Source organism: Streptococcus cristatus ATCC 51100, assembly GCF_000222765.1.
GTDB classification, from domain to species: Bacteria; Bacillota; Bacilli; order Lactobacillales; family Streptococcaceae; genus Streptococcus; species Streptococcus cristatus.
In genome coordinates this window covers 1-56427 of the sequence record NZ_AFUE01000004.1, presented here as the reverse complement: position 1 = coordinate 56427, position 56427 = coordinate 1, and the positions used below count along the sequence as shown (strand labels likewise).

58 protein-coding genes, 1 rRNA gene and 3 pseudogenes (1 of these 62 only partly in view) are annotated in these 56427 nt (G+C 44.1%); 47 read left to right on the top strand and 15 right to left on the bottom strand.

The features are described from left to right. From HMPREF9960_RS01895 to HMPREF9960_RS01875, 6 genes and pseudogenes are all read left to right on the top strand, one after another. Positions 1-1907 (top strand): annotated as a pseudogene (locus HMPREF9960_RS01895) (family 20 glycosylhydrolase) (its annotated part extends 1466 nt beyond the left edge of the window); the annotation flags it as partial. Then, the gene (locus HMPREF9960_RS11095) at positions 1889-2131 is read left to right on the top strand and encodes an LPXTG cell wall anchor domain-containing protein (protein ID WP_412179750.1); all 243 of its coding nucleotides are present in this window, start codon (positions 1889-1891) and stop codon (positions 2129-2131) included. The pseudogene HMPREF9960_RS01895 and the gene HMPREF9960_RS11095, both read left to right, overlap by 19 nt. Positions 2132-2270: 139 nt before the next feature. After that, positions 2271-2690, top strand: a complete 420-nt coding sequence (locus HMPREF9960_RS01890; RefSeq protein WP_005591181.1) for a GNAT family N-acetyltransferase — start codon at positions 2271-2273, stop codon at positions 2688-2690. Between the two features lie 89 nt (positions 2691-2779). Beyond that, complete coding sequence (locus HMPREF9960_RS01885; RefSeq protein WP_005591180.1) at positions 2780-3199, top strand: VOC family protein; 420 nt, start codon at positions 2780-2782, stop codon at positions 3197-3199. Further along, positions 3192-3779 (top strand): TetR/AcrR family transcriptional regulator, encoded by a 588-nt coding sequence (locus HMPREF9960_RS01880; protein WP_005591179.1) that lies wholly within the window; start codon positions 3192-3194, stop codon positions 3777-3779. Before HMPREF9960_RS01885 ends, HMPREF9960_RS01880 begins: the two co-directional genes overlap by 8 nt. Further along, positions 3763-4518 carry a DNA alkylation repair protein gene (locus HMPREF9960_RS01875; protein ID WP_005591178.1) on the top strand — a complete coding sequence of 252 codons (756 nt, stop codon included), beginning with the start codon at positions 3763-3765 and terminating at the stop codon, positions 4516-4518. The genes HMPREF9960_RS01880 and HMPREF9960_RS01875 overlap by 17 nt, the downstream gene beginning before the upstream one ends. 19 nt (positions 4519-4537) lie before the next feature. Here HMPREF9960_RS01875 and rnjA read toward each other — a convergent pair whose 3' ends face one another. Both rnjA and HMPREF9960_RS01865 read right to left on the bottom strand, forming a co-directional pair. After that, a complete protein-coding gene (gene rnjA, locus HMPREF9960_RS01870; protein WP_005591177.1) occupies positions 4538-6220 on the bottom strand; it encodes a ribonuclease J1 in 1683 nt (560 codons plus the stop codon). A 3-nt stretch (positions 6221-6223) separates the two neighbouring features. Next, a complete protein-coding gene (locus HMPREF9960_RS01865) occupies positions 6224-6454 on the bottom strand; it encodes a DNA-dependent RNA polymerase subunit epsilon (RefSeq protein ID WP_005592042.1) in 231 nt (76 codons plus the stop codon). A gap of 287 nt (positions 6455-6741) precedes the next feature. On the opposite strand from HMPREF9960_RS01865, the gene tsaB reads away from it, so the two are divergent. The 7 genes from tsaB (at position 6742) to HMPREF9960_RS01830 (ending at position 11624) form a co-directional block, all read left to right on the top strand. After that, the gene (tsaB, locus tag HMPREF9960_RS01860) at positions 6742-7428 is read left to right on the top strand and encodes a tRNA (adenosine(37)-N6)-threonylcarbamoyltransferase complex dimerization subunit type 1 TsaB (protein WP_005591175.1); all 687 of its coding nucleotides are present in this window, start codon (positions 6742-6744) and stop codon (positions 7426-7428) included. Further along, the gene (gene rimI, locus HMPREF9960_RS01855; RefSeq protein ID WP_005591174.1) at positions 7425-7877 is read left to right on the top strand and encodes a ribosomal protein S18-alanine N-acetyltransferase; all 453 of its coding nucleotides are present in this window, start codon (positions 7425-7427) and stop codon (positions 7875-7877) included. Before tsaB ends, rimI begins: the two co-directional genes overlap by 4 nt. Next, positions 7867-8877 (top strand): tRNA (adenosine(37)-N6)-threonylcarbamoyltransferase complex transferase subunit TsaD, encoded by a 1011-nt coding sequence (gene tsaD, locus HMPREF9960_RS01850; RefSeq protein WP_005591173.1) that lies wholly within the window; start codon positions 7867-7869, stop codon positions 8875-8877. The genes rimI and tsaD overlap by 11 nt, the downstream gene beginning before the upstream one ends. Before the next feature lie 9 nt (positions 8878-8886). Beyond that, entirely contained in the window at positions 8887-9582 is a 696-nt protein-coding gene (locus HMPREF9960_RS01845) for an AzlC family ABC transporter permease (RefSeq protein WP_005591172.1), read from the top strand. Further along, positions 9572-9910, top strand: coding sequence for an AzlD domain-containing protein (locus HMPREF9960_RS01840; RefSeq protein ID WP_005591171.1), 339 nt, complete (start codon positions 9572-9574; stop codon positions 9908-9910). The genes HMPREF9960_RS01845 and HMPREF9960_RS01840 overlap by 11 nt, the downstream gene beginning before the upstream one ends. Positions 9911-10033: 123 nt before the next feature. Then, complete coding sequence (locus HMPREF9960_RS01835) at positions 10034-10780, top strand: class I SAM-dependent methyltransferase (RefSeq protein WP_005591170.1); 747 nt, start codon at positions 10034-10036, stop codon at positions 10778-10780. A gap of 103 nt (positions 10781-10883) precedes the next feature. Further along, the gene (locus tag HMPREF9960_RS01830; RefSeq protein ID WP_005591169.1) at positions 10884-11624 is read left to right on the top strand and encodes a MerR family transcriptional regulator; all 741 of its coding nucleotides are present in this window, start codon (positions 10884-10886) and stop codon (positions 11622-11624) included. Between the two features lie 182 nt (positions 11625-11806). Here the strand turns inward: HMPREF9960_RS01830 and HMPREF9960_RS01825 are convergent, their stop codons facing one another. The 4 genes from HMPREF9960_RS01825 to HMPREF9960_RS01810 all read right to left on the bottom strand — a co-directional run bounded on the left by HMPREF9960_RS01825 (position 11807) and on the right by HMPREF9960_RS01810 (position 15075). Further along, the gene (locus tag HMPREF9960_RS01825) at positions 11807-12262 is read right to left on the bottom strand and encodes an 8-oxo-dGTP diphosphatase (RefSeq protein ID WP_005591168.1); all 456 of its coding nucleotides are present in this window, start codon (positions 12260-12262) and stop codon (positions 11807-11809) included. Between the two features lie 9 nt (positions 12263-12271). Beyond that, positions 12272-12793 carry a DUF1697 domain-containing protein gene (locus HMPREF9960_RS01820; protein ID WP_005591167.1) on the bottom strand — a complete coding sequence of 174 codons (522 nt, stop codon included), beginning with the start codon at positions 12791-12793 and terminating at the stop codon, positions 12272-12274. 13 nt (positions 12794-12806) lie between these two features. Continuing rightward, the gene (aao, locus tag HMPREF9960_RS01815; protein WP_005591166.1) at positions 12807-13988 is read right to left on the bottom strand and encodes an aminoacetone oxidase; all 1182 of its coding nucleotides are present in this window, start codon (positions 13986-13988) and stop codon (positions 12807-12809) included. Positions 13989-14148: 160 nt separating this feature from the next. Next, positions 14149-15075 (bottom strand): aldo/keto reductase, encoded by a 927-nt coding sequence (locus HMPREF9960_RS01810; RefSeq protein ID WP_005592043.1) that lies wholly within the window; start codon positions 15073-15075, stop codon positions 14149-14151. A gap of 274 nt (positions 15076-15349) precedes the next feature. On the opposite strand from HMPREF9960_RS01810, the pseudogene rpsO reads away from it, so the two are divergent. The 10 genes and pseudogenes from rpsO to HMPREF9960_RS01755 all read left to right on the top strand — a co-directional run bounded on the left by rpsO (position 15350) and on the right by HMPREF9960_RS01755 (position 26697). Further along, positions 15350-15618, top strand: a pseudogene (gene rpsO / locus HMPREF9960_RS01800) (30S ribosomal protein S15). A 476-nt stretch (positions 15619-16094) separates the two neighbouring features. Continuing rightward, the gene (locus HMPREF9960_RS01795) at positions 16095-16508 is read left to right on the top strand and encodes a YjdF family protein (RefSeq protein ID WP_005591162.1); all 414 of its coding nucleotides are present in this window, start codon (positions 16095-16097) and stop codon (positions 16506-16508) included. Between the two features lie 221 nt (positions 16509-16729). Then, on the top strand, positions 16730-18541 hold the full coding sequence (glmS, locus tag HMPREF9960_RS01790; RefSeq protein WP_005591161.1) for a glutamine--fructose-6-phosphate transaminase (isomerizing): 1812 nt from the start codon (positions 16730-16732) through the stop codon (positions 18539-18541). A gap of 230 nt (positions 18542-18771) precedes the next feature. Continuing rightward, positions 18772-19821, top strand: a complete 1050-nt coding sequence (locus tag HMPREF9960_RS01785; RefSeq protein ID WP_005592041.1) for an LLM class flavin-dependent oxidoreductase — start codon at positions 18772-18774, stop codon at positions 19819-19821. A gap of 251 nt (positions 19822-20072) precedes the next feature. Then, on the top strand, positions 20073-21071 hold the full coding sequence (locus tag HMPREF9960_RS01780) for a uroporphyrinogen decarboxylase family protein (protein WP_005591158.1): 999 nt from the start codon (positions 20073-20075) through the stop codon (positions 21069-21071). A gap of 15 nt (positions 21072-21086) precedes the next feature. Continuing rightward, the gene (locus HMPREF9960_RS01775; protein WP_005591157.1) at positions 21087-21971 is read left to right on the top strand and encodes a transporter substrate-binding domain-containing protein; all 885 of its coding nucleotides are present in this window, start codon (positions 21087-21089) and stop codon (positions 21969-21971) included. A 21-nt stretch (positions 21972-21992) separates the two neighbouring features. Further along, positions 21993-22685, top strand: a complete 693-nt coding sequence (locus HMPREF9960_RS01770) for an amino acid ABC transporter permease (protein WP_005591156.1) — start codon at positions 21993-21995, stop codon at positions 22683-22685. 3 nt (positions 22686-22688) lie between these two features. Next, entirely contained in the window at positions 22689-23375 is a 687-nt protein-coding gene (locus HMPREF9960_RS01765; protein ID WP_005591155.1) for an amino acid ABC transporter permease, read from the top strand. A gap of 12 nt (positions 23376-23387) precedes the next feature. Next, on the top strand, positions 23388-24152 hold the full coding sequence (locus tag HMPREF9960_RS01760; RefSeq protein ID WP_005591154.1) for an amino acid ABC transporter ATP-binding protein: 765 nt from the start codon (positions 23388-23390) through the stop codon (positions 24150-24152). A 433-nt stretch (positions 24153-24585) separates the two neighbouring features. Continuing rightward, positions 24586-26697, top strand: coding sequence for an ATP-dependent Clp protease ATP-binding subunit (locus HMPREF9960_RS01755; protein ID WP_005592032.1), 2112 nt, complete (start codon positions 24586-24588; stop codon positions 26695-26697). A gap of 110 nt (positions 26698-26807) precedes the next feature. Here HMPREF9960_RS01755 and HMPREF9960_RS01750 read toward each other — a convergent pair whose 3' ends face one another. Both HMPREF9960_RS01750 and HMPREF9960_RS01745 read right to left on the bottom strand, forming a co-directional pair. After that, complete coding sequence (locus HMPREF9960_RS01750; RefSeq protein WP_111705339.1) at positions 26808-27680, bottom strand: AraC family transcriptional regulator; 873 nt, start codon at positions 27678-27680, stop codon at positions 26808-26810. Between the two features lie 266 nt (positions 27681-27946). Then, a complete protein-coding gene (locus HMPREF9960_RS01745; protein WP_005591151.1) occupies positions 27947-28297 on the bottom strand; it encodes a hypothetical protein in 351 nt (116 codons plus the stop codon). 288 nt (positions 28298-28585) lie between these two features. Between HMPREF9960_RS01745 and HMPREF9960_RS01740 the strand changes: the two genes are divergently transcribed. The 9 genes from HMPREF9960_RS01740 (at position 28586) to HMPREF9960_RS01700 (ending at position 36956) form a co-directional block, all read left to right on the top strand. Continuing rightward, positions 28586-29044 (top strand): CtsR family transcriptional regulator, encoded by a 459-nt coding sequence (locus HMPREF9960_RS01740; RefSeq protein WP_005591150.1) that lies wholly within the window; start codon positions 28586-28588, stop codon positions 29042-29044. Between the two features lie 4 nt (positions 29045-29048). Continuing rightward, positions 29049-31478, top strand: a complete 2430-nt coding sequence (locus HMPREF9960_RS01735; RefSeq protein WP_005591149.1) for an ATP-dependent Clp protease ATP-binding subunit — start codon at positions 29049-29051, stop codon at positions 31476-31478. Between the two features lie 14 nt (positions 31479-31492). Further along, a complete protein-coding gene (locus HMPREF9960_RS01730; protein ID WP_005591148.1) occupies positions 31493-31933 on the top strand; it encodes a GNAT family N-acetyltransferase in 441 nt (146 codons plus the stop codon). Between the two features lie 84 nt (positions 31934-32017). After that, entirely contained in the window at positions 32018-32500 is a 483-nt protein-coding gene (locus tag HMPREF9960_RS01725) for a hypothetical protein (RefSeq protein ID WP_005591147.1), read from the top strand. After that, positions 32484-32885, top strand: a complete 402-nt coding sequence (locus tag HMPREF9960_RS01720; RefSeq protein WP_005591146.1) for a DUF4430 domain-containing protein — start codon at positions 32484-32486, stop codon at positions 32883-32885. The genes HMPREF9960_RS01725 and HMPREF9960_RS01720 overlap by 17 nt, the downstream gene beginning before the upstream one ends. 177 nt (positions 32886-33062) lie before the next feature. Further along, positions 33063-34121, top strand: a complete 1059-nt coding sequence (locus HMPREF9960_RS01715) for an AAA family ATPase (RefSeq protein WP_005591145.1) — start codon at positions 33063-33065, stop codon at positions 34119-34121. A gap of 21 nt (positions 34122-34142) precedes the next feature. Then, the gene (gene pnuC, locus HMPREF9960_RS01710; RefSeq protein WP_005591144.1) at positions 34143-34958 is read left to right on the top strand and encodes a nicotinamide riboside transporter PnuC; all 816 of its coding nucleotides are present in this window, start codon (positions 34143-34145) and stop codon (positions 34956-34958) included. Positions 34959-35015: 57 nt separating this feature from the next. Then, a complete protein-coding gene (locus HMPREF9960_RS01705) occupies positions 35016-35804 on the top strand; it encodes an NUDIX domain-containing protein (protein ID WP_005591143.1) in 789 nt (262 codons plus the stop codon). A gap of 390 nt (positions 35805-36194) precedes the next feature. Then, entirely contained in the window at positions 36195-36956 is a 762-nt protein-coding gene (locus HMPREF9960_RS01700) for a hypothetical protein (protein ID WP_005591141.1), read from the top strand. 59 nt (positions 36957-37015) lie between these two features. Here HMPREF9960_RS01700 and dusB read toward each other — a convergent pair whose 3' ends face one another. Both dusB and hslO read right to left on the bottom strand, forming a co-directional pair. Continuing rightward, positions 37016-37993 (bottom strand): tRNA dihydrouridine synthase DusB, encoded by a 978-nt coding sequence (dusB, locus tag HMPREF9960_RS01695; protein ID WP_005591140.1) that lies wholly within the window; start codon positions 37991-37993, stop codon positions 37016-37018. Further along, positions 37980-38852 (bottom strand): Hsp33 family molecular chaperone HslO, encoded by an 873-nt coding sequence (gene hslO, locus HMPREF9960_RS01690; protein ID WP_005591139.1) that lies wholly within the window; start codon positions 38850-38852, stop codon positions 37980-37982. Before hslO ends, dusB begins: the two co-directional genes overlap by 14 nt. Positions 38853-39078: 226 nt before the next feature. Between hslO and HMPREF9960_RS01685 the strand changes: the two genes are divergently transcribed. Further along, positions 39079-39300 (top strand): DUF4649 family protein, encoded by a 222-nt coding sequence (locus HMPREF9960_RS01685; RefSeq protein ID WP_005591138.1) that lies wholly within the window; start codon positions 39079-39081, stop codon positions 39298-39300. A 14-nt stretch (positions 39301-39314) separates the two neighbouring features. After that, a complete protein-coding gene (gene trxA, locus HMPREF9960_RS01680; RefSeq protein ID WP_005591137.1) occupies positions 39315-39629 on the top strand; it encodes a thioredoxin in 315 nt (104 codons plus the stop codon). Between the two features lie 98 nt (positions 39630-39727). On the opposite strand, the gene HMPREF9960_RS01675 is transcribed toward trxA, so the two are convergent. Continuing rightward, the gene (locus HMPREF9960_RS01675; RefSeq protein WP_005591136.1) at positions 39728-40396 is read right to left on the bottom strand and encodes an MIP/aquaporin family protein; all 669 of its coding nucleotides are present in this window, start codon (positions 40394-40396) and stop codon (positions 39728-39730) included. Between the two features lie 146 nt (positions 40397-40542). Then, on the bottom strand, positions 40543-40890 hold the full coding sequence (locus HMPREF9960_RS01670; RefSeq protein WP_005591135.1) for a winged helix-turn-helix transcriptional regulator: 348 nt from the start codon (positions 40888-40890) through the stop codon (positions 40543-40545). Positions 40891-41039: 149 nt separating this feature from the next. On the opposite strand from HMPREF9960_RS01670, the gene HMPREF9960_RS01665 reads away from it, so the two are divergent. Then, positions 41040-41429, top strand: a complete 390-nt coding sequence (locus tag HMPREF9960_RS01665; RefSeq protein ID WP_005591134.1) for a nuclear transport factor 2 family protein — start codon at positions 41040-41042, stop codon at positions 41427-41429. Between the two features lie 168 nt (positions 41430-41597). Here the strand turns inward: HMPREF9960_RS01665 and HMPREF9960_RS10270 are convergent. After that, positions 41598-41786: pseudogene (locus tag HMPREF9960_RS10270) on the bottom strand (oligoendopeptidase F); the annotation flags it as partial. Positions 41787-41981: 195 nt separating this feature from the next. Here HMPREF9960_RS10270 and HMPREF9960_RS10975 point away from each other — a divergent pair. After that, positions 41982-42290, top strand: a complete 309-nt coding sequence (locus tag HMPREF9960_RS10975; protein ID WP_037586054.1) for a hypothetical protein — start codon at positions 41982-41984, stop codon at positions 42288-42290. A gap of 89 nt (positions 42291-42379) precedes the next feature. Here the strand turns inward: HMPREF9960_RS10975 and pepF are convergent, their stop codons facing one another. Further along, complete coding sequence (gene pepF, locus HMPREF9960_RS01655) at positions 42380-44176, bottom strand: oligoendopeptidase F (protein WP_005591132.1); 1797 nt, start codon at positions 44174-44176, stop codon at positions 42380-42382. Positions 44177-44644: 468 nt separating this feature from the next. Between pepF and pnp the strand changes: the two genes are divergently transcribed. The 8 genes from pnp (at position 44645) to HMPREF9960_RS01615 (ending at position 53384) form a co-directional block, all read left to right on the top strand. After that, positions 44645-46843: a polyribonucleotide nucleotidyltransferase gene (gene pnp, locus HMPREF9960_RS01650; RefSeq protein WP_005591131.1), complete on the top strand. Its 2199-nt coding sequence runs from the start codon at positions 44645-44647 to the stop codon at positions 46841-46843. An 88-nt stretch (positions 46844-46931) separates the two neighbouring features. Next, a complete protein-coding gene (gene cysE / locus HMPREF9960_RS01645) occupies positions 46932-47549 on the top strand; it encodes a serine O-acetyltransferase (protein ID WP_005591130.1) in 618 nt (205 codons plus the stop codon). Between the two features lie 176 nt (positions 47550-47725). After that, a complete protein-coding gene (locus HMPREF9960_RS01640; protein ID WP_005591129.1) occupies positions 47726-48490 on the top strand; it encodes a nucleoside phosphorylase in 765 nt (254 codons plus the stop codon). Between the two features lie 8 nt (positions 48491-48498). Further along, a complete protein-coding gene (locus tag HMPREF9960_RS01635) occupies positions 48499-49020 on the top strand; it encodes a dihydrofolate reductase family protein (protein ID WP_005591128.1) in 522 nt (173 codons plus the stop codon). Positions 49021-49037: 17 nt separating this feature from the next. Further along, positions 49038-50381, top strand: a complete 1344-nt coding sequence (cysS, locus tag HMPREF9960_RS01630) for a cysteine--tRNA ligase (RefSeq protein WP_005591127.1) — start codon at positions 49038-49040, stop codon at positions 50379-50381. After that, positions 50374-50766: a Mini-ribonuclease 3 gene (locus tag HMPREF9960_RS01625; RefSeq protein ID WP_005591126.1), complete on the top strand. Its 393-nt coding sequence runs from the start codon at positions 50374-50376 to the stop codon at positions 50764-50766. The genes cysS and HMPREF9960_RS01625 overlap by 8 nt, the downstream gene beginning before the upstream one ends. A gap of 19 nt (positions 50767-50785) precedes the next feature. Continuing rightward, positions 50786-51217, top strand: coding sequence for a DUF6892 domain-containing protein (locus HMPREF9960_RS01620; RefSeq protein WP_005591125.1), 432 nt, complete (start codon positions 50786-50788; stop codon positions 51215-51217). A 319-nt stretch (positions 51218-51536) separates the two neighbouring features. Next, positions 51537-53384 (top strand): APC family permease, encoded by a 1848-nt coding sequence (locus HMPREF9960_RS01615; protein WP_005592048.1) that lies wholly within the window; start codon positions 51537-51539, stop codon positions 53382-53384. Positions 53385-53459: 75 nt separating this feature from the next. On the opposite strand, the gene HMPREF9960_RS01610 is transcribed toward HMPREF9960_RS01615, so the two are convergent. Beyond that, entirely contained in the window at positions 53460-54425 is a 966-nt protein-coding gene (locus tag HMPREF9960_RS01610; protein WP_005591123.1) for an aromatic acid exporter family protein, read from the bottom strand. A 258-nt stretch (positions 54426-54683) separates the two neighbouring features. On the opposite strand from HMPREF9960_RS01610, the gene rpoE reads away from it, so the two are divergent. The 3 genes from rpoE to HMPREF9960_RS01595 all read left to right on the top strand — a co-directional run. After that, the gene (gene rpoE / locus HMPREF9960_RS01605; protein ID WP_005591122.1) at positions 54684-55274 is read left to right on the top strand and encodes a DNA-directed RNA polymerase subunit delta; all 591 of its coding nucleotides are present in this window, start codon (positions 54684-54686) and stop codon (positions 55272-55274) included. Positions 55275-55462: 188 nt separating this feature from the next. Beyond that, complete coding sequence (locus tag HMPREF9960_RS01600) at positions 55463-55945, top strand: sigma-70 RNA polymerase sigma factor region 4 domain-containing protein (protein WP_005591121.1); 483 nt, start codon at positions 55463-55465, stop codon at positions 55943-55945. 299 nt (positions 55946-56244) lie between these two features. Further along, positions 56245-56427: ribosomal RNA gene (locus HMPREF9960_RS01595) — 16S ribosomal RNA — on the top strand; the annotation flags it as partial.

The window sequence follows — 56427 nt, the reverse complement described above, 5'->3', positions numbered from 1 at the left end:
TTCTGCATCTCGACTCTATAAATTGATGCGTCACTTTGCGGATCGCAATGCAGAATATTTTGCAGCCAATTATCAAGATGTAGCTGCAGAGTTAGAAGCTATTCCAAGTGACTTGGCAGCTAAATATACAGAGGAAAGTATTGCTCGACTCAAGGAAGCTGAAAAAGCGGTTAGAGCCTTGGATGAAAACCTGAGCCGCGCGCAACAAGGCACCATCAATCAGCTTGTTGCCGAGCTAAAAGCAGCCCGTGAAAATCTAAAACCAACAGAAGCTTATCAAAAGATTTTGGACAAACAAGCAGAACGTGAAAAAGTAGCTAAGAACAAGGTTATTTCCATTGATGCAGGCCGCAAATACTTCTCATTAGATCAGCTCAAGAGAATTGTTGACAAAACTAGTGAGTTGGGCTACTCTGATTTGCACTTGCTGGTCGGAAATGACGGGATGCGCTTCATGCTGGACGATATGACCATCGAGGCCAATGGGAAGACTTACCAGAGTGACCAAGTCAAGGAAGCTATCACTGAAGGAACTAAATCCTACTACGATGATCCAAATGGAAATGCTCTGAACCAGAAAGAAATGGATGAGTTGATCAGCTATGCCAAACAAAAGGGCATCGGGGTGATTCCAGCGCTCAATAGCCCTGGTCATATGGACGCTCTTTTGGTGGCTATGGAAAAATTAGGCATTCAGAACCCGCAGGCTTATTTTGACAATCTTTCTAAGACCACTATGGACTTGGAAAATGAAGAAGCAAAAGCTTTCACCAAGGCTTTGATTGGCAAGTACATGGACTACTTTGCAGGAAAATCAAAGATTTTCAACTATGGTACAGATGAGTATGCCAATGATGCGACCAATGCACAGGGTTGGTATTATCTGAAATACTACAACCTCTATGGCAAGTTTGCAGAATATGCTAACACGCTTGCTGCTATGGCTAAAGAGCGAGGCCTTCAACCAATGGCTTTCAACGATGGCTTCTACTACGAAGACAAGGATGATGTTGAGTTTGACAAGGATGTCTTGATTTCTTACTGGTCTAAGGGATGGTGGGGTTATAACCTTGCCTCACCTCAGTATCTAGCAAGCAAGGGCTATAAATTCCTCAATACCAATGGGGACTGGTACTATATCTTAGGTCAAAAACCGGAAGATGGTGGTGGTTTCTTACAGAAGGCACTTGAAAATACTGAAAAGACACCATTTAACCAACTAGCGTCTACCAAGTATCCAGAAGTATCTCTCCCAACAGTTGGCAGCATGCTTGCTATCTGGGCAGATAGACCGCAGGCTGAGTACAAGGAAGAAGAAATTTTCAAATTGATGACAGCATTTGCTGATCACAATAAAGATTACTTCAAGGCCAACTATGAGTCTGTCCGAGATGAATTGGCCAAGGTTCCTAGCGATTTGAGCATCTATACGCTAGAGTCTGTTGCTAGTCTGAAGGCTGCCCAAAATGATATCGACTGGGAATTGAATCGGAATAAACAGGCTGAGGTAGATAAGCTGGTCGCTAAACTTCAAGCTGCGCGTGAAAATCTGAAGCCACTTAGCCACAATGGTAGCACAGCTCAGGATGAGAAAGCTGCTTTAGTTGAGGATAAGCCATATCTGGATATCCAAACAGAAGAGCTTGCTTTTGAGACAAAAGAAATATTGAATCCAGAGCTTGAAAAAGGTCAACGAAAAGTTGTTCAGACAGGAAGCAAGGGCGAAAAAATGAATCTGGTGGAAGTTTCTGCACTAGATGGCAGCCGAAAGGTTGTTGAATCTTCTGTTTCTAAAGCACCAGTGGATGAACTAGTAGAAGTGGGCACTAAGGAAACGAAACCTAGTCTTGGTCAAATCGAAGTGCCAATCGTTCAGCCTGCTCCATCAGTGACTCCTCTTGTCAAAGATAAGCCAGCTGAGCGCCCAGTGACCCCAGCAACTCCAACTGATTCAGCGCCTTCAGCAGAGCAGAAAGTAGCTGAGACAAAGGTTGCTAAATCTTCGGAGGCAGCTGTTTCTAAAGCCGCTAAACTTCCTCAAACTGGAACATCATCAGCTTGGACGATGACTTTACTAGGCACTGTCTTGGCCTTCCTTGGCTTAGCTGGAAGCAAGAAAAAGGAACAATAATCCTTCTGACGGATTATCTATGATCTATCATTCGGGCTTGGCGTGTTAATAGCTGAGCCCGATTGTCCTTGGTTTAGCAAGCAGGATTTCTCTATATCAGTGTAGGGAAATGCGATAAGGATTCTGAAAGGAGCAAGAAATGACAGAAATTCAAGACTTTATCAAGCAAGTTTTCAAGGAGCAATATGAGGCTTCTTTTGGTCCAGATATGCTTGAAAAACTGGAGCCAAAGGATTATTATCTGACACGGGAAGAGGAAGGGAACTTAATCGCCGTGCTCCATGCCCAACAGGTGTTGGAAAACATCCATATCAAGGCCTTAGTGGTGGATAGAGAACATCAGAAAAAGGGCTTGGGAGCCAGTCTGCTGGCAGAATTAGAAGAAAAGGCTGAGAAAGCGGGAGTCAGCAGCATTACCTTGTCCACTAAATCTTATCAGGCCAGGGATTTTTACATCAAGCAAGGCTATGAAATCTACGCCAGTCTAACAAATGTCCCACAAAAGGGCATTACCAAATATCATTTTATCAAGCGATTAAACGAAGCCATTCTCAAATAGACGGAAGCCAATTTGGTTTCTGTTTTTTAATATTCATTTGCATACATTCAGTATGTATGTTAAAATAAAATCTAAGAAAAGGAGAACAAGTGATTACCAGTTTATACCCCGTTTTAATGAGCGAAGATGTCCATCAAGCGGCACAATTTTTCATTGAGCATTTCCAATTTCAGGAAACCTTCCGTTCAGATTGGTATATTAGTTTAAAGAATATCGAGAGTGGTTTTGAGCTTGCTTTTATTGATAGCAAGCATGGGACAGTGCCACAAGCCTACCAGTCTAAGGCGAGTGGTCTAATCATCAATATCGAAGTTGACAATGTGGATTGTCTTTATGAAAAATTGCGTCAGCAAGAAGAAATGGAGTTCCTTCTTCCCATTAAGAGTGAAGATTTTGGTCAGCGCCATTTCATTGTGGAAGCGTCGGGTTCTGTTTTGGTTGATGTCATTCAAGTCATTCCACCTAGCGCTGAGTTTGCGGCAAATTATTTGGAGAGTGAAGATGAATAAAAAGCAGCAGGCTTCCCTAGAGACAAGTAGCAAAATATTAGCTATCGCCCGGAAACATTTTTCTTTAAAGGGTTATGCAGAAACTTCCTTGGAAGAAATTGTAGATGAGTTGGGAATGACAAGAGGCGCACTTTATCACCATTTCGGGAATAAGAAGACTTTATTTACCGCCGTACTGGCACAAATTCAATCCGAACTGGGGTCTTATGTAGAAAAAAACGCCCTGGAAGCACAGGATTCTTGGGAGCAGTTGGTGGAAGGCTGTGTTGCTTTTGTTCGTTTTGCGACCTTGATCGAAAATAAACGCATTCTCCTGCTTGATGGTCCCAATGTCGTTGAGTGGAAAGAGTGGCGTCGTCAGGACGAGGCTAATTCTTTCTTTCATTTGAGAGAGCAATTAGACATTTTAGCTAAAGAAGGGGAACTTATCTCTATTGATCTGGATATGGCGGCTCATATGATTTCAGGTGCCTTGAATGAATTGTCTCTTTTTCTGGCTGAGAAAGAGGGAGGAGCAGAAGTCAGAGAAGCAGTGAGAAGTCTGTTAAGGGGATTTAAAAATCATGGCGAAAAAGGTTAAAGATTATTATGATTTGGTTTATGCGGAGGATTTGAGCCGTCGCCTGCAAGAAGTCACAGATAAATTTGATGCTCAGCATTTTATGTCTCTAGTTGAAAGCGAATTAGAGGCTTTGGAATTTACTCAGCGTCAAGAGCTGCTGGCAAAGAGTATCAAAGAATGTTTGCCGCTTTCTTATGCTGCTTCTCTGAAGGTTTTTGAGCAGATACTTGGTCCGGAGTTAGAGGGCGGCTTGGGGATGTTCTCAGAGGGGTACTGGTTGTGGCCGATTGGCAAATACGTAGAACTTTACGGAGGTCAGGAATTCGAGCTGAGTGCAGCCTTCAGTAAGGAATTAACCAAGCGATTTACTGGAGAATTTTCTATGCGGCCCTTACTGGCTAATTTTCCTAAAGCTACGATGGATTTACTACTAGAGTGGAGTAAATACGAGAATATGCGCGTCCGTAGATTAGCTAGCGAGTGTATGCGTATCCGATTGCCTTGGGCTAAGAAGCAGACTGTGGTCTTAAATTATTTTGATGAATTTAGCGCTATTTTAAGGAATCTAAAGGATGATGCGGATAAATCAATCCAAAAAAGCGTTGCGAATAATCTGAATGATTTATATAAAGAAGCTCCTGAAAAGTTTGAGTGTATTATTCAAGCTTGGCAGGAGGAAGAATTGAGTCCGAGCTGCGCTTGGATTATCAAGCATGCTTCTCGAACAAAAATAAAGCAGAAAAATAAGCTTTGCTAGTCTAGCAAAGCTTATTTTTTTAGTTGTCTTCGTCTGGTGTAAGCACCATCGGAATGATAATCGGTTCGCGCTCGGTGCTTTCGTAGAGGAAAGGACGCAAGGCGTTGACGATAGCGCCGCTAACAGATTGGACGCTGGCGTCTTTATTCTTGAGTGCAATGCGAATGGCATTGAAGAGGATACGCTGGCTTTGGCGAATGAGGTCGCCTGATTCGCGCATGTAGATAAAGCCGCGGCTGAGAATATCTGGACCGGCTAAGATCATCTTGGAGCCAAAGTCAACTGTTGCGACAGCCAGAACCACACCGTCTTCTGACAGGTCTTTACGGTCGCGCAGGACTGCAGCTCCGATTTCACCAATGCGGTTCCCATCAACATAAATATCCTGAGCGTTGAAACTGCCGGCAATACGAGCTGAGTCAGCTGTCAGAGCCAGCACATCACCATTGCTCATGATGAAGATATTGTCTTTTGGTACTCCAGTATCAACGGCTAGACCTGCATGGACTTTTTGCATACGGTATTCACCATGGACTGGCATAAAATATTTAGGCTTGATCAAGCGGAGCATGAGTTTCTGCTCTTGCTGGCCACCGTGTCCAGAGGTGTGGATGTTGTTGATCTTACCGTGAATGACTTCTACACCAGCCTCGGAAATGATGTTGATCAGCTTGTTCACGCTGGTCGTATTTCCAGGGATTGGGCTGGATGAGAAGATGACCGTATCTCCCGGCTGCAACTGAACTTGGCGGTGGGTACCATTAGCAATCCGTGACAGGGCTGCCATGGGTTCACCCTGACTTCCGGTACACATAATCAGCACTTCACCAGCTGGATAGTCCTTGAGTTCATTTGGCTCGATGAAGGTATCTTTGGGAACCTTGATGTAGCCTAGCTCAATCCCGTTGACAATAGCCTTTTCCATAGAGCGGCCAAAGACCGCAATTTTGCGCCCTGTCTTGACAGCAGCTTCTGCTGCCTGCTGGAGGCGGAAGATGTTTGAAGCAAAGGAAGCGAAAATAATCCGTCCATGAATGCCTTCGATAATCTTCATAATAGACTGTCCGACCACTTTTTCGGAATTGGTGAAGGTCGGAACTTCAGCATTGGTCGAGTCGGACAGGAGACAGAGTACGCCTTCCTCGCCCAGAGCGGCCATGCGGTGCAAGTCTGCTGGCTCACCGACTGGTGTAAAGTCAAACTTGAAGTCACCGGTACAGACAATCTTACCTTGTGGCGTATGAATGACAATCCCCAAAGGTTCTGGAATAGAGTGGGTTGTGCGGAAGAAGGTCGCCTTCAGATTTTTAAAGGTCAACTCTGTATTTTGATTGATTTCATAGAGCTTGGCATCCCGCAAAAGTCCATGCTCTTCTAGCTTGCCCCGAATGAGAGCTAGAGCCAAAGGGCCAGCATAGATAGGAACATTGGCTTGCTTGAGCAGGAAAGGAATGCCGCCGATATGGTCCTCGTGCCCGTGGGTGATAAGGACAGCTTTCACGCGGTCAATATTTTCTACGATATAAGAGTAGTCGGGGATAACATAGTCGATACCCAAGAGGTCGTCTTCGGGAAATTTAATCCCAGCATCGACAATGATAATCTCATCTTGATACTCAATTCCGTAGGTGTTTTTACCGATTTCGCCCAGACCGCCGATGGCGAAAACACCAACTTCTTCTTTCTTTAAGTTATATGCCATAGGTTACAACTCCGTCAATTCGAAGGCGCCTGACTCTTTTTCGTACTCCAAATGTTTGTCAGACAAGAGTTCGATAAATTCAATATTGTAAGGAGTCTTTTCTTCGACCAATTTGCGGGCTTTGATGCGACCTTCTAATTCATCGGTTGCTTCTATATCTAAGTAAAGGGCACGTGTTTGTTCACGGCGTGGGCTGCGTTCTTTTGTTTCTTGATAAAAAATTTTGTAAATCATTTTATTTCCTTCCATTTTTCACGATCAAGCTACAGAAAACGACAGCTAATCAGCTGTTTTCTTTTATTCAGTTTTATGAGTAGTAGATTGACCTTGATTCGATATAATTCTAACCAATTATATCATAAAACCAGCTTTTAGTAAAAGACATAGCCGAGAAAATCTTGTGGAGATTTTCAGAAAAGCCTTTGAGGACAATCTAGATAACCAAATGCCTGCCTCTCTCTACCCTTGTCGCTGCTTTTGTAGTATAATAAGAAGCAAACACTCGAGTAAGGAAGAAAACGATGAACATTTTAGCGATGGATACGTCAAATAAGGCTCTTTCTCTAGCAATTTTAGAGAATGAGGAGACCTTGGGGCAAGTGACGCTCAATATTAAGAAAAATCATAGTATTACCCTTATGCCGGCTATTGATTTTCTGATGAATAGTCTGGATTTGAAGCCAACGGATTTGGATCGGATCGTGGTGGCGCAGGGGCCGGGCAGCTACACAGGTCTGAGAATTGCGGTGGCGACAGCCAAGACTCTGGCCCATACCCTCAAGATTGAGCTGGTCGGTGTATCTAGTCTGTTGGCTTTAGTACCAGAGCAGGTGGAAGGTTTGGTCATTCCCATTATGGATGCCCGCCGTAATAATGTCTATGCTGGTTTTTACCAGTCTGGTCAGGCTGTACGGCCGGAAGCTCACCTGCCTTTGGCAGAGGTGTTGGAAATGGCTGGCGCTGCTAACCAATCAGTCACTTTTGTCGGAGAGACAGCAGCTTTTGTGGAGCAGATTGAAGCGGCTATTCCTCAGGCTGCTATTCAGCCGACCTTACCAGATGCGGCAGCTCTTGGTCGTATTGGTTTAGACCTGCCAGCCCAATCTATTCATGATTTTGTCCCTAACTACCTCAAGCGGGTAGAGGCCGAGGAAAATTGGCTCAAGACCCATCAGGAATCCAGCGATTCTTACATTCAGCGCCTATGATTAAGATGAGAAAATGGAGCGATAGCTCAGATGTGGACGCGGCAACTCTCGCAAAAGAGCTGGAACAGCTCTTATTTGCTGTCTATGAGGTCAGCCCTTGGACTGTGGGTCAATTGGAAGAGGTTCTGTGCTCGGATGTGAATAGTTGTGCGCTAGCAGAAGATGAAAGTCAGCTTGTCGGATTTTTAGTCTGGCAGGAGACAGACTTTGAAGCAGAAGTCCTGCAGATTGCTGTATTGCCTAGCTATCAGGGACAGAAAATCGCGACAGCCTTGTTTGACTTTTTGCCAGCTGACAAAGAAACTTTCCTCGAAGTGAGGGAGTCCAACAAGCCAGCTCTGCTATTTTACAAAAAAGAAAAATTTGAAGAAATCGCGCGGCGGAAAGCCTACTACCATGCACCGGTGGAAGATGCGATTGTCATGAAAAGAGAGATCCATGAAAGATAGATATATTTTAGCTTTTGAGACGTCTTGTGATGAGACCAGTGTGGCGGTTCTGAAGAATGAGACGGAGCTTTTGAGCAATGTCATTGCCAGCCAGATTGAGAGCCATAAGCGTTTTGGCGGAGTGGTACCGGAAGTGGCCAGCCGTCACCATGTGGAGGTCATTACAGTTTGTATTGAGGAGGCCTTGGCAGAAGCGGGGATTAGCGAGGAGCAAGTCACAGCAGTAGCCGTCACCTACGGTCCTGGTCTGGTTGGGGCGCTTTTGGTTGGCTTGGCAGCGGCCAAGTCTTTTGCTTGGGCTCATGATATTCCCTTGATTCCGGTCAATCATATGGCTGGGCACCTGATGGCAGCCCAGAGCGTGGAGGCCTTGGAGTTTCCTTTGCTGGCTCTTTTGGTCAGCGGTGGTCATACTGAGCTGGTCTATGTTAGTCAAGCTGGTGACTATAAGATTGTGGGTGAGACCCGCGATGATGCGGTCGGTGAAGCCTATGATAAGGTCGGTCGCGTCATGGGGCTGACCTATCCAGCAGGCCGGGAGATTGATCAGCTGGCTCATGAGGGACAGGATATTTATGATTTTCCGCGGGCCATGATTAAGGAAGACAATCTGGAATTTTCTTTTTCCGGTCTCAAGTCGGCCTTTATCAACCTGCACCACAATGCCCAGCAAAAGGGAGAAGTCTTGTCTAACCAAGACCTGTCAGCAAGCTTTCAGGCGGCGGTCATGGATATTCTCATGGCCAAGACTAAGAGAGCGCTGGAAAAATATCCAGTCAAGACTCTGGTCGTGGCGGGAGGCGTTGCGGCCAATCAAGGCCTGAGAGAACGCTTGGCAGCTGAGATTCAGGATGTGAAGGTAATCATTCCGCCTCTTCGCCTCTGCGGTGATAATGCTGGTATGATTGCCTATGCCAGCGTCAGTGAGTGGAATAAGGAAAATTTTGCCAGTTTGGATCTGAATGCAAAGCCAAGTCTAGCTTTTGAAACGATGGAGTAAAGGAGAAGAATGCGCGGACAGACATTTAAACAAGGGGCACAAGCGGCAGTACCAACGGCTCTGGGCTATATTGGGATTGGTCTAGCTTGCGGCATCATGGCGGCACCTCATATGAATCCCTTGGAGATGGGGCTGATGAGTATTTTGGTTTATGCCGGCAGTGCCCAGTTTGCCATGATTGGTCTATTTGCCCAGCAGGCGCCGGTTTTGGCCATCGCACTGACTGTTTTTCTCATCAATATCCGGCATCTTCTGCTCTGTCTGCATGCCTCAACCCTTTTTCGTAAGTCTAGCTTGGCTCAGAATATTGTCATTGGCTCTTTTTTGACAGATGAATCTTATGGGGTCTTGATGGGAGAGCAGGTGTATACAGAAGAGATTGCTGCTAGCTGGATGATGGGTAACAATTTCATGAGTTATGCTTCTTGGATTTTAGGTACTGTTTTAGGAACTGCCCTTGGTGCCCTTCTGCCCAATCCTGAGAGCTTTGGCCTGGACTTTGCCCTAGTAGCTATGTTTATTGGCATTTTCTCCTCTCAATTTATAATCATGCTGCGACGGGTCAATATAAAGAAGCTCTTTTTGGTCTTGGGTGTGGTGGGTCTTGCCTACTTGCTCCTGACCATGCTGCTTCAAAATTCGCTGGCGGTGCTTTTTGCAACCTTACTAGGCTGTACGGTGGGGGTGATTCTAGATGATAAGTAAGTATATTTTGCTGGTTATTCTTTTGTCTGCCCTAGTCACTTGGATTCCGCGGGTTTTGCCCTTTATCCTAGTCAAGTACAAGGGTCTTCCGCCCATGGCAGAGCGTTTTCTCAAATATCTGCCAGTTTCCATTATCTTTGCCCTTATCCTGTCTAGTGTCACCAATGCTAAAACAGGTCAGCTACCGAGTTTTAAATGGCTGGATTTGCTGGCTGTTTTTCCGACGACTTATGTGGCTTTTAAGTATAAGAACTTGATTGCAACTGTTGTATTTGGTGTAGTCTTGGTGGCCTTGCTGCGCTATCTGGCTGGATTTCTTGGGCTATAAAGAAGGTAAAAGACAGATTGAATTGGTTGATTCGGTCTGTTTTTTTGCCGAATTCTAAGAATTGTCTGAAAATATAATATTTTATGCTATAATGGAACCAATCAAAATTATGGAGGTTCGGAAATGGCAGAAGCAGGGCATAAATTTTTAGCAAAGTTAGGAAAGAAACGCCTTCGTCCCGGTGGTAAGCTGGCAACCGACTGGCTGATTGACCAGGGGCAGTTTTCCAGCGATAAGAAAGTTCTAGAGGTTGCCTGCAATATGGGAACCACAACGATTGAGCTGGCTAAAAGATATGGCTGCCAGATTACTGCAGTTGATTTGGATAAGGCTGCGCTAGCTCAGGCTAAGCTTAATGGAGACAAAGCTGGTGTTAGTGAACTCGTCACATTTGAGCAGGCTAATGCTATGAAGCTGCCTTATGATGACAATTCTTTTGATATTGTTATCAATGAAGCCATGCTGACCATGCAGACGGATAAGGGGAAGGCCAAATGTATGGATGAGTACTACCGGGTGCTGAAGCCAGGTGGAGTGCTCCTCACCCACGACGTCATGCTCAAGCAAAAAGATGAGAATGTCCGGGAAGAGCTATCTCGTGCGATTAATGTCAATGTGGGGCCTCTTACTGAAGGTTCTTGGATTCAGCTGGCGCGTTCTCACGCTTTTAATCGTGTGGACACTTTTGTCGGCGAAATGACCTTGATGAGCCTTCGAGGGATGATATATGACGAAGGACTGGGTGGCACACTGAAAATCTGCTTCAATGCCCTTAAAAAAGAAAACTACAGTCAATTTATGAAGATGTTTAAGATGTTCCAAAAGAATCAAGAAAAAATGGGCTTTATTGCCATGGTTTCTCGCAAATAATACTATCTACTTTGGAAAATTTAAAGTGATTAAAAAAATTTCATAAAAAGCTTGACTCTGCCCTAAGGTCAGGGCTTATACTATAAGGGCAAGGAGGTTTTTTATGTATCATATCAAAGAAGCTGCGCAGCTTTCGGGTGTCTCTGTCAAAACCCTGCATCACTACGACAAAATTGGTCTTTTGGTTCCTCAAAAATTAGAAAATGGCTATCGAACGTATAGTCAAGCTGATCTAGAGCGGCTACAGGTCATCCTTTACTATAAGTATCTGGACTTTTCTTTGGAGAAAATAGCAGAGCTGCTGAGTCAGGACGATCAGGCCTTATTGCCGCATCTGGTGAGGCAGTTAGAGTATTTGCAGCAGGAAAGAGACCGCTTGGATACTTTGATTTCTACCTTGCAAAAAACTATCCAAGAAGAAAAAGGAGAAAGAAAGATGACAATGAAAGAAAAATTCGCAGGTTTTGCCTACGAAGACAATCAAAAATACCACCAAAAGGCTGTCGAAGAATACGGTCAAGAAGTCATGTCGGAAGCACTGACTCGTCAAAATGGACGGGAAGAAGAATCTGCCGCAGCCTTCAATCAAGTTTTTCAAAGTCTGGCAGAAAATATGCAGCAAGGCTTGCCAGTTGAAGCGGCAGAAAATCAAGAGCAGGCAGCGCGTCTCTTGCAAGCCATCCGTACTTATGGTTTTGACTGCTCTATTGAAGTATTCGGTCATATCGGTAAAGGATACGTCTACAATCCAGAGTTTAAGGAAAATATTGACAAATTTGGCCCAGGCACAGCTCAGTACACATCAGATGTCATTGCAGCTTACGTTCGGACAAATGCAGAATAAAAGAGGCTGGGACAAAAGTCCTAGCCTCTCAATTGTTTTTGGATTGTCGAGTAAGACGCAGTGGTTGAGTGGGCTCTACTAGGCTGATTTCATCAGCTTTTACAGCCCTACTCAACTGTGCGGAGGTGGGACGACGAAATCGAATTCTAACGAATTACCGATTTCTGTCTCACTCTCATTTTTTACTTCAAGTCATACAGCCAGTCGTCACCGTCTTTATAGTAAAAGAATTCACTTAAATCATCTTCTAGAAACACACGAAGCATATCTGACATGTCCTCAGTTGCAAGCTTCAGACGAGACAGATTTTCAAATTCTTCCCACCAAACCTTTCCTTCATCTGAGGATTGCAGCACGCCGGAATAATGCTTTGTCTTGTAGAGCAGGACGACATAGCGAAAATCCTTATCATCATACCAATCCTTAATGCCGCAAAGTTGGGGTTTGGATATGGTCAGTCCAGTTTCTTCTTTGACTTCTCTGATAACGGCCTCGGTGAAAGATTCCCCGCGCTCTACATGCCCGCCAGGAAAAGTGATGCCGGGCCAGTCAGGACTAACTCGGTCCTGGACAAGAACTTTTTCTCCGTCATAAATCATGCACATGTTGACGAATTCGACTGTTTCGCATCTGTTCATCTTGTTCTCCTATTTTGTTAGTAATTTTTCTACTACGTTTAACTTTCTCATGGTCAGATCCACGCCAAACAGTTTTTCAAGATAGTTGGTATTGAGCTTTTTTTGTTTTGCAGTTCTAGGGAGATAGAGGTAGAGACAGGAATCGCCTACACAAATTTCTTCTTCACCGTAGTCAGCTTTCAATTTTTCTAGTGGCAGACTTTGGATAAATCCCTGATAAAAAATCACATGTACACGATCATGAAGATAGTCTTCTCTAAACGGGTTCTCATGAACAATCTTTTCAAAATCGTTCTTATTCTTGATAACCATTTTTAAGTCGGCCCCAATTTTTTCCTTTATCAGAGTATGAACGCGTTCTCGTATTTCTTCTAAATCTAAGTCACTCTCAAGAATGATATTCCCACTTTGAATATAGGTTCGGACGTGTTGAAACCCAGCTTCTGTCAAAATATCTACCAAATAAGACATTTTCGGGATAGCATTTTTTCCATTAGGAGTAACGCCTCTTAGTAAAATAATATGTTCCAAAGGACTTCCTTTCTTATTTGGTACTTATTGGATTTGAGCCTGCCACCCAGCCGGTACAGAGGGCAGATGTGATGTTGAAACCGCCCGTGTGGGCATTGATGTCTAAAACTTCGCCAGCAAAGTGGAGTCCAGGTACTAGCTTACTTTCCAGAGTTTTAGGATTGATCTCCTTGAGGCTGATGCCACCCTTGGTAACAAAGGACTTGGCAAGGGACATTTTGCCAGTCACAGGGATTTCGAGTGCTTTGATAGACTGGACGAGCTGGTCGCGTTCTTTCTCAGTTAGTTGTTTGACTTTTTCAGGATAGCCTTGCACAAAAAAATCTGCCAAGCGTTCTGGTAGCAAGGTTTTTAAGGCATTTTTCAAGGATTTTTCCCGATGTTCTTCTAAAATATCCGCCAGAGCCTGTTGACTCATCTGTGGCAAAAGGTCCAAATAGATGGTTTCGCCGCCCTTTACAAAGCTAGACAAGCGCAGAGCTGCCGGACCTGATAGGCCAAAGTGGGTAAAGAGCAGATCGTGGGTGATGACATGCTTGCCGTAGCTGAGGGTCACATCGTCCAGCGAAATCCCCTGAAGCGCTTTGTGAGGAAAGTCAGTCAGAAGAGGACTTTCAGCAGCCTCTAGGTCAGTCACCGTGTGCTTAAAGTGTCGGGCAATATCATGGCCAAAACCAGTCGAACCAGTTGAAGGGTAGGACTTGCCGCCAGTCGTCACAATCAACTTCTGGCAAGTCCAAGTCTGGTCGCTGGATCTGACAGTGAAAAGCTCATCAGATTTTTTGACGGATACAATTTCGGTATTGGTGATGACAGTGCCGCCCAGCTCTGCAATCTTCTTTTCCAAGGCTTCGATAATGGTGCGGGACTTGTCTGTCGCTGGGAAAACACGGCCGTGGTCTTCAACCTTGAGTTTGACACCGTTCTCTGTAAAGAAGTTGATGATATCATGGTTGTCAAACTGGGAAAAGACGCTGTAAAGAAAGCGTCCGTTGCCTGGAATACCGGCCATGAGGTCATCCAAGTTTCCATTGTTGGTGACATTGCAGCGCCCGCCGCCTGTACCCGCTAGTTTCTTGCCCAGTCGTTTATTCTTCTCAAGAAGTAGGGTCTTCTGCCCGTAGAAAGAACTGGAAATGGCAGCCATCATACCAGCTGGTCCTCCGCCGATGATGATTGTGTCGAAATGGTTCATTTGTTTTTCCTTTCGTAAAATAGGAATTTTATATGCTAGTTAATCTTGCGCAAGGTGATTTGCCCTTTAAGCTATACAGTGGACATGCTCTGGTCAGCTTTTCTGCCAGTCCTTCAGCTAGCATCTTGGTAGAAAATTGATCGGATTCTAGGCTCATTTTTTAAGGAAGATCCTTTCCAGAGGCCAAGTAGATTTCGTACCATTCTTTTCTAGTCAGTTCAATATCTGCTGCCTTGGCTGATTCGATGATGCGGCTAGCCTTGGTCGTGCCGATGACTGCCTGCATCTGGGCTGGATAGCGTAGCACCCACGCAATAGCCACTGCCGATGGTGATATTTGGTATTTGTCGGCCAGTCGGTTTAAGACAGCATTGAGCTTGGGGTATTTATCCGAACCGACAAAAACGCCTTCGAAATAGCCATGCTGGAGGACAGACCAAGCCTGAATCACGACATCGTTGAGGCGGCAGTATTCAAAGATACTACCGTCGCGCATATTTGCGTCTGTTCCCTCCATGTTGACGTGGAAGCTGGACTCAAAGGCAGGTGAAAAAGCTGCACTCAGTTGGAGCTGATTTGCCACCAAAGGCTGCTTGACCTCTTTTTTGAGTAGCTCCATCATCATAGGATTCTGGTTGGATACTCCAAAATCAAGGACCTTTCCTTGAGATTTGAGCAGATCAAAAGCTTCAGCGATTTCACTGGGCTCCATCAGTGCATCTGGTCGATGCAAGAGCAGAGAGTCCAGATGATCCACGCCTAAGCGCTGTAAAATACCGTCTGTTGCTTCGAGGATATAGTCTTTGGAAAAGTCGAAGTAGGTGAATTCTTCTATGCGGATTCCCACTTTGGACTGAATCCACATCTTAGCCCGCAGGTCAGGTCGATTTTTGAGCACTTGTCCCAGAATTTCTTCGCACTTGCCTCCACCGTAGATATCGGCTAAGTCAAAAGCGTTAATACCGACTGACAAGGCTGTTTCGACCAGTTCTTCCACCTCTTTGGGAGTCATTTGGGCAATTCGCATCAGCCCTATGATAATCTGGGAAATTTCTCTCTTGCTTTCTCCGAATTCAAGATATTTCATAAGCTCTTCTCCTCGTGTCATCTTAATCCCAGTATAAGCTAAACCTGCTCCAAAGTCAAAAAGCGACTAGCTAGATCGAGCCTTGGAGCAAATGTGTAGAAAATCCTCATTTTGGCTAATGAAATTTGGCTGACTTTGTCGGAAAAGTAGAAGATTTGACAAAAACTTGGCTTCCTGATAGAATAAGAATGTCTTAAAGACAAATAACTTCTTCTTGGTTGCAGGAATTGCCAAGCCTGTCACTCGGATGAAGCGTAAAGAAAAGGAGCTTATCATGGCAATCTCAAAAGAGAAAAAAATGAAATCATTGCACAATATGCACGTCACGAAGGTGATACAGGTTCAGTAGAGGTTCAAGTTGCTGTCCTTACTTGGGAAATCAACCACCTTAACGAACACATCAAACAACACAAAAAAGACCACGCTACTTACCGTGGTTTGATGAAGAAAATCGGTCGCCGTCGTAACTTGCTTGCATACTTACGTAAAAACGACGTTAACCGTTACCGTGAGTTGATCAACTCTCTAGGACTTCGTCGTTAATCTGCTTTATTTTCCACTTACATTGCGTTGTCACCTTACCTCGATATACTCAAGTATAATCTTCGGTTACGGTTCCTAGCACTGTAAGGTAAAATAAACCAGATCATCTCCCTTCGGGGAGATTTTTTGTTTCACTAAAATTTTCGTACAATCTTCGGCTCGTCGCCTAGTCTATAAATGTTTTATCCAGCAAGAATAAAGCTCTTTGAATTCAGAGGGCTTTTTTGTTTTTACTAAGATTTTAGAACAATCTCAAAATTACTTTTGAATTCAGAGGTTTTTCGTTAGCCTTACTTTGTCTTCGATCAGTACAATTTTTAGCTTTCCTTGAATTTTTTAGAAAATCTTGCTAGACTGTAGCTACTAAGATAAAAACACAGTTCTGGTTGGTAGTCCAGACGCAAAAAATCCATTTTTGTCAGTAACCTTCCTCCTTGGTTGTCCATTCTTAGGGATTTTTTTAAGGAGGTGCTGTCATGGATAAGATTTCAATGACGCTGACAGTTTATTTTGAAGAGGGATTTTGGCACGGTCTTTTCGAGCAGGAACATGCTCAATCTTATAGAGTTTGCCGAGTCACCTTTGGTGCAGAGCCTAGTACGCAGGAATTGTTGGATTTTCTAAACCGTTATTATCACCGATTGCAGTTTAGTCCTAGCATCAGGGTGAAGGAGAAGACTAAGTCGGTCAGTCCTAAACGCCTGCAGAGACAGACTAAAAAAGAGCAGATGGCTTCACGTTCTTCAAAGTCTCAGGAAGCGCTGAAGCTGCAATTTGAAGAGCAAAAACAAATCGCTCGAATCAAGCGCAAGCAACAAAAAGAACTGGCTCAGCAAAGGAAATTCGAACTCAAACAGCAAAAACGATTGGAAAAGCACAAGGGGCACTGAACCTGGTTTTTCTTATTTCTATGGAAAGGTCTTCCGATGGGAGGCTTTTTTGTTTTTAAACAAATTTTTCTTGTCTCGAAACTATACCAATTTTATGTTGACAAATGTCAAATCGGTGTGTATAATGTTTTTGTCTCTCGATAAAAAGATAAATAAGACTATACCAATTTTCAATAAAGGAGGAACTAGCTTTTTGCCAGCAAAAGGCTAGAAATAAATCTATGTGTGGAATCGTCGGAGTTGTGGGAAACCGCAATGCAACAGATATTTTGATGCAAGGACTTGAAAAGTTAGAATACCGAGGCTATGATTCGGCTGGAATTTTTGTGACAACAGGAGAAAAATCCAGCTTGATCAAGTCTGTTGGCCGAATTGCAGATCTTCGTGCCAAGATTGGAATGGATGTAGCAGGTTCAACAGGTATTGGGCATACGCGCTGGGCAACCCACGGAAAACCAAGTGAGAATAACGCCCATCCTCACACTTCTCAGACAGGTCGTTTTGTTTTGGTTCACAACGGTGTGATTGAAAATTACCTGGACATCAAAAATAACTATCTTGCTGGCCATGATTTTAAAGGGCAGACAGATACAGAAATTACAGTTCATTTGATTGGGAAATTCGCGGAAGAAGACGGTCTCTCTGTTCTTGACGCTTTCCGCAAGGCCCTTCACATTATCGAAGGTTCCTACGCTTTTGCCTTGGTAGATGCCCAAGATCCTTCTAGGATCTACGTTGCCAAAAACAAATCTCCGCTTTTGATCGGCTTGGGCGAAGGCTACAACATGGTCTGCTCCGATGCCATGGCTATGATTCGCGAGACCAGCGAATACATGGAAATCCATGATAAAGAGCTGGTCATCGTGACGGCTAATAGCGTAGAAGTGCAAGACTACGAAGGCAATGTTCTTGAACGCGGCAGCTATACTGCTGAGCTGGACCTGTCTGATATCGGCAAAGGCACTTATCCTTACTACATGCTGAAGGAAATTGACGAGCAGCCGACCGTGATGCGTAAGCTGATCAGCACTTATGCGGATGAAAATAATAAAATGCTGATTGATCCAGCCATCATCAAGACAGTCCAAGAAGCGGATCGCATTTATATCATTGCTGCTGGAACTTCTTATCATGCGGGTTATGCTTCTAAACGGATGTTGGAAGAACTGACGGATACGCCAGTTGAACTGGGTATTTCTTCAGAATGGGGCTATGCTATGCCGCTTCTGAGCAAGAAGCCACTCTTCATCTTCATCAGCCAATCTGGTGAGACAGCTGATAGCCGCCAAGTCTTGGTCAAGGCCAATGAACTGGGCATTCCTAGCTTGACAGTGACCAATGTGCCAGGCTCAACCTTGTCTCGTGAAGCCAAGCATACCCTGCTTCTCCATGCTGGACCAGAAATCGCCGTGGCTTCAACCAAAGCCTACACTGCACAAATCGCTGCCCTAGCTTTCTTGGCCAAGGCGGTTGGTGATGCCAATGGCAACGAAAAAGCCAAGAAGTTTGATTTGGTTCATGAGCTGTCTATCGTAGCTCAGTCTATTGAGTCTACCCTTTCTGAGAAAGAATTGATCGAAAGTAAGGTTCGTGACTTATTGGCGGAAACTCGCAGCGCCTTTTATATCGGCCGTGGTCAGGATTATTATGTGGCGATGGAAGCTAGTCTTAAGCTTAAGGAGATTTCTTACATTCAGTGTGAAGGCTTTGCTGCAGGAGAGCTCAAGCATGGTACTATTTCTCTGATTGAAGAGGGAACACCTGTGCTAGCTCTGCTTTCAGACGAAGTCTTGGCTAGCCATACTCGCGGAAATGTTTCTGAAGTTGTGGCGCGTGGAGCCAAAGTTTTGACTATTGCGGAGGAAAATGTGGCGAAGGATGGAGACGATATTGTCTTGAGCCAAGTTCACCCTTATTTGTCACCAATCTCTATGGTGGTGCCAACTCAATTGATTGCTTACTTTGCAACCCTGCACCGCGGATTGGATGTGGATAAACCACGCAATCTCGCTAAATCTGTAACGGTAGAATAACCGTCTTAATGAATCTCGATAAGAATATCAAGCCTCAGATTTTTCTGGGGCTTTTGGTATGGTGTTTTGGTGACGATGCTCTTTGGAAGTCTCTTTCGACCATGGCAAAACCATGCTGACGACAGGCATCCTATTTTATACAGATGGACAAATAGGTTGAGCATCATTTTTACATTTATCACTAATTAGTGATAAAATATTTTTATCTTAAATATCAGGAGGACAAAAACATGGTGGAATTAGGTATTTCTACTTTTGGAGAGACAACGCCACTAGAGGGTACAGGGCAGATCTATACTCATGACGAACGGCTTCGGCAGCTGGTAGCAGAGATTGAGCTGGCAGACAAGGTGGGACTGGACGTGTATGGCATTGGAGAGCATCATCGAGAGGACTTTGCCGTCTCTGCACCGGAGATTGTGCTGGCGGCTGGTGCGATCAAGACGGAGAAGATTCGCCTGACCAGTGCTGTCAGTGTCCTGTCGAGCTTGGATCCTATTCGAGTCTACCAGCAGTATGCGACGATTGATGCATTGTCAAATGGCAGAGCAGAGGTCATGGCTGGCCGTGGCTCTTTTATCGAGTCCTTTCCGCTCTTTGGCTATGACTTGAAGGATTATGAAGAGCTTTTTGATGAAAAGCTGGACTTGCTCCTCTATGCCAGTGTCGAGACGCGGTTGAATTGGAAGGGAAAACTGACGCAGACTATTGACAATCGGGAAGTCTACCCACGGGCGGTGCAAGAAACATTGCCAGTTTGGGTAGCGACAGGGGGAAATGTCGAGTCTACCATTAAGGTCGCCCAGAAAGGCCTGCCAATTGCGTATGCCATTATCGGTGGACAGCCTAAGCGCTTCAAGCCCCTGCTGGATGCGTATCGCCGGATTGGGCAGGAAAGTGGGCACTCAGATGAAAAGTTGAAAATCGCTGCCCACTCTTGGGGCTGGGTCATGGAGGACAATGAGGAGGCAGTCCGGACTTACTTCCATCCGACCAAGCAGGTAGTGGACGCTATCTCTAAGGACCGCCCTCACTGGAAGGAGGTGACCTATGAGCAATACCTGGATCAGGTAGGACCAGAGGGGGCCATGTTTGTCGGTAGCCCTGAAAATGTCGCTCAGAAATTGATCAAGATGATAGAGGAGCTGGGACTGGACCGCTTCATGCTGCATCTGCCGTTGGGATCGCTTCCGCATGAGCGGGTTCTCCAGTCTATCGAACTCTTTGGCACCAAGGTTGCACCGCTCGTGCGGGAGTATTTTGCAGCTAAGAGTAAGTAAGATTGGAGTAGCAGTTTTTTGATAAAAATTACTTATCTCGTCTATAGAAAATATATATCTTGCCTTTCTAAAAATAGTAAGAAAAACAGGTTTTTCATAGAAAGCTGAAAAACCTTGGTAAAGCTAGCTTGAGCTAGCTTTTTTAATTTACTCTTATAAATATTTTTAATCGGGCTGATAGGAAATATATATTTGGAAAGCTCACTTTTCAGTGATATGATAATAGCAATCAAATTGAAAAGGAGCAAGATATGTCTAAAAGAGAGTTGGTTTTAAAAGCCTTTAAGGGGGAAAAAGTTGACCGAGTGCCAGTTGGTTTCTGGCATCATTTTACCAGCGAGGATGAGTGGCTGGCTGGTTTTGGCAATCAGACTATTATTGAGAAAAATCTGGCAGGCCATCAAGCATTTCTATCAGAAGTCAAGCCAGACTTTGTCAAACTGATGAGCGATGGTTATTTTGCCTATCCGAATGAGCGCTTGAAAAAAGTCCAATCTATCAAGGAGTTGGAAGATATCGAGCCGCTAGGCGCTGACCATCCTTGGATCAGTGAGCAGGTGGAGCTGGTTCAAAAGATTAGGGCTGGCTTCACAGAGGATTTGGTTGCTATTTACAATATTTTTGCGCCAGTAACCTACTTTAAATGGTTGGTTGGCAAGGTTGCTGGAGGAGATGACATCATTGCAGATTTTCTAGCAGAAGATGCGGAAGTGACAAAGCGGGTGCTGGATGTGATTGCTCAAGATATTGCGGCTCTGACAGAACGCATTATCAAGGAAGCTGGTGCAGATGGAATTTACCTCAGCGTTCAGAGCATTCAGGATGCGAGAGTGTCGGCCGAAGACTACAAGGCATTCATCGCTCCCAGTGAATTAGCGGTGCTGGAAGCAGCCAATGCAGCTGGCGGAGTAAATATTCTGCATATTTGTGGCTACGAAGGTGCGCGAAATGACGTTCATCTTTTCACAGATTATCCAGCTCAAGTTATTAACTGGGCAGTGGGGCCAGAAGGCATCAGTTTGGCAGAAGGTCGCAAATTATTCGGCGGTCGGACCGTTCTCGGTGGTTTTGAAAATGGCAAGACTGGTTTGCTCTACACAGGTAGCCAAGAAGCTATTCAAAATGAGACTAAGCGCTTGATAGCAGAGGCTGGTAAGGATGCTTTGATTATCGGGGCTGACTGCACCATCCCAAGCGATATTGATCCAGAGCGGATTGAGTGGGTTCGCCAAGCAGCAAGTTTAGCATAAGAAGGAGACGAAAGAATGAGTAAGAAAAAATGGATTATCGGTGGAGTAGCTGTGATTGCTATTGTTGCCGCAACTTATTTGGGACGGACCTTGACGGGGGCTTCATCCAGCAAGGCGAGTAGTTCGACATCAGGCAGTGACAAGGTCACGACTTTAAAAGTAGCTCATACGCAAAACTACGTTCCTTACGACTTTTTGGACGAAAAAGGCAAGTCAGATGGCTATGAAGTGGCTGTACTCAAGGCCATTGATGAAAAATTGCCAGATTATCAGTTCGAATATACTGGCACCAGTGACGAAGATCTTTTGATTGGTTTGGAATCTGGGAAATATGATATCGGAACCAAGGGAGCTTGGTACACGGAAGAGCGGGCTAAGAAGTTCATCATTCCAGAAAGTCCTATCGGAGCTAGTATCATCGGCTTCACCATTCGAAAAGCAGACGCAAATAAATTTAAAAATATTGATGATTTTGCCAAAGAAAAAGGGAAATTGGTGCCGATTTCACCACAGAATGCTCAATGGACAGTGATTGAAGAGTACAACAAAAAGCACAATGCTAGTCCAATTGAGTTGACCGCAGCAGAGTCTTTTCAGATATCGGATGCCTATGCTTGGGTCTTGGAAGGTCGCTATGATGCCTTCTTTGATATCAAATTGTCCTTTGAAAAAGCTGTCACAGACAAGGTAGGTTCCTATCATCAGTATGCGGACCAGTTGAGCTGGTTCCCTTATAAGGGTATCCCTACCTATCCACTCATTCATAAAGATAAAAAGAATGAAGAGTTTGCCAAAGCCTATGAAAAGGCTATTAAAGAGCTAGAAAAAGATGGGACACTCTCTAAATTATCGGAAAAATACTTTGGTGAAGATGTCTTTTCTTATGTAGATAAAGACTAAAAGCTGGAGAAAGGAGACCGTATGGTCGCTTATGATTTGTCCCGTGTTTTTGGCCTGCTGCCTGGTTTGTTACAGGCCTTGCCGACTACTTTATGGATTATGTTCGTGACGGTTTTAATTGGCTCCTTGCTAGGTGGTCTGTTGGCCTGGGCTCAGGTTGTGGAGGAGCCGACTTTTGCTGGTCTGGCTAGAGGATATATATTTATCCTTCGGTGTACACCGCCTATTGTCTTGCTCTTCTTGGTCTTCTATGGCATTCCAGAGTTTTTAAAATGGTGGTTGGGACTGGATATCAACAATTGGTCACGGACCGTATTTGTCATCATTACCATGATTCTGCTCTTTGCGGCCATGATTGCAGAAGTCTTCAAGGCAGCTTATCTTGCTGTTCCCAAGGGACAGACCGAGGCAGGTCTCAGTATTGGCTTGACACCAGTGCAGACTTTTCTGCGGATCATTCTGCCACAAGCTTTTCGTATTGCCCTGCCCAATTTGACTACCGCCTTTCTTAATCTCATGCGGGATGCTGCGCTGGCCTATACGATTGGGGCAGTGGATGTTATGGGAGCGGGGCAAAATCTCATCAGCCGGAATCTGGGCAATTATTCCCTCGAAACCTATACAGCGGTGGCCTTGATTTACTGGGGGATTGCCCTAGTGGTCTCGCTGGCTTCCCAGCTTCTGGAAAAAAGTCTGACAGTCAAGGAGAGGTAAAGCATGGATTTGAATTATATTGTAAATACCTTTCTGGTTACTTTGAAGGGCATACCGGTCACACTGATTATCATGATAGTGGCTATTCTGCTCAGCTTTATTCCAGCCCTTCTCTTAGCTCTAGGTCAGATTTATAAAGTTCGAGGTGTGCGAACCTTTTCGGTGGTTTATCTGGCCTTCATTCGGGCGACGCCGCCCATTTTACTTATCCTCTTTTTCTACAGTCTATTTCCTAGCTTGCTGAATCAATTTTTCAAAAGTCTAGGCAGTCAGGTAGACGTCTTTAAGTTCAATCCGCTTTACTATGCTTTCATCATCTATAGCTTGATGACAACAGGGAGTTTATCGGAAATCTTGCGCTCTGCTATTTTGACAGTGGATAAAGGGCAGTTGGAGGCGGCTCAAGCGATTGGTTTAACGAATTTTCAAGCTTATCGGAGAATTGTTTTTCCTCAGGCTCTGCGTTCTGCCCTGCCCAATCTCGCCAATCTGGTTATCAATTTGGTTAAGGGGACCTCACTGGTATTTGTCATGACGGTCAAGGATATTACAGCTTTGGCTAAGGTCGAAGCCTCTCATTCTTACCAGTATTCAGAGTCTTACTTAGTGATTTTTGTTATTTATCTCATTATCTGCGGCTTGATTCAGTGGATGTTTAGAAGCTTGGAAAAGCGCTACGCTCTTGCTTAGGAAGGAAAGATTATGTTAGAAGTAAAACATATCTCCAAACGATTTGGAGAGCACCAGGTGCTGGCAGATGTCAGTCTCAGGGTCAATCAAGGCGACGTTGTGGTAATTCTTGGTCCCTCAGGCTCTGGGAAAACAACATTTCTGCGCTGTCTGAATCACTTAGAAAAGGCGGATGGCGGCCAGCTGACTTTGGCTGGTAAGGACTATGATTTGGCCAAACTTAGCAAAAAGGAGATTTTGGAAATACGCAGAAAGACGGCCTTTGTCTTCCAACATTATAATCTCTTTGCCAATAAAACAGCCCTTGAAAATATCTTAGAGGGCTTAGTGATCGCTCGTAAGATACCGAGAGAAGAAGCGCTTGAGATTGCGGAAGATGCCTTGAAGCGCGTGGGCCTTTTAGCCTACAAGGACTACTATCCTTCTCAACTATCAGGCGGCCAGCAGCAGCGGATTGGGATTGCCCGCGCCATTGCTGTCAAGCCAGATGTCATCCTGCTGGATGAGCCAACTTCGGCTCTAGATCCGGAACTGGTCGGTGAAGTGCTCAGTGTCATGAAGCAGCTGGCTCAGGAGGGAGTGACCATGGTCGTTGTGACCCACGAGATGAGCTTTGCCCGTGATGTGGCCAACCATGTCATCTTTATGGACGGAGGTCACATCATCGAAGAAAATCCTCCACAGGAATTCTTCACCAGTCCCAAGGAGGAGCGGACCAAACAGTTTCTGTCCCGCATTCTGTCGGATGCCAGTTATAGTGTAGAGTATATGATTTAACTTGTATCAAAATAGAGAAGCTTTCTTCACATTTCTATGTGGGGGAAGTTTTTTGACTTTTAAAAAATTATGTAATTTTTTTGTTAAAACCTATTGACAAGGGAGTAAAAAGGATGTATAATTACAACTGTAAACAAAAAGTTTACACAGAATTTATTCAGAAGATGAGGATGTAGCCAGTAGGCGATTATTTTTGGGAGGATTAAAAATTATGTAACATTATATTCTTCTGAAATAGATCCAACTCATCCATAAAGTAAGAGACTGAAGGAGTCTTAATTTTTGGAAATAGAATAAGTTATGTAAAATAATAGATAGGAGAAGATCTCCGATATGAACATAAATGTACAGTAGGTAAGAAAGAGATTTCTTATCTGAAACTTTAGTAAATGAAAAAAATGATATAAAAACGTATAAAAAGTGAGGAAAAATGATGAACAACAATTACAACAATTTTAACAGTATGGACGACCTTTTCAACCAACTCATGGGGCGCATGGGCGGCTACAACAGCGAACACCGGCGCTACTTGATCAATGGTAGAGAGGTCACACCGGAAGAGTTTGCTCAGTACCGAGCTACTGGCAAGCTCCCTGGTCAAGTAGTTGGCGAACAGGATGTGCAAGCTGGAGCGCATGGGCCTAAGCAAGATGGCATTCTGGCTAAGCTAGGTCGCAATTTGACTCAAGAAGCGCGTGATGGTAAGTTAGATCCAGTCATTGGACGCAATAAGGAAATCCAAGAAACAGCTGAAATTCTTTCTCGCCGGACTAAGAATAATCCAGTTCTGGTCGGTGATGCCGGAGTTGGTAAGACAGCTGTCGTAGAAGGATTGGCTCAGGCTATTGTCAATGGTGATGTGCCAGCGGCCATCAAGAATAAAGAAATTATTTCTGTCGATATTTCCGGTCTGGAAGCTGGTACTCAATATCGTGGTAGCTTTGAAGAAAATATCCAAAACTTGGTCAATGAAGTCAAGGAAGCCGGCAACATCATCCTCTTCTTTGACGAAATCCATCAAATTCTGGGGGCTGGCTCTACTGGCGGAGATAGTGGCTCTAAGGGCTTGGCAGATATTCTCAAACCAGCGCTTTCTCGCGGTGAGTTGACCGTTATCGGGGCTACTACTCAAGACGAGTACCGCAATACCATTCTCAAAAATGCAGCTCTGGCTCGTCGTTTCAATGAAGTTAAGGTCAATGCACCATCTGCCGAAGATACCTATCAGATCCTTCGAGGCATTCGGGACTTGTACGAAAAGCACCACAATGTCATCCTGCCGGATGAAGTGCTGAAAGCGGCTGTGGATTACTCTGTTCAGTATATTCCACAACGAAGCCTGCCAGACAAGGCGATTGACCTAGTCGACGTGACTGCTGCCCACTTGGCAGCCCAGCATCCAGTGACTGATGTTCATGCAGTTGAAAATGAGATTGCTGAACAGAAAGACAAACAGGAAGCAGCTGTTGAAAAAGAAGACTATGAAGCAGCTTTGAATGCTAAGACCCGCATTGAAGAGCTGGAAAAGAAGATCCAAAATCACACTGAGGATATGAAGGTGACGGCGACAGTCAATGATGTGGCAGAGTCTGTTGAACGAATGACTGGTGTGCCGGTATCTCAAATGGGCGCTAGCGATATTGAGCGCCTTAAGGGCATGAATGATCGTCTTAAAGCCAAGGTGATTGGCCAAGACAAGGCTGTAGAAGCTGTGGCTCGTGCCATCCGCCGTAATCGTGCAGGCTTTGATGAAGGCAACCGTCCAATCGGAAGCTTCCTCTTTGTTGGTCCAACTGGTGTTGGTAAGACTGAGCTTGCTAAGCAACTGGCTTTGGATATGTTCGGTACCAAGGATGCTATCATCCGTCTGGATATGTCTGAATACAGTGACCGCACAGCGGTTTCCAAGCTGATTGGTACGACTGCTGGTTATGTCGGCTATGATGACAACAACAACACCCTGACCGAGCGCGTGCGCCGCAATCCTTACTCTATCATTCTCTTGGATGAGATTGAAAAGGCGGATCCACAAGTGATTACCCTTCTTCTTCAAGTTCTGGATGACGGTCGCTTGACGGATGGTCAAGGGAATACTGTTAACTTCAAAAACACGGTTATCATTGCGACTTCCAATGCTGGCTTTGGCTACGAAGCAGGCTTGGAAGAGGATGCAGAAAAGCCGGATCTGATGGAGCGACTCAAACATTATTTCCGTCCAGAGTTCCTCAATCGTTTCAATGCGGTTATCGAGTTCTCTCATCTCAAGAAAGAAGATTTGATGGAAATTGTGAATCTCATGCTGGTTGAAGTAAATCAAACCTTGAGCAAGAAGGAAATTGATCTGGCAGTATCTGATGCGGCTAAGGAATTCCTGCGCGATGCTGGTTATGACCAAGTCATGGGTGTTCGTCCGCTTCGCCGCGTTATCGAGCAACAAATTCGTGACAAGGTGACTGACTTCCACTTGGATAATCTAGATGCTAAGCACTTGACTGCAGATATGGAAGATGGAACCTTGGTGATCCGTGAAAAATCAGCAGAATAACTACCTATAACTTTCAAAATCCCGTAAAACGAACAGATATTTAGTCTGTTCGTTTTTTTATTAATCATGTTCAGATAAAAAAACCTCCAATCAGTTGACTGGAGATTTCCCTATTTCCTTCGATATTGACTGGGTGTCATTTGATAGTATTTCTTAAATTGTCGGTTGAAATTAGAAAGGTTATTAAAACCAGACTGGCTTGAGATTTCCAGAACTGACAGAGTGGAGTGCTGGAGGAGCTCGGCAGCCTTGCGCAGGCGAAATTGAATCAGATATTCGATGCAAGAAACGCCCAGATGTTTTTTGAAGAAATTCATGAAGTGCGTAGGACTGTAGCCGCAAATACCAGACAGCTGATCAATAGAGAGTTCTTCCTGATAATGCTCATTGATATAGTCGATGATAGACCGAATTTTCTCTTCCTTGCGGTAGCCCTCGGCAGATAGCTCCTTGGAGACGATATAGCCGTTTTCAAAGAGCAAGTAGAAGAGCTGATTGAGCTGGGCCTTGAGCTGAAATTCATAGTATTTCTTTTGGCAATAACCGGTTTCCATAGTAGCCAGCAGGCATTGACGAATTTCCTCATAGGCTTGATCAGTCGGCTTGATGACGTGGACAAAGTCCAATTGACCATTATAGAGAGGCTGTAAGTAGTGGATACTAGCATGATCCATGGCCGAATAGCCCATCAAGTCCAAGTGAAAGTTAATGGCATCCATGTAGTGGCGCTGCTGCTCAATCGGATGAATGGAGTGGAGGGCATTGGGACGAATCAGGACAATATCGCCTTTGTGGCTGTTAAAATAATGATCGTCGATATGAAATTGGGCACTTCCTTCGTGGACGTAAATGATTTCAACGTCGGTGTGCCAGTGGAAGAGGATGTCAGGCTGGCCGTTTTCCGTAATGGTCCGCGTCAGAGAATAGGGGGTCCCTTGATTCTTATATTCAGTAGTTTTGTGCAATTGACCCAAATCCATCATGTCGCCCTCCTTCGTAGAATACTATCATTTTTTAAAGCGATTAGATTAGAAAATGTGTTTTCTAGATATTATAATATAATTAAAAAGAAAATGAAAGTAGGAAAATAGAGAGGAGAAAATTTTCTGAAAGTCTAGTTTAGGCTGGCAGAGTGGGCTAATCATTTAAGAATATTTGGCTACCATCCAGCTCCTTATAGAATAAGAAAAGTGTGGAATCCAGGGCTCTTCCGAGCTCATGTTGCTTCCACACTTTTTATTGGATAGCTTTATCTAGCGGCTTTTTGTTCTTTATGTTTGTGAAGGATAAAGGAGTTTGAAAAACTCAGGCTTGCTAGTACAAAAAGAAGAAGGGTTGTTGCTGGATAGCTAAGGGAGATATGATTGGTTTTGATGATAAAGAGAAGGGCAAAAACAAGAATGGCAAAGAAAACGCTGAGGCCCCAAGTCATTCGGCGACTGAATAAGTGCTGTTCAAAGAGCAGAGGAATGAGGAGACAGCCTAGAAGAAGGCTTGTTGGGAAAACGACATACTCGGCAGAAAAAATTGTCAAGATACTCAGAGTGACCAAAAGGCAGCTAAGTACATGATGGGTATAGTTGAGCCAGTTTATTTTCATTGGAAAACCTCCTTTTGATGATGATTGTTTGGATACGGTTGATGGTGTAAACACCACACTTTCACACCTTTATTATAAGTCTTTAAAAGTAAAAGGCAAGCGATTACAATCGTATTTACTCAGTCTATCAATCTTTTTCATTACTCTGAATTATCAGATATTTTCAAGCTTTCTGGTACTTCTTTTTCTTTCAAAAAATAGATTTTTTCGGTATAATAGTCAAAGATAGTCAATGTTAGAGAAGACTTGAATGCTTATTTTTAGATATAACAGATAGAAAGGTATATCATGGGCATCAAAAATACCTCGGATAGTATAGAAGAATATATCAAAAGAATTTTGGCGCAGGCGGGCATGGTCGAGCTGAAGCGCAGTGAGTTAGCCGATGTTTTTCAGGTGGTTCCGAGTCAGATCAATTATGTGATTAAGACACGCTTTACGGAGAGTCGGGGCTATATCGTCGAAAGCAAGCGCGGTGGCGGTGGCTATATCAGGATTGGTAAGATTGAATTTTCTGATCGGCACCAAATGTTGTCTGATTTGTTGACCAATGTTGGTGAGTCGCTCAGCCAGCCGGTTTTTTCAGATATCTTGCAGCTGCTCTTTGATGAAAAAATTATCAGTCAGCGTGAGGGGGATCTGCTCATAGCGAGTGCCAGCGATGCTGTCTTAGGGACAGAGGCTCCGAGGACTCGAGCCAGAATGTTACGGAAAATTTTGCAGCAATTAGATAGAAAAGGAAATTAAGAATATGAACTATTCAAAAGCTTTAGTAGAAAGCTTAGAAGCGGCTCAGCTTTTAGCTGGTCATTTTGCTACAGATTATTTAGAATCGTGGCAGATTCTGATGGCTCTAGCTAATAATCCCTACAGCGTTGCAGGCTCGGCTCTAAATGAATTCCCTATTGAAGTGGATAAACTGGAAGAAGCAGCCTTTGACATTACTGGAAAAGAGTATCAAAAACAAGGCGGTTTTGACTTATTGCCTTTCTCTCACCGTTTGGAGGAGCTCTTTACTCAAGCAGGGCAGATTGCGGAAGCCGTCCACGCTAAAAGCCTAGGAACAGAACATCTTCTCCTAGCCATACTATTTGATCGTGGGATCTTGGCAGCTCGTGTGCTAGAAGCTGCAGGTTTCGGCTATGATGATAAGAGTTCAGCCCCTCGGTTCAGTGATTTACGAAAGGTTTTAGAGCAGCGTGCTGGCTGGGGCAGAGAGGAAATCAAATCGATCCGCTCGCTAAATAAAAACACGGCCTCTGCCAAACAAACCATGGCGAATATGATGGGTATGCCTCCTTCAACTAGTGGCGGTCTGGAAGACTATACTCGGGATTTGACAGAGCTGGCTCGGGCTGGTCGTCTGGAACCAGTTATCGGTCGGGATGAGGAAATTTCTCGGATGATTCAGATCCTCAGCCGCAAGACAAAGAATAATCCAGTGCTAGTTGGTGATGCGGGGGTTGGTAAGACAGCTCTGGCGCTAGGTTTGGCTCAACGCGTAGCAGCTGGTCAGGTTCCAGCAGAACTTGCCAAGATGCGCGTCTTGGAACTAGACTTGATGAATGTTGTCGCTGGGACTCGTTTCCGCGGAGACTTTGAAGAGCGGATGAACAATATCATCAATGACATCGAAGAAGACGGCCATGTCATCCTCTTTATCGATGAGCTGCATACCATCATGGGTTCTGGCAGCGGGATTGATTCGACCTTGGATGCGGCCAATATCCTGAAACCTGCTCTGGCTCGGGGAACCTTGCGGACAGTTGGTGCTACGACGCAGGAAGAGTATCAAAAACATATCGAAAAAGATGCTGCTCTGTCTCGGCGTTTTGCCAAGGTCACTATTGAAGAGCCTACTGTAGCCGACAGCATTGCTATTTTGCAGGGCTTGAGAAAGAGCTACGAAGAGCATCACAAGGTTGTCATCAGCGATCAAGCGATTGAAACAGCAGTCAAGTATGCTCATCGCTATCTGACCAGCAAGCATTTGCCAGACTCTGCCATTGACCTTTTGGATGAAGCTAGTGCAACGGTGCAGAATAAAGGACCGCAGAATTATAAACAGTCGGATTTGACGCCTGTGGATCAGGCTTTGATGGCTGGAAAATTTAAAAAAGTCGGCCAGCTACTGGCAAAAGAGCAGGAGTCAACTGTTTACAAGCTGAAAGTGGAAGCAGGGGATATCTTAGAGACTCTCAGTCGCTTGTCAGGTATTCCTGTACAGAAATTAACTCGGACAGATGCCAAAAAATATCTCAATTTGGAAAAAGAACTACATAAACGAGTTATCGGGCAGGATGCGGCAGTTTCGGCTGTCAGCCGAGCTATTCGTCGCAATCAATCGGGCATCCGCACCGGCAAACGCCCCATTGGTTCCTTTATGTTCTTAGGGCCAACGGGTGTCGGGAAGACAGAGTTGGCTAAGGCCTTGGCAGAAGTTCTCTTTGATGATGAATCAGCCCTGATTCGCTTCGACATGAGTGAATATATGGAGAAATTCGCAGCGAGTCGTCTCAACGGGGCGCCCCCAGGCTATGTAGGCTATGAGGAAGGCGGCGAATTGACGGAGAAGGTGCGCAACCGTCCATATTCTGTCCTCCTCTTTGACGAGGTAGAAAAGGCTCACTCAGATATTTTCAATGTCCTCTTGCAGGTCTTGGATGACGGCCAGTTGACTGATAGCAAGGGCCGCAAGGTGGACTTCTCCAATACCATCATTATCATGACCAGCAATCTGGGGGCAACGGCCCTGCGGGATGATAAGACGGTTGGTTTTGGCGCGCGTGACATCCGCTTTGATCAGGCCAATATGGAAAAACGCATTCTGGAAGAATTGAAGAAGACCTACCGGCCTGAATTTATCAACCGGATTGACGAAAAGGTGGTCTTCCATAGTCTGTCTGCTGAGGATATGCAGGAAGTGGTCAAGATTATGGTGCAACCGTTGATTAGGAGTCTGGCAGAGCAAGGCATCGTGCTTAAATTCCAAGCTAGTGCCCTGAAATTGCTGGCTCAGGAAGGTTACGATCCAGAAATGGGAGCGCGACCGCTGCGCCGTACCCTGCAGACGCAGGTGGAGGACAAGCTATCTGAGTTGCTACTAACTGGAGATTTGGCAGCTGGTCAAACGCTCAAAGTTGGTGTCAAAGGTGGCCAACTCAAATTTGAAATGGCTTAGGGAGGATGTGTGCAATGGAAATTCGTGTGATGACAGAAAAGGATTATGCCTCTGTTTACCAGCTGTGGCTCTCTTGCGCTGGTATGGGGCTCAATAACTTAGATGACTCTGAAGAAGGGATTGCCCGTTTTTTGAAGCGCAATCCTGAGACCTGTCTGGTTGCCTTGGAAGGGGAGAGCTTTATAGGTGCTATTCTAGTTGGCACAGATGGACGTAGAGCGTACATTTATCATACAGCTGTCCATCCATATTTTCGTAGAAAAGGAGTAGGCAGAGCTCTGGTCGAACAGGCCTTGTCAGCAGTGAAAAGACTTGGTATCCATAAAGTATCGCTGGTCGTTTTTGAAAGAAATGAACTGGGCAACCGTTTTTGGCAGGAGCTGGGATTTTCAGTTAGAAATGATCTGCTTTACCGAGATCAAGGACTAACGGAGATGATTCGACAGGATACATAAAAAGCTGATTTACTTAGCATTCTTGCTAGGCTAATCAGAACCGTGTTATCATACTGAAGAATATCGTTTAGAAAGGCAGAAACTGTGTCTCTTCGTTATCTTGCTCGAATCGCTCTTCTGGCGGCTGTCTGCGTCGTGCTTCGTTATGCCTTTGCTGGCCTGCCCAATATCAAGCCGATTACAGCGCTGTATTTTCTCTTGGTAGATTTTGAGGACTTGAAGGGCTCTCTTCTAGTCATGTCTATCAGTATCTTTGTATCTTCATTCCTCTTCGGAATGGGGCCGTGGGTACTTTTCCAAATCTTATCCTTTGCGGTGGTCATTTGTCTATGGTATTTGCTCTATAGGCGACTAGGTTTGTTTGGCCAGAGTATGTTGGCCTTGCTTTTAGCCTTTAGCTATGGTCTTGTGATTGATGGTATCACAGCTTTGCTTTATCAAATGCCTTGGTGGACCTATGTGGCAGCGGGAGCAGGCTTCAATCTAGCTCATGCCTGCTCAACCATGCTCTTTTATCCTATTTTGTATTTTATTTTAAGGAGACTTTATCATGAAAAAAATCTTTAGCTTACTTACGCTTGCCTTTGCTCTCTTTTTAGTGGGCTGTAGTAATAATCAAACAAAAACTGATACCAGCTCTAGTTCGGCTGCTTCTTCCGTCAAAAAGGAACTGAAAATTAGCATCAGTATTGCACCAGAAGGTCAGGAGAAGAGCGAAAAAACGGTGGCTGTTGCAGAAGGAGAGACAGCGATGGACGCATTGAAGAAGGCCTATAAGGTCGAAGAAAAAGAAGGTTTTATTACTTCGATTGACGGTCATGCTCAGGATGAAGCAAAGGGCCTCTACTGGATGTTTAAGGTCAACGGAGAAATGGCTCCTAAGGCAGCCAATCAAATCACTGTCAAGGATGGAGACAAGCTGGAATTCTATCAAGAAGTATACCAGCAATAAATCTTTTAGAATAAGAATCTGATGCTTAAGGCATTAGGTTCTTTTTTTGCGCTTGATACAGTTTTAAAGTGTCTTAAAAATATTTTTATAAAATTTTATAAAAAACTATTGACAAAAGAAAATATAGTTTATAATAAAACCATAGAAATAATAAAATATAATAAAAAGGTTAAGCGTATGAAAGAAAAAATTGCAATCGTCTTTGGAACCTTTGCTCCCTTGCATCAGGGGCATATCGATTTGATTCAGAAGGCGAAGCGTTCTTACGACAAGGTGCGCGTGGTGGTTTCTGGTTATCAGGAAGACCGTGGAGAGGAAGCAGGTCTGTCTCTGCAGAAGCGATTCCGTTATACTCGTGAGACCTTCGCAGATGATGAACTGACTCAGGTTTATAAACTAGACGAAACGTCTTTTCCCCGCTATCCTCTGGGTTGGGACAAGTGGCTGTCGACTTTATTAGAGTTGGTGGGCTATGATGCAGAAGGTGAAGAGCTGATTTTCTTTGTCGGAGAGGCTGATTATCAGGCCGAGTTGGAAAAGCGTGGCTTCAAAACTTCTTTTGAGGAGCGACAGTTTGGGATTTCAGCTACGATGATTCGGGAAAATCCTAGCCTTTATTGGAAATATATCGCCCAACCTTTCCGCCGTCACTTTACCAAGAAAGTGCTGATTATGGGTAGCGCCAGTAATGGTAAAACGACCTTGGCTAAGGATTTGGCTCGCTACTATGATGCTCCAGTTAGTCTAGAATATGCTCGAGAATACCAGATTCAAAATAACGTACGAGACGATGAGTTGACACCTAAGGATTACTATTATCTACTTCTGGGGCAATACGCTCAGACTTCTCGCCTCATTGACAGCAACGCAAACCGTGGTCTGGTCGTGGCCGATACAAATTCGCTAGTAACCAAGGCCTACTATGACTACTATCTGAAAGAAAGTCCCGTTCAAGACGAGGAGACAGATACCTTTGACAATCTCTTTGCCAGCATTTTGTCTAAGGAAAAATGGGATTTGATTCTCTTTGCTGAGCCGGTCGGAGCCTATGTCAACGATGGCTTTCGCGATATGAGCATGGCAGACGAGGCTATCCGCAGTGATTTTTCTAGCTATTTGAAAAGGCTGAAAGAGGAGTGTTTAGCTCATATTCCGACGGTCTATCTGGCTGGCAGTTATTTTGACAATTATCAGGCGGCTAAAGAAGCGATCGACATGATTTATCAAGCAGATTAAAAAAGAAAGTGGTAAAATAGAATGGTAGTAAAAAATCAAAAACTCTCACCTGCAGCTCTCTCCGCAGGACTAAAACAAAAATCTCAAACCTTTGCTCGGAATTTTCAGAATGTCTGTGCAGCAGCTAAAGAACAGGGCTTTAGCGGTATTGCCAAATTGCTCTGGCAGGATTTATTTGGCGGGCGTAGCTTGTCTCAATGGCTCTACTTGATTGCTCTTTCCAGTCTGCCCTTCATTCTGGAGTTTACCAGTGGGCAGGAGCAGCATGACTGGTTGGGACTCTTTGCTTCCTGGACAGGCATCGTCTGCGTCATCCTAGTAGCTGAGGGGCGGGCCAGCAATTACCTCTTTGGAGCTGTTAATTCGGCGATTTATCTCATTTTGTCCTTCCAGGCTAGCTTTTATGGAGAAGTGCTGACTACGGTTTACTTCTTTATCATGCAGCCGATTGGCCTTTATACTTGGCTGTCCAACCGAGTCAATGAACAAGATAAGACAGAGCCTTCTCATTTTGAAGCTAAGAAGTTAGACTGGCGTGGCTGGCTTAAATATTTGGCCTTGACTGCCTTGATTTGGATTGGCATGGGCTTTGCTTATAAGAGCATTCACAGTCACCGGCCTTTCCGCGATAGTGTGACAGATGCGACCAATGGAATCGGCCAGCTTCTCATGACGGGGCTCTATCGCGAGCAATGGATTTTCTGGATTGCGACCAATCTCTTCAGTATCTACCTCTGGTGGGGTAGCAACCTTCATATCCAGGCCATGTACTGGGTCTATACCCTCAATAGTATCGTCGGCTGGTATCAGTGGACCAAGGCAGTGAAGAAAGCTTAGAGCAAGATTTGGAGGATTTTTGATAGAAAAAATAGCTTAGGAAAGGAAGAAAAATTCATGACCAAACAGGATATCCCAGCGGGAATGTCGGAAAAAGAGTATTACGAAACAATGGCGGATGAGTCCGCCTTTTTAGCATGGTACAAGACACAGGATTTGCCCAAGTATGAGACACCTAGCGTAACAGCAGATATGGTGGCTTATTGTTTTGTGGAAGGCCAGATAAAACTCTTGGTTATTAAGCGCAAGGCCCATCCTTATCAGAATAAATATGCTCTGGTCGGAGGTTTTGTGGACAAAAATGAGGATGCCTATCAAGCCTGCATTCGGGAGGTCAAGGAAGAAGTAGACCTCGAGATACCGCTGGAAAAGGTGGAGCAGCTGATGACGGTTTCCACTCCAGGACGCGATCCGCGTGGTTGGGTTATCACCATTGCCCATCTGGTCTATCTGCCGGCAATCGCTATCAACCAAGTCAAGGCTGGTGATGATGCTAAGGAAGTCACCTTCCTTAATGTGGACTTTAAGACAAGGAGTTTTAGAGATGGCGAGCGGCTTCTAACAGCAGAGGACTTTGCCTTTGACCACTACCAAATCCTGCTGGAGTCTATCAAGCGGATTCAGGGGCGACTGGACTGGAATCCAACTTTTCTCCATCTGCTGGAATCACCGTTTACTGTCTATGAAGGGACTGAGTTGGTCAATCTCATCACGCCTAGACGCCCCATCGTCAGCAATAATTTTCTCGTAAAATTTGGAGAATATTTGGAAGAGGCCGGTGTCAAGCGCGTGCCTAAGAAGAAACCGAGAAAAGTTTATAAACTGAAGACAGAAAAAACGTGTTAAAAGAAAATTGATGATATATTTTACTTGAGAGTGGGACAGAAATCGGTAATTCGTTAGAATTCGATTTCGTCGTCCCACCTCCGCACAGTTGAGTAGGGCTGTAAAAGCTGATGAAATCAGCGTAGTAGAGCCCACTCAACCACTGCGCCTTGCTCGACAATCCAAAGACAATTGAGAGGATGGGACTTTTGTCCCAGCCTCTTTTTTTATGTTCATTACGAATATAAAAGTAGCGACATATCTACTGAGGAAGAGAGGAGGCCTAAGTTCTGGTTGCTATTTGCTTCAAAATTTTTTGAAAAATTCCATTTATCTAGTTGACATACTTTATTACAAGCGTTACAATAATATTACAAAGAGATTTCCAAATGTTACAAAGGAGAAGAAAAAATGAAAACTAAGACTTATACAAAATTGATGGCTGCTACTGTTCTAGCTTCTAGCTTACTTTTAGGGGCTTGTGGTCACAAAGAAGAAACCAAGACTAGCACAAGTGCTAATAAGACAGTACAAGCTTCTTCTAGCTCTAAAGTTGCTTCATCTAGTAAGGCTAGCAGCGCTCCAAAAGCCAGCAGCAATGCTTCTTCAAATAAAACAGTAGGGCAAGCAGAACAAGTACAGAAAGCTGTGGAATCTGTTCAACCTTCACAAAACCAAACACAACAAGGGGTGAATCAGCAGATTCAAAGTCAACAAAATACACAGGCTCAACCAAGCCAATCTCAACAAGCTCCTAGTCAACAAGCCACGCCGACTCAACCAACTAAACCAAATCAAGCGACTCAGCCAGCCCAACCGAGTCAACCAGCTCAAAATCCAGCCACTGATCGTCAGCTTCAAAACAAGCAGGCAGAAACAAATGCTCGTTATAAAGGCGTTTTGAATATGGTGGATGGAGATTTCTCTGCAGCTGCAGGTAATTGGACAGATGCAGGAGGTAGTACAGTGACTGTTTCAGCAGGCGGACAGTTTAGTGTCAAGTCAGCAAATGGAACTGTCAATACTTACCATGTTGCTTCATATGCCTATACTTTGGATGATGGTCGCTATACAGCTCAGCTGGGTTCTGCTGAGCCATCTGCTCCTAAATTGGGCATCCAAATCACTACTGGCGCTGACGGTAAAGTAGCCAGTGTTCAATTGATCAAATAAGAAAAAAGAAATTTGTAAAAAAAGGAGGCACCTTTGTAGATGCTTCCTTTCTTATTTCTTTAATGTTGGAGTTGCAAGAGTTCCTCGATCTCTGCCAATGTGCTGGCCTGTGAAATGGCACCGCGAAGTTTAGCTGCACCAGATGTCCCACGAAGGTAGTGAGGAGCGAGTCCGCGGAATTCACGAACGGCTACGTTTTCTCCTTTGAGGTTAATCAATCGTTTCAAATGTTCGTAGGCGATTTTCATCTTGTCCTCAAAAGTCAAATCAGGGAGGATTTCTCCTGTTTCAAAGTAGTGGTTGATTTGATTGAAGAGGTAGGGATTTCCCATAGCTGCACGACCAATCATGACAGCGTCAGCACCGACTTCTTCGATACGTTGTTTGGCTTCTTGCACACTGCGGATATCACCGTTGGCGATGAAAGGAATCTTGGTAAGAGCTTGGGCCACATCGTGCAAGGTCTCAAGGTCAGCATGACCAGTATACATTTGCTCACGGGTGCGACCGTGCATGGCTAAAGCTGAAACGCCAGCCGCTTCGGCTGCCAGAGCATTTTCTACTGCGAGAGATGGGTCGGACCAACCTGTTCGCATTTTGACTGTTAGGGGAATATCTAAAACGGACTGGACCTTGTTGATGATTTTATAGATTTTCTCTGGATCCTTGAGCCACATAGCGCCAGCTTCGTTTTTGACGATTTTGTTAACAGGGCAGCCCATGTTGATATCGACGATATCCGTCTTTGTATTTTCTTGGATAAATTCCGCTGCGCGGGCTAAACTGTCCTCGTCGCTACCGAAAAGCTGGATAGAAACGGGATTTTCTCCCTCATCAATATGGAGCATATGGAGAGTTTTCTCGTTGTTATACTGGATGCCCTTGTCAGAGACCATTTCCATCACGACCAGGCCTGCTCCCAGCTCTTTGGCAATGGTCCGGAAAGCAGAGTTGGTTACGCCAGCCATAGGCGCCAGAACCGTACGGTTAGGAATTTCGACATTCCCAATCATAAAAGGGGTATTAAGATTTGTCACGAATCAGTTCCTCCAAGTCATTTTGGTCAAAGTGATAGGCCGTCTGGCAGAATTGGCAGATGATTTCAGCCCCGTGGTCTTGGTCATGCATCTCTTCTAAGTCAGCCTTTGGAAGGGTAGCCAAGGCATTCATGAAGCGCTCTTTGCTGCAGTCGCACTGGAAGCGAATTTCTTCTTCAGACAGGCGTTTGTAGGGTTCGTCTCCATAGATGGCAGCCAGCAGTGCTTCAATATGGTCATCGGATTCTAACAGCTTAGAAATGGCAGGCATTTCTTGGATCCGCTTCTCAAAGCGGGCGATATCAGCTTCCTTAGCACCAGGCAGAGCTTGAACCAAGAAACCACCAGCAACCTTGACTTTATCATGCTGATCCAAGAGAACATTGAGGCCAACGGCAGAAGGAGTTTGCTGGCTCTCAGTCAGATAAAAGGCCAGGTCTTCGCCGATTTCACCAGAGATGAGTGGCGTCATGGAATTGTAGGGATTGCCAGTGCCGTAGTCCGTGATAACCAAAAATTGACCAGAGCCGACAAAAGGGCCGACCAGAACTTCGCCAGTGGCTGTCTTTTTAATATCGACACCGGGATTTTGCACATAGCCCTTGACATTGCCCTCGGTATCTGCCACGGTGATGATTGCGCCTAGCGAGCTGCTACCAAGAATCTTGACGGTGATCTTGGTCTGGCCTTTTTCATTTGCTGCCAAAATCTGGCTGGCAATCAGTGTGCGGCCGAGTGCCACGGTAGAACTTGCTTGAGTCTGATGTTTTTCTTGAGCGGTCCGAACCGTCTCTGTGCTATCCAGTACATAAGCACGGAAAGAACCGTTTTCTGAGATTGTTTTGATAATTTTGTCCATACCTTTTATTTTAACATAAAAATAAAAACAAACGTAGCCTTTGTGCTTGTTTTGCCAAAGATTTCTTCTTTACACTGTGCTAGAATCAAGTCAAACAAAAAGGAGAAGATGATTAATCGGAATTTAGAGGCGATCTAGCAGTGGCGGATGCGTTTGATTTGACAAATGTAACACATTCAGTTACAATTGAATCATAAATTACGAATGGAATCAAAAAGGAGAGCTTATGATTGAAATTATCTATCTAGATGCAGCTAAGTCAGAACGGAAGATAACTTTCGAGTCTTATGAGGAGTTTGAACTATCCCAGCAAGCCTGCCTGATCGGGGTGGCGGATTATCATCCAGTTAAAAAGTTAGTTTATAATGGTCATGATTTGGACTACCATGGGACTTATGGAGATGTGTACTTTTTCCTGATGAAACAAGATTTAAGCCAATATAATTAAAAAGGAGAAATACAATGGCAAAAGCAATTACAGATGCAACATTTGAACAAGAAACAAAAGACGGTTTGGTCTTGGTAGACTTCTGGGCACCTTGGTGTGGTCCATGTCGTATGCAAGGTCCAATCTTGGACAAATTGTCTGAAGAACTTTCAGAAGATGTCCTGAAAATCGTTAAAATGGACGTAGATGAAAACCCAAATACAGCTCGTGCCTTTGGAATCATGTCCATCCCAACCCTTCTCTTCAAAAAAGACGGCCAAGTGGTGAAACAAGTTGCAGGTGTTCACACAGCAGAACAAATCAAGGCCATCGTTGCTGAATTAAGTTAAAATCAAAGCGCTCCCCATTTGAAACGGGGAGTGCTTTTTCGTTTGCATAGAAAAAGCCTTGTTCCCCAAATTGAGGAGCAAGGCTCTATTTTCTTTAATTATTCTTCTGTTCCAAGGAAGTTTTTCGCAACAAGAGCTGCAAGAACACCACCTACGATTGGTGCAAGAATGAAAATCCATACTTGTTGAAGAGCATCACCACCTACCAATACAGCAGGCGCTAAGCTACGAGCTGGGTTCACTGAAAGCCCAGTGATGTTCAATCCCACAAGGATCATAGCTGTCAATGACAAACCAATCACCAAACCAGCAATCGCACCATTTCCCTTACTTTCTGAAGTCACGGTCATGATCACCAAAACAAACAAGAAAGTTGCGATGACTTCAAACAGGAAACCACCAAAGACAGTTACACCGTTTGCCAAGGCATTTTCACCAAGACTAGCAGTTGACATGCCTGAGTTCGCCAAGAGGAAGAAGACCGCACCAGACGCAAGGAAAGCTCCAACCACTTGTCCAAGGATGTAGTTGACAAGGTCTTTTGATGACAAGCGTTTGTTAACAAACATAGCGATTGAAACAGCTGGGTTCAAGTGAGCACCTGAAACAGTTCCAATTGAGAAAGCTGCTACCACGATTGCCAAGCCAAATGCTAAAGCAATTCCTAGGTGGCCAAGACCCTCAACACCATTTCCAAAAACAACAGCTCCTGTTCCGATGAACACAAGCATGAACGTACCGATTAATTCAGCGACAAATTTTTTCATTTTCTATCTCCTTTTTTTAAAACTATGTATTAGTCTATCAAAAGAAACAAAGGGTTTCAAGAAAATTGATTGGAAAAATACTGGTTTACTTTACTGTCTTTTAATTGAGGGATTAAACAGAAAACACATTTCCTCTATAGGATTTATCAGTTGCTCATCTCACTAGTTTTTAGCAACTTGATATAATCCAGACCCCAGTTTTCCACAGCATCTAATACAACTTTGAATTCCTGTCCCATTTCGGTTAAGCTGTACTCAACTCGTGGGGGAACTTCCGCATAGACCTTTCGTTGAACAATCTTATCCTTTTCTAATTGACGGAGATGACGTGTCAAAATAGTTTGAGTAATCCCAGGCAATAATCTCTGCAATTCTTTAAATCGTTTGGTACCCGTACTCAACTGATAAATGATTACCAGTGCCCATTTCCCCGTTAAAACCCTCTGCGTTGTCGCAAATGGACAAATACCATACTCACTCACTTTATTTGGCATAAAATATCTTCTTTCTATTTTTTTAAAAAAATTTATCTTTTAGTATCAATAATAGTACTACTTTTGATACTAGCTATCAAAAAAGTGTCTACTTGTTTTTTATTTGTAAATATTACAATTATATCATAAAAAAGAAATGGAGAATAGGTATGTCAACAAACTTAGAAATTTTCAATGCTTATAACCAAGCTTTAATTGCTGGTGACTTTCCTGGTGTCTTTGAAACTATGGCAGACGATATTATCTGGCATCAACCTGGTACTCATAGTATATCTGGTACAGTTGTTGGTAAGGACAAGCTAGGAACTCACCTGGCTACATTTGCTGAGAAAACTAATGGAACCTTTAAGGTGGTAACAAATTGGGTTTCTGACAATAAGGATTTAATCGCAGCTAATGTTACTTTTCTCGGAACACGTGCTGATGGTACTGAACTCAATATGAACGGGATTGACCTCTTCCGTATTGAAGACGGAAAAATCAAAGAAGTTTGGCTCTTCTCTTCAGATCAAGCTGAAGAAGATAGCTTTTGGGGATAATTTAAGAGGTCGGGACAAAAAATTTTGATTTTAGGAATTCTTTATTATAAATTTTTAAAATCGATAGATTAGAAAAAAAGCGAACAAGACAGTATTCTGAGTGTCAGATAACTCGTTTTGTTCGCTTTTTATATTTAAGGTTAGACTTTTGTCCCAGACTCTTTTAATTTACTCTCCCAACTCAGCACTGTAGGCGATAATCTGATCAACTGTATCAGACAAGAATTGGATGGTATCACGGAGTGGTTTATCTGTTGAGATATCCGCTCCGATAATCATGGCTGACTCAAGTGGAGTCTTGCTGCTGCCAGATTTGAGCAGTTCTAGCCAGTCACGGGCACCATTTTCGTCATTTTCAGGTGTAGGTAGCTGGTGTCTCTCACGCCCCTGGCTTGCCTCATTAGTCCTCTATCGATTTAAGAAAAATTATATATTCCAGTTTTTTTGTTGGAAAATATAGTTTTTAGGTTATAATAGGAAGAAGGTAAATTACAAGGTATAGAAAGGGCGCTGCTTATGATTGAGTCATTATCGCAGTTTGGCTTTATTTTGATGGTTTTTACTCCGTTTATTGCGGTGCCAATTTTCTGTTTCTTTGTGGGCTGGATGATTCCTAGGTCGCAAATAACGGAAAAAAGTATCATGGCTGTATTAAGCTTTGTCCTTTTTTGCTTGGTTTTGATTTCATATTATGCTCCTCAACTGTTGGGAATGTTTTTTTGGGGCCTGATTTGGTTCTTTATTGGCCTCCTACGTGCTAAAAATTATAGCAAGTCACAGTTCTGGATAAGGTGGCTTATATTTAGCGTCTGTTTTACAATCTATATTTTGGTTTATCTATATTTCTTCAAACTTTTTTAAAAATTTAGCTTCCAAGTCTATCTCTGGGAGCAGATTTAATTGAATCATGTAAAAACAGACTGAGACAAAAATGTCTCAGTCTTGTTTTTTTACTCGCCTAACTCTTCGCTGTAAGCAATAATCTGATCAACTGTGTCGGACAAGAATTGGATGGTGTCGCGGAGTGGTTTATCCGTCGAAATGTCTGCTCCAATAATCATAGCTGACTCAAGCGGCGTTTTGCTACCGCCAGATTTGAGCAGTTCAAGCCAGTCACGGGCACCATTTTCGTCATTTTTCAGATGTAGGTAGCCAGCGGTAGAGATGACCAAGCCTGCAGAGTAAGTGTAGCTGTACAGCCCCATGTAGTAGTGGGCTTGGCGCATCCAAGTCAGAGCAGCGTCGTCGTCAATCTCAACGGCATCGCCCCAGAATTCTGCCAAGACTTCTTTCATGATAGCGTTGAGTTTGCTTGCCCCGAAAGTTCCGCCTTCTTCGATCAAAGTATAGACCTTGCGTTGGAAGGCAGCTTCCAGCAAGTGAGTAATGAAGTTGTGGAAGTAGGTATCCGTCAGACGGTGAGCCAGGGCAAAGCGTTTCTGGCGAGGGTTATCAAACTGGCGCTCCAGATAATCACTGAGCAGGAGCTCATTAAAGGTAGACGGTGCTTCCACATAGTAGGTGGACATGTGGGCGTTGAAGTAGCTTTGGTGATTGTCAGAGAAGATAAACTGACCAGAGTGGCCAATCTCGTGAATCAGAGTATAGACATCACTCATACGTCCAGTCCAGCTCATGAGGACATAAGGGTGAACCCGATAAGGATCCGCAGCATAGCCTCCAGAATCCTTTCCAGCATTGGCCGCAAAGTCGACCCAGCGTTCTTCCTTATAGCGGGCAACTTCTTGACAATACTCTTGTCCAAGTGGCTCGACTGACTTCATGACGAGGTCATAGGCATCGTCAATGCTGACTTCAGGATTGAGCTCGCTGTCCAAGTCCAGCTTCCAATCGGCAAAGGTCATTTTTTCAAGTCCGTTTACCTTAGCGACATGCTTGAGGTATTTCTGAGCTACTGGGGCAAATTCACTCATAATCAAGTCAATTTGCCGGTCAAACATAGAGCGATCAACTTCTTGCTCTGCCAGTAAGTAGTCAAAGACAGAGTCATAGCCTTTCATGTCAGCTAGTAATTTTTCAGACTTGACCTGAGCCAGATAGGCAGCTGCGGCAGTGTTTTGATGCTGACGAAGACCTTCTGAGAATGAACGGAAAGCTTTTTCGCGGATTTCTGCATTTTCATGGTTTTGATAGAAATTCTCATAGGTGACAAAGCTGTTTTTGTAAACTTTACCGTCTACTTCAAAGTCAACCATGGCAAAGTCGCCAGCCCGCATCTTGGTGTAAATATCCTGTGGACTGTAAAAGACTTCGCCTAGATTGGTCAAGGCTTTTTCGACGTCTGCTCCCAGATAGTGGGCTTTTTTGATTTTGGCCTGGCGGATAGCTGAAGTCAAATGGGGTTCTTGGCCTAGTTTCTCCAAGACAGCTTCATCTGCACTGACCAGGGCGTCGTCAAAGAAGCTGAGTGCGACATTGGCTTCTGTCTCAAACTCCATGGCTGCTTGGGCAATCTGCGCAAAGCTCTCATCACCAAAGTCAGTGGTCTGTGGCATAAAACCGTAGTTCCCGATGTGGCTGATTTGGATATAAATCTGCTCCAGCTCAGCAAATGCCCGTTCAAAATCTTCGAAAGTGCTGAGCTTGCCTTGGTAATCACGGACGAATTTTTGGATGTCCTCTCTGGCCTTTTCGATGGCCCGGAGGAAGTCCTCTTGGTCTTGGTAAAGGGCCGTTAGGTCCCAGAGTTCATTTTCCGGGAATTCAGAACGATGTTTTTGTTCCATAGTCTACTCCTTTTGATTAAATAACTATATTCAGTATAGCAAAAATTCCTTCAGAATGCCTTGCTTATAGGAAAAATTAGGGAAATATGATTTCAGCAGTCTGCTTAGAAAAAAGAAAAATGGATTTTCAGTAACTTTATAGAAAAAAGCCATTTCCGACCTTTTTCTTTTGGCTGAAATTGTGGTAAAATAGGGTCTGTACGTGCTTGATACAAAGATGAGGATATAATAAACTACTAAAACCATCAAATCAAATTAAAAGAGCTAGTCGAACCGTTCTTAGCACTTTAAGTGTATCTTGATGAACTGAATACGACCTAAAAGCTGTGTAAAAAGATAAACTGTCTTGTCTTCATCGAAGACTTCGTCAGTTTCCTATCTTACTTAGCTTTTGACGGTCTTAATATCTTGATCTTTGTAGCCAAGGCGTATGAAAAAATTTGAGCATGTGCTCGGCAAGGAGTCTTTATGACAAAACAAGTTTTTAAAACCGTTTTTGCAGGTCGTGAGCTGGTAGTTGAAACTGGTCAGGTTGCAAAGCAGGCAAATGGCAGCGCCGTTGTTCGCTATGGAGAAAGTACCGTTTTAACTGCGGCAACCATGTCCAAAAAGATGGCTACGGGTGACTTTTTCCCATTGCAGGTCAACTATGAGGAAAAAATGTATGCGGCTGGGAAATACCCTGGTGGCTTTATGAAACGGGAAGGCCGTCCGTCAACAGATGCGACTTTGACGGCTCGTTTGATTGACCGTCCGATTCGCCCTATGTTTGCGGAAGGCTTCCGCAATGAAGTCCAGGTTATCAATACTGTTCTTTCTTATGACGAAGATGCTTCACCTCAAATGGCTGCTATGTTCGGTAGCTCTCTGGCTCTTTCTATCTCAGATATTCCTTTTAATGGCCCGATCGCAGGAGTTCAAGTCGGTTATGTAGATGGTGAATTCATCATCAACCCTAGCAAGGAACAAAAAGAAGTTTCGCTTTTGGAACTGACAGTGGCTGGTACTAAAGATGCTATCAACATGGTAGAGTCTGGAGCCAAGGAACTTTCTGAAGATATCATGCTGGAAGCTCTTCTCAAAGGGCACGAAGCGGTCAAGGAATTGATTGCCTTCCAAGAAGAAATTGTCGCAGCAGTCGGTAAGGAAAAAGCAGAAGTAGAATTGTTGCATGTTGATGAGGAGCTGCAGGCAGAGATTGTCACGGTCTACAACAGCGACTTGCAAAAGGCCGTTCAGGTAGAAGAAAAGCTGGCGCGTGAAGCTGCAACTCAGGCTGTCAAAGACCAAGTCACAGCGGTTTATGAAGAGAAATACGCAGACCATGAAGAATTCGACCGTATCATGCGTGATGTGGCTGAAATCTTAGAACAAATGGAGCATGCGGAAGTGCGCCGTTTGATTACTGAAGATAAGGTCCGTCCTGACGGCCGTAAAGTTGATGAAATCCGTCCGCTGGATGCGGAAGTGGATTACCTGCCGCGCGTGCATGGTTCTGGTCTCTTTACTCGCGGGCAAACCCAAGCCTTGTCTGTTCTGACTCTGGCACCAATGGGAGAAACGCAAATTGTGGACGGCTTGGATCCAGAATACAAGAAACGCTTCATGCACCACTATAATTTCCCGCAATACTCTGTCGGGGAGACAGGTCGTTATGGGGCTCCTGGCCGTCGTGAAATCGGACACGGTGCTCTTGGGGAACGTGCCTTGGAGCAAGTTTTGCCTAGCTTGGAAGAATTCCCATACGCTATTCGTCTGGTAGCAGAAGTCTTGGAATCAAATGGTTCTTCTTCTCAAGCCTCTATCTGTGCGGGCACTCTAGCTCTGATGGCTGGTGGTGTGCCGATTAAGGCACCGGTTGCCGGAATTGCTATGGGCTTGATTTCAGATGGTAGCAACTACACAGTTCTGACGGACATTCAAGGTTTGGAAGACCACTTTGGCGATATGGACTTTAAGGTGGCTGGTACTCGCGAAGGGATTACAGCTCTTCAAATGGATATCAAGATTGAAGGAATTACAGCGGAAATCCTGACAGAAGCTCTTGCTCAGGCTAAGAAAGCTCGTTTTGAAATTCTGGACTTGATTGAAGCGACAATTCCAGCTCCGCGTCCTGAGTTGGCTCCAACTGCTCCGAAAATTGATACCATCAAGATTGATGTGGACAAGATTAAGATTGTCATCGGTAAGGGTGGCGAAACTATCGACAAGATCATCGCTGAAACAGGCGTTAAGATTGATATTGACGAAGACGGAAATGTGTCCATCTACTCTAGCGATCAAGCGGCTATTAACCGTGCCAAAGAAATCATTGCTGGTTTGGTTCGTGAAGCTAAAGTGGATGAAGTTTACCATGCTAAGGTTGTTCGGATTGAGAAATTCGGTGCCTTTGTCAACCTCTTTGACAAGACCGATGCTCTCGTTCACATCTCTGAAATGGCTTGGACTCGAACCAACAATGTCGAAGACTTGGTACAAATTGGTGATTTTGTCGATGTTAAGGTCATTAAAATTGATGAAAAAGGCCGCGTAGATGCGTCTATGAAAGCTCTCTTGCCACGTCCGCCTAAGCCAGACAAGCCAAAGAGAGACCACGATAAACATCAGGAAAAAGGGCATTTTCATAAGAAACATGAAGAAGCTCCTAAAGCTAAATCAGAAGAATAATGAAAAGGGAGTGATCAGGCTCAATTACCTTACAAATTTCTTTGTGTAGGGCCTGCTCCCTTATTTTACCTAATGAAAGGAGAAGAAGATGGGCTGGTGGAAAGAAGCCATTGAGATTGTAAAAGAAAATGATCCAGCTGCTCGTACTTCGCTGGAGGTCATCCTGACTTATCCAGGTGTCAAGGCCTTGGCAGCCCACCGTCTTTCTCATTTCCTCTGGAAGAGAGGTTTTAAGCTACTGGCACGCATGCATAGCCAATTTTGGCGTTTTTGGACTCAGATTGAGATTCATCCTGGTGCTCAGATTGAGTCTGGAGTCTTCATTGACCATGGTGGTGGATTGGTTATCGGTGAAACGGCTATCGTGGAAAAGGGTGCGCTTCTGTATCATGGCGTGACCTTAGGCGGAACTGGTAAGGATACAGGGAAACGGCATCCGACTGTGCGTCGGGGCGCCTTGGTCTCTGCTCATGCTCAAGTCATTGGCCCAGTTGAAATTGGTGAAAATGCCAAAGTTGGAGCTGGAGCAGTTGTTGTGGCAGATGTACCTAGTGATGTAACCGTAGTTGGTATCCCGGCTAAGATCGTGCGTGTTCATGGTCAGAAAGATGAGCCAACCATCCACGAGGTGGAAGAACAGCGAGAATATTATTTGGACAAGCTGGAGCATGCCCGTGAAGCCAGCCACCATTCGTCGGAGCTCTAAGAAAGGCCAATTTTGGACAGCTAACAAGATACCTTAGGAGGTCTTGCCAAAGAGTGATTTGGTAAACTGTAACCCAATGGGCTCACTATAAGTGAAGCCGAAAAGATGAGGCCAAACTTTGCCGTCAAAGAAAAAGACGAGGATGGCTTTGCTGAAGTCCTAAAGAAAGAGAAGTTATGTTATTAGAGGAATTCGAAGATGTAGCTGGGGTTATTGAGCCAACAGATAGGCAGATTATGGACAAGGGTGAGGTTTGTGAAACTATCATCCTGTCCTTTAATGGCGAAATTCTGAAACGTTTGATTGAGTCAGAAAAAGTCTATCAAGGAGGCTATTTAAAAAATCTTAACGGTCAATTCCCTTGGTATGTATATAATTATGATGGAAATCAAGTTGCGGTCATGACTGCGCTTATTGGAGCTCCATCAGTGATTGGCCAACTGGAGGAGTTGGCGGCCAGAGGCTTCAAGAATTTCATCATTCTAGGTTCCTGTGGCGTTTTGGATCGCTCAATTGAGGCGGACAAGATTATCCTGCCGGCTGCTGCTTTGCGAGATGAAGGCACTAGCTACCATTATGCCCCACCGGGTGACGAAGTAGCCTATGACGAAGCTCTATTGGTTAAGCTAGAAGCCATCTTTGACAAGCACGATATTGAGCATATCCGCACCAAGACTTGGACGACTGATGCCTTTTATCGAGAAACGCCTGATAAGGTCAAGCGTCGCTTGGCTGCTGGAGCTCAAGTGGTGGACATGGAAGCTTCAGCTATCATGGCTTGGAGTCAATTTCGCAAGAGTAAAGTCTATCAATTCTTCTACACAGCTGATTATGTGGATCATCATAACCGAACCTGGGATGCCCGCCATGAAGAACGGACAGCTGATGCCATGACTTTTTTCACTATCGCTTTGACAATAGCAAAGGAACTAGAAAGGTAACTACAAGAATGGCAGTATATTTTTACGGCTGTATCACCATGGATGGCTACTTGGCAGACAGCCAGCACAGGATAGACTGGCTGCATCAGCTTGGTTCTGTAGAGGATACAGGCTATGATGACTTTTACAGGCAAATGGATATCACCATCATGGGCAAGCGGACCTTTGAGGAAATCCAAGATTTGCAAGATGTAGAAAGTTTTTATCAAGCTACGGAAAACTATGTCTTTACGCATGATAGGCACCTGCCTGTCAGCAATTACCAGCCAGTAGCTGGGGATGTGGTGGACTTTGTTCGCCAGATTGACAAAGGCAAAAATGTCTTTGTGATTGGTGGTAATTCCTTGGTAGGACCGCTCTTGGATGCGGATCTTTTCAACCACCTCATTATTCAGATAGCGCCCCTTATCCTAGGAAAGGGGGTTCCCCTCTTTACCCAAGAGGAAGGGCAGCGCTTTTACCAACTGGATAGCCTCAGACAATTTGGCCCTTTTGCAGAGCTGGTTTTCAGCCGAAAAAGTCAGAAATAGAGAAGGGAGTGGACCGCATGATTAAAATTTACGACACCATGACCCGCAGCCTGCGTGAATTTGTGCCCATCGAAGAGGGCAAGGTTCGCATGTATGTCTGCGGTCCGACGGTTTATAACTATATCCATGTCGGCAATGCCCGCTCAACAGTAGCTTTTGACACAGTTCGTCGCTATTTTGAGTATCGGGGGTTTGAGGTCAACTATATTTCCAATTTTACAGATGTAGATGATAAGATTATTAATCGCGCCAAGGAAGAAGGCATTACGTCTCAAGAAGTGGCTGACAAGTATATCGCAGCTTTTCGTGAGGATGTGACGGCTTTAGGTGTCAAACCTGCGACCCGTCATCCGAGGGTGGTAGAGTTTATGGGAGACATCATCCGCTTTGTGGAGGACTTGATTGACAAAGGCTACGCTTATGAGTCAGAGGGCGATGTCTACTTCCGTGTCGAAAAATCTCACAATTATGCCAAACTAGCTAATAAAACCTTGGCAGACTTGGAGTTGGGTGCTTCTGGTCGAACAGATGAAGAGACCGCCCGCAAGGAAAATCCGGTAGATTTTGCTCTCTGGAAGGCAGCTAAGCCGGGCGAGATTTCCTGGGACAGTCCTTGGGGAGCAGGTCGTCCGGGCTGGCACATCGAGTGCTCGGTCATGTCAACGGAGATTTTGGGTGATACTATTGATATCCACGGTGGTGGGGCAGACCTAGAGTTTCCTCACCATACCAATGAAATCGCCCAGTCAGAGGCCAAGACTGGTCAGACTTTTGCCAACTACTGGATGCATAATGGCTTTGTCAACATTGACGATGTTAAGATGTCCAAGTCTCTAGGCAATTTTATCACTGTTCATGATGCCCTCAAGACCATTGACGGTCAGGTATTGCGTTTCTTCTTTGCTACCCAGCATTACCGCAAGCCTATCAATTTCACAGAAAAAGCTGTTTATGATGCAGCGACCAATCTCAAATATTTGAAAAATACCTATGAGCAGCCTTTCACGGGTCAGGCAGAATCTGCTCAGCTTCAGGCCTTTCTGGACAAATTCACTGCCGCCATGGACGAAGATTTCAATGCGGCCAATGGTATCACGGTTGTCTTCGAGCTGGCCAAGTGGATCAACTCTGGCAACTACACCGCTAAAGTCAAGGCAGCCTTGGCCGAGCTCTTAGAAGTTTTTGGTATCGTCTTTGTAGAAGAAGTCTTGGACGCGGACATTGAGCGCTTGATTGAGGAACGCCAAGTGGCGCGGGCTAATCGGGATTTTGCGACTGCAGACCGTATTCGGGATGAATTGGCCGCTCAAGGCATCAAGCTTTTGGATACCAAGGACGGAGTGAGGTGGACACGTGACTGATGTCAACCTGATTAACGGTATTGCCCTCGCCTTTGAGGGAGATGCTGTCTACTCCATGTATATCCGGCGTCACCTGATTTTTCAGGGGCTCACTAAGCCCAATCAGCTGCATAGGGAAGCGACCAAGTACGTTTCTGCCAAGGCTCAGGCTAATCTCATCTCTCTCATGCTGGAAGAAGGGATTCTGACGGAGAAGGAAGAGGATATCTACAAGCGCGGCCGCAATGCCAACAGCCACACCAAGGCTAAGAATACAGACATCGTCACCTACCGGATGTCGACCGGCTTTGAGGCAGTCATGGGCTACCTGCATATGACCGAAGCAATTGAGCGACTGGAAGAACTGATTGACTGGTGTATTCTGAAGATAGAGGCTTCGTTCTGATTTTGAAAGGAACTAATTTATGAGTGATTTCTTACAATTTGATAATTTTAATTTCAAGTTGGCTATTATTCAGGAGTTAATGTATGAACAAAACGTGCTTGAGCCACGATTTGACGTCTACAGTTTTTGTGAATCTGATAACTTATCTGTAGATCCAGAAGACTTCTATGAGGCACCAATTCCTGAAGTGCAGGCTTATTTCGAACAGTTGGAAATACCTAAAGAGTATGCGCAGAATGTGGAAAGCCTCTTCTTTGATGGAGGAAATGAGATCTATGCACAATTGATTCCCTTGTGGGATGGGGAAGATGAACAATTTGATTTGGAAAATGTGACTGAAAAGGAGCTATCGCAGTTTTCGAATTTAAAAACCATTGACGGAACAATTTTTCCATTTTCTAAAGAAGTGCGTGATTTATTCGAATCCAAAGGAATTGAGATTGAAGAGTGACATAAACTAGTAATGCTTTGATGGTTTCTATTGATTGTCATCTTATTTATTCTGAGATTGAACTCTTTTACTAACAATCACTAAATTTAAGAAATTTACATATCAAAAACGAGCTTGGCATAAAGCTCGTTTTTTTTGATGCTCCTATATAAACAAGCATGTTGTCTCCAGAAAAACTGGAAAATTTTATAGAAGATTGAGTTTGAAACTTTAAATGTATTATTGGATAAAAAGTAGGAGGTTGAAATTTATTTTCGGAAAAGTATTGACATGTTTTCTGAAAAAGAGTAGAATGGCTCATGTTTTAAAGGAGGAACTTATGTTTGCCAAGTTAAAAGGCTTTTTTATTGGACGCCCATTAAAATCTGGAAAAGAGGGAGAAGATGGCCATTTATTGACTAAGATGCAAGCTTTAGCCATGCTCTCCAGTGACGCTTTATCTTCGATTGCTTATGGACCAGAGCAGGTTGTTTTAGTCTTGACTTCTGTTTCTGTTGGTGCCATTTGGTGGTCGCTTCCCATAGGAATTGTCGTATTGATTTTGTTAGCGAGTTTAACGATTTCCTATCGTCAGGTCATTCATGCTTATCCTCAAGGAGGAGGAGCTTATATGGTGACGACAGAAAATCTATCTCCAACGGCAGGTTTGATTGCTGGCGGAAGCTTGCTGGTAGATTACATGTTGACAGTGGCTGTTTCGGTCGCTTCTGGAGCGGACGCAATTACCTCTGCAATTCCCGTCTTACATCCTTACAATTTACATATTTCCATTTTCTTAGTTCTCTTGCTGATGCTAATGAATCTCCGAGGATTAAAAGAATCGGCCACTTCCTTGATGATTCCTGTCTATCTTTTTATTGTCAGCACTTTATTGTTGATTGGTTTTGGTTTTGTGCAGATTCTGACAGGGAATTTAGACTATCACGCAACTGCGAGCATTGGTAGTCCGATTGCTGGAGTAAGTTTGATCTTGCTGCTTCGTGCTTTCACCAGCGGCTCTGCTTCCTTGACTGGAGTGGAAGCTATTTCCAATTCGGTTCCCTTTTTCAAGAAACCCAAAGCCCATAATGCCGCAGCCACCCTATCGATTATGGCTTTAATCCTAGGAATCATGTTTGCTGGTATTACCTTCTTGAATTATTGGATTGGCATCGTGCCTGTCAAAGGCGTAACGACTCTGGCTCAGATGGCGCAAGCGATTTTGGGGGCTTCTCCACTTGGTCGTATCTTGTTCTATGTTTTCCAATTGTCAACTGCTTTGATCTTAGCAGTGGCAGCCAATACAGGTTTCTCAGCCTTTCCCATGCTTTCCTACAATATGGCTAAGAATAAATACATGCCTCATATGTACATGGAAAAAGGAGATCGGCTCAGCTATTCTAATGGCATTTTCACTTTGGCTTTTGGTGCCATTGCTCTTTTGTTTATCTTTAAGGGAAATACAGAACGCTTGATTCCCCTGTACACGATTGGTGTATTCGTACCCTTTGCTCTCTCCCAGACTGGTATGGTTGTCCATTGGAAGAAAAAATATGGAAATAATTTCTTGAAGCATTCGATTGCGAATATCCTTGGTGCGATCATTTGTTATGGGATTGTCCTTATCTTGCTCTTGTTCCGTCTTCAAGATATTTGGCCTTTCTTTCCTATTATCATCGTCTTGACTTGGCTGTTCTTATCTATCAAGCAGCATTATAATAGAGTTGCTAAACAGTTGAGATTGCATAACCACATTGAGCGTCAGAACTACACTGGTAATACAGTAATTGTCCTAGTAGGGAATGTTACCAGAGTCAGTGTTGGTGCGATGAGCTATGCGCGCAGTATCGGAGATGAAGTCGTAGCAATGCATGTTTCTACAGCAGAGACAGCTGAAAAAGATGCGGAAGTCGCCGAGGAATTTGCTGACTACTTCCCAGATATTCGCTTTGAGACAGTCACGACTAGCTACCGCAATATCATTAGTCCGACAGTTCAGTATGTGATTAAAGTGGCCAAGCGAGCCAAAAAAGAAGGACGAACAGTGACAGTCCTAGTACCTCAGTTTATACCTAAAAAGAGGTGGCAGAATATTCTGCATAACCAGATGAGTTTAAAATTAAAATACTATTTGAAATGGTATGAGGATGTCGTGGTTGCAAGTTATTCTTATCACTTAAAAGAATGAGTGAATACCTTTACTGAATGAGAAAAAGGAGTTGAAGATTTTTCAACTCCTTTATTTATTAGAAATAGCGCAGAGCTAACTTGCTTGTACCTTTTGGTAATTTTGATAAAATTCTACTTTAATCTTAATAAAAGTCTCCAAGTCTCGTAAAAGTTGCAGAAGTGTAGCGCGGGTTTCAAATTCTTGCCGAGTCTTAGGAAGTGGGCGTTCGCGAAAAACAGCCAAGCAGGTTTCGATTTCTTCAACCAGCTCGTGAGCAGGATTTTCTTGACTAAGTTGCTGGGCTGTCTTGGAGAAAAGACGTGCTAAAATCAAGCTCTCGCTGGCTGCCAATTGGCAATTGTTGATATTTCCTGCCATATCTTCTAAAATGCGATTCTGCGCCTGCCGCATTTCAAAATAGTGAATGTGGTAGTTGGTCTGATGAAAGAGATGGTTGGAATGGTCTAGATAGACCAGTGCTAAGGCTTCTTGAAGGATAGTATCCAGTTCCTTGATTAGAGTTGCATCGTTTCGACCGTCTCCAGCTTTTAAGAAATATTCAAAACGCAGTAGAATTTTCTTCAGTTGCTCTTCAACTTGAATATGATAGTTATCAATATCTTGCTGGTTTGAAGCCATATATAAATTAGCCAGAAGAGCGAATCCCGTTCCGATGAGGAAGACAGCCATTTCATTGGCTAAAAGAGACCAAGAAACAGAATGGGCCAGCAGTAGATGAGTGACCAAAACTGTGCTGGGGGTGATGCCTATTTCCCAGCCAAAGAGATAAGCTAAGGGAACGTAGAGCAGGATATAAATCCCTAAGCTCCAAAGGTTAAATCCTAGAAGGATGAAAGATAAGCTCCCGATGGCTAGTGCTAAAATAGTAGATAAGAGGCGGTTACGGGCTAGTTTGATAGTGCTTCTGCGGGTGTCGGAAACGCTGAGAATAGCAATGATACCGGCTGATATAGCATTGCTTAGACCTAAAAAAGCAGCTAGAGCCGCAGCAAGACATGTTGCAAGAGCTAGTTTGATGGTGCGTTGGAGGAGAGGCATAAGCTTCTTTCTATTTTATAAAGTTTTATCTATTATATCACATGATTAGTCGTAGACATGTGAGCACAATATGTCAATGTTTAAAAATTGCAGAAAGGTGCTGCTCCATAGATGTTACGATTATGGTAGAATGACTGGAGTTGAAAAGTCGGATGGCCTAGATGAAATTTTTTTGACTAGACGGCAAATTTATCGTACAATAGAAAGTAGCGAAAAAATGCCTGGCTAAATGCCTGTGTAATCTTAAGGAGAATAACTTTGGAATTAGAAGTATTTGCAGAACAAGAAAAAAGTGAGCTTTCGATGATTGAGGTAGCACGTGCCATCTTAGAATTGCGCGGGCGTGACCATGAAATGTATTTCGATGAGCTTGTCAATGAAATTCAAAATTATCTGGAAAAATCAAATAGCGAGATCCGAGAAGCGCTGCCTCTATTTTATACAGAGCTGAATGTAGATGGCAGCTTCATTCCACTTGGTGACAATAAATGGGGTCTTCGTTCTTGGTATGCCATTGACGAAGTCGATGAAGAAATCATCGCTTTGGAAGAAACGGATGAGGAAGACGAGCCTAAGAAACGCAAGAAAAAACGCGTTAATGCCTTTATGGACGGCGACGAAGATGCAATTGATTACAGCGATGATGATCCTGAAGATGAGGACTCATATGAAGAGGATCCAGCTCTTTCATACGATGAAGACAATCCAGATGATGAAAAGAGTGAGGTTGAAGCCTACGATGCTGAAATCAATGAAATAGCTCCAGATGATCTCGGCGAAGAAGTTGAGTTAAATGAAGAAGACGATGAATATTCCGACGATGATCAGGATGTTGAAGACGAAGAATAATATCCAGAAAACAACTGCTTTTTGAAGCAGTTGTTTTTGCGTTCTAACATGTCATAAAAAGTCCCTGAGATGTCATAGATATTTTTGTTAGGAACCAGTTAGGGTATAAAATAGACAGGATAGGGACAGGAGGCCTGAGAGAAGAGTTTTTCTTGTAGAATCATATTATCAAAGGAAAAGGAGATAACATGAACTTCAAGGAACGCTATGAGAAAGTGCAGTGGATTGTCCGGCGCTGTGCACGGGATTATTATGTACATTTATGGGAGAGTAGTGACTGGGAACAAGAAGGTATGCTGGTTTATTACCAGCTAGAAGAAAGTCACCCAGATATCAGTCAAGATGAAAGCCGCCTCTATCGTTACTTCAAGACAAAATTTCGGAATCATATTCATGACATTCTTCGCAAGCAAGAGAGCCAAAAACGCCGGTTTGATCGACAGTCTTATGAGGAAGTTGGCACCATTAGTCATAGACTGAGCAAGCGCGAACTAGCTTTAGATGATTTAGTCGCTCTTCGAAGTTCGTTAGCAGCCTACACTTCCAAGTTAGACAAAGAACAACTAGAGTTATACCACCGCTTACTAGGCGATGAGCGCTTTAAGGGACGTAAAAGACTGTTGCGAGAGTTAGAGGAATATTTAATAGACTTTAGCAGCACGGTGATATAGTGGATAGGGGAGAGGTAAGAGGGAGATGTTACCTTTCCCTTTTAGTTATTGATTTATCAGTGATATTGATTGTGTTAGGAAATAAATTTGTAAAAAAAGATAAAAAAATTTCAAAAAAGTGTTGACAAGGGGATAGATAGGTGATATACTGATATAGTTGTCGCTTGAGAGAGCGATAAAGACCTTTGAAAACTGAACAAGACGAACCAATGTGCAGGGCGCTACAACATATGTTGTAGTACTGAACAAAGAAAAAACAATAAATCTGTCAGTGACAGAAATGAGTGAGAACTCAAACTTTTAATGAGAGTTTGATCCTGGCTCAGGACGAACGCTGGCGGCGTGCCTAATACATGCAAGTAGAACGCTGAAGGAGGAGCTTGCTCTTCTGGATGAGTTGCGAACGGGTGAGTAACGCGTAGGTAACCTACCTGGTAGCGGGGGATAACTATTGGAACGATAGCTAATACCGCATAATATTG

Bases quoted from the DNA above. Each gene is read 5' to 3' on its own strand.
- HMPREF9960_RS01890 (WP_005591181.1), top strand. From the start codon at position 2,271: ATGACAGAAATTCAAGACTTTATCAAGCAAGTTTTCAAGGAGCAATAT.
- HMPREF9960_RS01880 (WP_005591179.1), top strand. From the start codon at position 3,192: ATGAATAAAAAGCAGCAGGCTTCCCTAGAGACAAGTAGCAAAATATTA.
- HMPREF9960_RS01875 (WP_005591178.1), top strand. From the start codon at position 3,763: ATGGCGAAAAAGGTTAAAGATTATTATGATTTGGTTTATGCGGAGGAT.
- rnjA (WP_005591177.1), bottom strand. From the start codon at position 6,220: ATGGCATATAACTTAAAGAAAGAAGAAGTTGGTGTTTTCGCCATCGGC.
- HMPREF9960_RS01865 (WP_005592042.1), bottom strand. From the start codon at position 6,454: ATGATTTACAAAATTTTTTATCAAGAAACAAAAGAACGCAGCCCACGC.
- tsaB (WP_005591175.1), top strand. From the start codon at position 6,742: ATGAACATTTTAGCGATGGATACGTCAAATAAGGCTCTTTCTCTAGCA.
- rimI (WP_005591174.1), top strand. From the start codon at position 7,425: ATGATTAAGATGAGAAAATGGAGCGATAGCTCAGATGTGGACGCGGCA.
- tsaD (WP_005591173.1), top strand. From the start codon at position 7,867: ATGAAAGATAGATATATTTTAGCTTTTGAGACGTCTTGTGATGAGACC.
- HMPREF9960_RS01845 (WP_005591172.1), top strand. From the start codon at position 8,887: ATGCGCGGACAGACATTTAAACAAGGGGCACAAGCGGCAGTACCAACG.
- HMPREF9960_RS01840 (WP_005591171.1), top strand. From the start codon at position 9,572: ATGATAAGTAAGTATATTTTGCTGGTTATTCTTTTGTCTGCCCTAGTC.
- HMPREF9960_RS01835 (WP_005591170.1), top strand. From the start codon at position 10,034: ATGGCAGAAGCAGGGCATAAATTTTTAGCAAAGTTAGGAAAGAAACGC.
- HMPREF9960_RS01830 (WP_005591169.1), top strand. From the start codon at position 10,884: ATGTATCATATCAAAGAAGCTGCGCAGCTTTCGGGTGTCTCTGTCAAA.
- HMPREF9960_RS01825 (WP_005591168.1), bottom strand. From the start codon at position 12,262: ATGAACAGATGCGAAACAGTCGAATTCGTCAACATGTGCATGATTTAT.
- aao (WP_005591166.1), bottom strand. From the start codon at position 13,988: ATGAACCATTTCGACACAATCATCATCGGCGGAGGACCAGCTGGTATG.
- HMPREF9960_RS01810 (WP_005592043.1), bottom strand. From the start codon at position 15,075: ATGAAATATCTTGAATTCGGAGAAAGCAAGAGAGAAATTTCCCAGATT.
- HMPREF9960_RS01795 (WP_005591162.1), top strand. From the start codon at position 16,095: ATGGATAAGATTTCAATGACGCTGACAGTTTATTTTGAAGAGGGATTT.
- glmS (WP_005591161.1), top strand. From the start codon at position 16,730: ATGTGTGGAATCGTCGGAGTTGTGGGAAACCGCAATGCAACAGATATT.
- HMPREF9960_RS01785 (WP_005592041.1), top strand. From the start codon at position 18,772: ATGGTGGAATTAGGTATTTCTACTTTTGGAGAGACAACGCCACTAGAG.
- HMPREF9960_RS01780 (WP_005591158.1), top strand. From the start codon at position 20,073: ATGTCTAAAAGAGAGTTGGTTTTAAAAGCCTTTAAGGGGGAAAAAGTT.
- HMPREF9960_RS01775 (WP_005591157.1), top strand. From the start codon at position 21,087: ATGAGTAAGAAAAAATGGATTATCGGTGGAGTAGCTGTGATTGCTATT.
- HMPREF9960_RS01770 (WP_005591156.1), top strand. From the start codon at position 21,993: ATGGTCGCTTATGATTTGTCCCGTGTTTTTGGCCTGCTGCCTGGTTTG.
- HMPREF9960_RS01765 (WP_005591155.1), top strand. From the start codon at position 22,689: ATGGATTTGAATTATATTGTAAATACCTTTCTGGTTACTTTGAAGGGC.
- HMPREF9960_RS01760 (WP_005591154.1), top strand. From the start codon at position 23,388: ATGTTAGAAGTAAAACATATCTCCAAACGATTTGGAGAGCACCAGGTG.
- HMPREF9960_RS01755 (WP_005592032.1), top strand. From the start codon at position 24,586: ATGAACAACAATTACAACAATTTTAACAGTATGGACGACCTTTTCAAC.
- HMPREF9960_RS01750 (WP_111705339.1), bottom strand. From the start codon at position 27,680: ATGATGGATTTGGGTCAATTGCACAAAACTACTGAATATAAGAATCAA.
- HMPREF9960_RS01745 (WP_005591151.1), bottom strand. From the start codon at position 28,297: ATGAAAATAAACTGGCTCAACTATACCCATCATGTACTTAGCTGCCTT.
- HMPREF9960_RS01740 (WP_005591150.1), top strand. From the start codon at position 28,586: ATGGGCATCAAAAATACCTCGGATAGTATAGAAGAATATATCAAAAGA.
- HMPREF9960_RS01735 (WP_005591149.1), top strand. From the start codon at position 29,049: ATGAACTATTCAAAAGCTTTAGTAGAAAGCTTAGAAGCGGCTCAGCTT.
- HMPREF9960_RS01730 (WP_005591148.1), top strand. From the start codon at position 31,493: ATGGAAATTCGTGTGATGACAGAAAAGGATTATGCCTCTGTTTACCAG.
- HMPREF9960_RS01720 (WP_005591146.1), top strand. From the start codon at position 32,484: ATGAAAAAAATCTTTAGCTTACTTACGCTTGCCTTTGCTCTCTTTTTA.
- HMPREF9960_RS01715 (WP_005591145.1), top strand. From the start codon at position 33,063: ATGAAAGAAAAAATTGCAATCGTCTTTGGAACCTTTGCTCCCTTGCAT.
- pnuC (WP_005591144.1), top strand. From the start codon at position 34,143: ATGGTAGTAAAAAATCAAAAACTCTCACCTGCAGCTCTCTCCGCAGGA.
- HMPREF9960_RS01705 (WP_005591143.1), top strand. From the start codon at position 35,016: ATGACCAAACAGGATATCCCAGCGGGAATGTCGGAAAAAGAGTATTAC.
- HMPREF9960_RS01700 (WP_005591141.1), top strand. From the start codon at position 36,195: ATGAAAACTAAGACTTATACAAAATTGATGGCTGCTACTGTTCTAGCT.
- hslO (WP_005591139.1), bottom strand. From the start codon at position 38,852: ATGGACAAAATTATCAAAACAATCTCAGAAAACGGTTCTTTCCGTGCT.
- HMPREF9960_RS01685 (WP_005591138.1), top strand. From the start codon at position 39,079: ATGATTGAAATTATCTATCTAGATGCAGCTAAGTCAGAACGGAAGATA.
- trxA (WP_005591137.1), top strand. From the start codon at position 39,315: ATGGCAAAAGCAATTACAGATGCAACATTTGAACAAGAAACAAAAGAC.
- HMPREF9960_RS01675 (WP_005591136.1), bottom strand. From the start codon at position 40,396: ATGAAAAAATTTGTCGCTGAATTAATCGGTACGTTCATGCTTGTGTTC.
- HMPREF9960_RS01670 (WP_005591135.1), bottom strand. From the start codon at position 40,890: ATGCCAAATAAAGTGAGTGAGTATGGTATTTGTCCATTTGCGACAACG.
- HMPREF9960_RS01665 (WP_005591134.1), top strand. From the start codon at position 41,040: ATGTCAACAAACTTAGAAATTTTCAATGCTTATAACCAAGCTTTAATT.
- HMPREF9960_RS10975 (WP_037586054.1), top strand. From the start codon at position 41,982: ATGGTTTTTACTCCGTTTATTGCGGTGCCAATTTTCTGTTTCTTTGTG.
- pepF (WP_005591132.1), bottom strand. From the start codon at position 44,176: ATGGAACAAAAACATCGTTCTGAATTCCCGGAAAATGAACTCTGGGAC.
- pnp (WP_005591131.1), top strand. From the start codon at position 44,645: ATGACAAAACAAGTTTTTAAAACCGTTTTTGCAGGTCGTGAGCTGGTA.
- cysE (WP_005591130.1), top strand. From the start codon at position 46,932: ATGGGCTGGTGGAAAGAAGCCATTGAGATTGTAAAAGAAAATGATCCA.
- HMPREF9960_RS01640 (WP_005591129.1), top strand. From the start codon at position 47,726: ATGTTATTAGAGGAATTCGAAGATGTAGCTGGGGTTATTGAGCCAACA.
- HMPREF9960_RS01635 (WP_005591128.1), top strand. From the start codon at position 48,499: ATGGCAGTATATTTTTACGGCTGTATCACCATGGATGGCTACTTGGCA.
- cysS (WP_005591127.1), top strand. From the start codon at position 49,038: ATGATTAAAATTTACGACACCATGACCCGCAGCCTGCGTGAATTTGTG.
- HMPREF9960_RS01620 (WP_005591125.1), top strand. From the start codon at position 50,786: ATGAGTGATTTCTTACAATTTGATAATTTTAATTTCAAGTTGGCTATT.
- HMPREF9960_RS01615 (WP_005592048.1), top strand. From the start codon at position 51,537: ATGTTTGCCAAGTTAAAAGGCTTTTTTATTGGACGCCCATTAAAATCT.
- HMPREF9960_RS01610 (WP_005591123.1), bottom strand. From the start codon at position 54,425: ATGCCTCTCCTCCAACGCACCATCAAACTAGCTCTTGCAACATGTCTT.
- HMPREF9960_RS01600 (WP_005591121.1), top strand. From the start codon at position 55,463: ATGAACTTCAAGGAACGCTATGAGAAAGTGCAGTGGATTGTCCGGCGC.